The following is a 41,035-nucleotide window of genomic DNA, read 5'->3' as shown; positions in this document are numbered from 1 at the left end:
TCAGCTTTTCCGCAACAACAGTTTCCACCCACTGCCGCACTTCGGTGTTACCGAGTTTGGTTTTGGTCTGACCCTGGAATTCCGGATTCTTCACGCGAACCGAGCAAATGCCCACGAGGCCTTCCCGAATATCCTCTCCGGTGATGCCTTCCTTGAAGGTTTTGAGCATCCCCGAGGTTTCGGCAAAGGTATTAACCACGCGGGTCAAAGCGGCTTTCAAACCGGTAAGGTGGGTTCCACCTTCCACGGTGCTGATGTTATTCACAAACGAGAAAATGCTCTCGTTGTAAGCATCGGTCCACTGCAGCACGACTTCAACCTGGCCTTGAAGCTGGCTGGCGTCGTTGAATTGCTGACCGAAGATATAAAGGGGCTTATCGTGCAAAGGGTTTTTGCCTTTGCCGAGAAATTCACAGTAGGACACCAGACCGCCTTCGAATACGAAGTCGCCGACCTGGTCCGAGCGTTCGTCACTCAGCTTGATCCTTAGGCCGCGGTTGAGGAAGGCGAGTTCCTTCAGGCGACGGCTCAGAGTTTCAAAAACGAAAGAGGTATCCGCAAAAATCTCAGGATCCGGCTTGAAACGGGTATAGGTGCCGTGTTCATCGGTGGTGCCGATGACTGCCAGTGGACTATCGGGTTTGCCGCGCTGGTAGCCTTGTTTATGGACCTTGGCATCGCGACGAACTTCCACATAGCACCATTCCGAAAGCGCGTTCACAACCGAAGCGCCCACACCGTGCAAACCGCCAGAGAAAGCAAAGGCCTTATCGTCAAACTTGCCACCAGCGTGAAGAACAGTCATGACGACTTCCACCGCTGATCGGTTTTCCTTCGGGTGAATGGTCACGGGAATACCACGACCGTTATCACGCACGGATGCCGAACCGTCGAGATGCAGCATAACTTCAATGTGACTGCAATGCCCACCCATGGCTTCATCGATGGAGTTATCCACGATCTCATAAACGAGATGGTGGAGACCGTCCACAGAGGTCGAACCGATGTACATGCCAGGACGCTTGCGAACCGCATCCAGACCCTCAAGGACCTGGATATTATCGGCTGTATATTCCTCTTCGCGGTTTTGCGCCTGCGTGCGATTCAGATCGCTCGTGGTTTCATTGGGAGTGATCTCGCTCATACGCATCCTTTAGCTTTCTTTTATGGGAACCAAGACGTGCATCGAATGGCAACTGGTGGGTTCGGAAAAGGGTACCAGGACTATGGGGTCTTCATCCGAGCCGAAATTTATCGTTACCTCGTCACTCGACATGGTCGAGAAAACATCTGTTAGGAACTTGCCGTTGATAGCCAGCTCGCGCTCGCCGTCAGAGTAATCCGCCAATGCGATACTTTCCTGACCTTCTGAGCTTCCCAGCGTCCTCGATCTTAGGGTAAGCGAGTAATCTGAAAAGCACAACTGCAAAGCTCGAGTCTTGTCCGAGGCCAGCAGTACACGTTTGGCAACGTTTTGCAGGTACGGTCGCTGCACTTTCACAGTGCTCAGACTGTTACGAGGCAGGACGCCGTAATAGTTGGGATAACGCACTGCAGAAAGTCTGACAAAGAGCTGATAACCAGGCACGCGAGCTTCCATGGTCGTCTGATCCTGTGAAACCGCGAGTGCGATCTCGGTAAAACCTTCGGAACACATCCGATGCAATTCCTGCAAAGCGCGTTTGGACAAGCAAACGCCGTTCTTCAAAAAATGCTCGGGTAGTTCAAGTTCCACTTCGGCATAGGACAAACGGTAACCATCAGTTCCGACGAGGCGCAGATTGTTATCCTTGGGCTTGTGCAAATAACCCACAGAGCCATAATTCCTTGGTGAATCAGGAACCACGCAGAACTGCACCTGATCAATCACGTAAGCCAGTTTCTCCGTTGGCAGGAGGGCTTCACTCGAAGCCTCGAGAACGGGTGGCTCCTGCCAGGCGCGGTCATCCACGCGAGGCAGTTTCATGGTGAATTCCTTTTTCCCGCCTGCGATCACGATGACCTGGTTGTCCTCTGAAATGATCTCGACCATCCCGTCCGGCAATTCCCGTACAACGTCCGAAAACAGCTTTGCCGGGACGAATACCGAGCCTTCCGTCAGGACTTCACAGTCGAGCCGATTGTAGATCGCTATCACGCGATCTGCGGCTGCGATATGGAGCTGACCTTCCCGAGCTAGAAATCCCAATTGAGCGAGATTTCTTTCGGATACCGCTCCCTGCGACCTTGATGTCGCTGTGCTGAGTTGTCCTTTTTCGATCTTAACCCGCATCGTCTTTTTTCCTCCGACTGCCTTCTTCTGTTTTTAAATTAAGTTTCTATTTTCTCTATTAATAGTAGTAGTAGGTGAGGGGGTGTTTGTGTGGACAACTCGCCATCCTCTTGTTTTTGTTAGCATAAAAACCGTTTTACCTTGTGGACAACCCTGTGGACAACCTGTGGATTAAATTGTGGATAAGTTTTGACCCGAAGTTATCCCCAGGTTATCCCCAGGTTGTCCACAGCGTTATCCACAAGCGCATAATGACTCCGGCTAGGAAATGACGTCCAACTTGCGCTCTATCGCCTCGAGCTGGGCCTTGAGTTCCAAGTCCTTTTTGCGATCCTTCTCAATCTTCTTCACGGCGTGCATAACAGTCGTATGATCCTTGCCACCAAAGAAGGTGCCGATTTCAGGAAAGGAGGATTGCGTGCGCATGCGTGACAGGAACATCGCGATTTGCCTTGGAAAAGACAGGGCGCGCTGACGTTTCTTGGATTTAAGGTCCGAGACCTTAATCTTAAAGTGCTCCGCCACTATCTTTTGAATGGACTCAATGGAGATGTTGCTGTCGCTGTTTTTATCGACCAGCACGTCCTGCAGGATTTCCGAGGCCAGCTGCACATTGATCGCTCGACCCTGCAAGGCCGAGAAGGCAATGACGCGACGCAGGGCACCTTCCAGAACGCGGATATTACCCTTGGCATGCGTGGCAATGTATTCCGCCACGGCCGATTGCAGGATCATGCCCTGCTTCTCCGCTTTATTCATCAGAATGGCGACCCGATGTTCGATATCAGGTGGCTGAATGTCAGCGATCAAACCCCATTGAAAGCGGTTGCGCAGGCGGTCTTCGATATCAGGAATGTCCTGTGGGAAGATATCGGAGGTCACGACGATCTGTTTTTTGGCTTCATAAAGCGCATTGAAGGTATGGAAAAACTCTTCCTGGGTGCGCTCTTTGCCGGAAATGAATTGAATATCGTCCACCAAAAGCACATCGCAATTGCGGTATTTCCGGCGGAAATCCCACATTTTGTTGAAGCGCAAACAGTAGATAAGCTCATTCATAAAGCGTTCGCTGGTGATATAGGTGATCACCGCATTGGCTTTGGTTTTCAAGACCTTGTTGCCCACAGCATGCAGAAGGTGGGTCTTGCCAAGGCCAGTGCCACCATAAAGAAAGAGCGGGTTATACGTCTGACCTGGAGCATCCGCCACCGCCAGGCAGGATGCGTGAGCAAACTGATTGCTGGGACCGTTGACAAAGGTTTGAAACGTGTACTCAGCATTCAGCTGCGACTGCAACGTTAAAGCCCGGGCAACAATATTCGAGCCTTCGCGGGCATCGCTGGGAAGCTGGGCCCCAGGCTCAGGATAATTGTCAGGGACCTGAGGCACATCGTTGGCCACCGTATAGTCGAGGTCCACCAGCGGATCGACCTCCGTGCTTCCCGCACCTTCGATTTCAAAGCGCAGGAGGACCGGCAGTCCGGACGTGGCTTTGCAGTAATCGAGCTGATCCATATAGGAGTTGAGAACCTTTTGATAGGAACTCATGTCCGGAAACGTCAGGACGATCTCGGATTCCGAGACCACACGGGATTTCAGAGGTTCGATATATTGGTTGAAATCTGCTTCGGGCAGCATTTGTCGGAGCGCGTCTTTGATGCGTTGCCAGTTATCAGTGCTCTCGCCTTCAAAACCTGCAGAAGGTTTCTTCGCGTCATGACCGTGAGATGGAAAGAGACTTTGCATGAGGTAAGAGTCCTGGCGTTCGGTTGCGTCGGAGTATAGGCTCCGAGGGAAGTCGTAGCTGACGAGAATGGAAAAAAGTATCACAGGGGGTGAGTGCTTATCAAGTTCAAAGGGTGGCTAATATAATCCAACAAAATCAATATGTTATTTATTGTAGAAGCCTGTGGATAAACAGTCGTAGAGTGCGAAGAATGGCCGTTCTCGCGCTCTTGACTGCGTCCCTATCGTTGATCTTTCCTCATGGAGGATTTTGCATTTCATGAAACCTATTCAGCAAATGGGACACCTGCTCGCGGCGAATTTTGAAACGCTACTTTACATCGGTGTGGCGTGGTGGGCGGCACGTTATCTTAATGAGAACTATCCTAAGGGCTTCGACTGGGCGATTGTGACTTATGTTTTGGGCTTGATTCTGATTCTGCGTTCCTGGTATGTCGTATTCCGCTCCCTCATGAGTGCCCAGAAGGCTGGTGCCACCGAGAAGAAAGAACCGTCGGATGAAAAAAACCCTTGATCGCAGCAGTGTCATTGGCCTCGTCGTCGGTCTCCTCGTGGCCGTTGGGCTGGCGAGTGTTCTGACCAACCCCCTTGATGTCAGGTCTCTCGCGGCTGGTTATGTGCTCTTCGCCTTGAATTTTTTGGCTTTGAAGAGCATCAGTCGCACGCTGGTGCTGATCGCTGCGCATGGGCGTAGCGGGAAGCGCACCAAACTGTGGCTCACATTGGGATCCTTGGCAAAATTTATCGGCCTCATCGGAGCCCTTTTTATTATGCTTGTGGTGCTGGAACTTTCAGGATTTTACGTGGCCCTGGGTTCGCTCCTCTCCTTGGTCGTATTGACAGGCATTCAGGTCGTGACCTATCTCCGCAGCCTGGCTGCCGGAACCACGGCTCCTCCGAAGTCCTGAGGCTGCTTTTGTGCTGTTCACGAAGGCTAAAATCAGTTAGTAAGGACATCCATTTTAAGAATTTTTTGATCAGTCTGGACATAAAGGGTATCGCCACAATGGGAAAAAAGACGCAGCAATTACTGGCGGCTTTAGCGGTTGGATCCTGGACTTCCCAAGCTCTCGCGGCCGGCGGGGGCGGGGTGACTTTTATAAGCTATTACGGAATGTTTTTGAACGCTCTTGGCGTTCATGACCATCATCTGATGGAAGATTTGAAACCCTTGGTCGGCGCCGCCGTTACCCTTCTGATTACTGTAGTTCTGGGCCTGATGTATCGCAGCCAGGCTTTGGGCACGCAAGGGGATCAAGGTCCTTCGAGCAAATTTGGTCTGCGCAGTATCGTGGAAATGATTGCTGAGTTCGTTCATGACCTCGGCACGAACGCGATTGGTCCCGACAAAGCTCGTCCTTATCTGCCCGTCCTGTTCGGGGTCTTCTTCTTTATATTGATCAGTAACCTGACCGGTCTGGTGCCTGGATTTACGCCAGCAACCGAAAGCATCAATACCAACCTGGTTCTGGGGTTGTTTATTTTCCTCGTCTTTAACTGGGCCGGTATCAAGGAACATGGTTTCTTCGGCTACCTGCGAACCTATGCAGGTCCTGTTTTGTGGATGATGCCCTTTCTTTTCGCGATCGAAATCATCGGTATGATGGCCCGTCCGTTGTCACTCAGCCTTCGTCTTTATGGCAACATTTTCGGTGACCACCTTGTCCTTTCCGTGTTTACGGGTCTGACCAAGCTGGTTTTCCCATCGTTCCTCTTGTTCTTTGGCCTTCTGGTGGCCTGCCTGCAGAGCTTTGTGTTTACACTGCTCAGCAGCATCTATATTTCGCTCGCAACATCGCACGATCACTGATGCCTTGTCGTCCGTCTGATGCCGGATCGAAGTCTGTGCCTGCCCCCGTCATAGGGCACCTGCAGACCTCGATCGAGAACAAGAGAAGGCGAGGGCGGATTTCCAAGGTGTCGTTAACCCTGGTTTTTTGAGGATTATATGAAATTGAAAATGGGTCAATTGTTTGCAGTTCTCGCCGGTCTGATGGCTTCCTCCATGGCTTTTGCTCAGGACGGAACCACTGTTGTTTCCACCAATCCAGGCCTCGTGGCTGTTGGTTCGGCACTGGCCATTGGCCTTGCTGCTCTCGGCGGTACCTTGGGTCAAGGTCGCGCTGCTGATGCTGCTCTTTCCGGTATCGCTCGTAACCCAACTGCGGCTGACAAGGTTTTCACACCTATGATCATCGCCCTCGCTCTGATCGAATTCCAGGCCATCATGGGCTTCATCATCGCGTTCTTGTGGTATAGCAAATAAGTCTAATTGACTTATTGTGAATGGGAGTGTTCCACGTGGAACACTCCCTTATTTTTTTGTCATTTTACTGCCTTAGCTACCTTCCTTGGGCTTTCGGCCCTGGCCCGCGTTTCTCCTATGTTTGATGGATGATTTTGATATGACTCCCGGACGTGAAAGTCCTTTGCGGGGTAGCGAGAGCATTTATGGGAAGAAGTGCATCTTTGTCGGGATCTATCTACGGACAGCAGGGAAGGTGTCGGAAGGATGGGTCGTGTTTGGAGAGGTAACAGCGGGAGGTGGGATTTTTATGCTTTAAAAGCGCTGTGAGGATCCGCAAATCTCTGTCCTATTTTCGCTGAAAGAGAATTTAGGGTTTCAATGCTATTAAAAAGCAAAGGATTTCTGTCTTTTACGACTCATTTCTCAGTTACAAGTGTCGACCAAAGTCTAATTGAAAGCTAAAAAGTTATATTTGCAAGTGGGACGAGACATATCAGGAGCTCTGTGAGAGATAGAGAATGAATATAGGCTTATAAGTGTTCCATTCACACCTTGATGTATTCAACCCATCCCCATCTAACCTATTTCCTTTCTAATCCTTTCTTCAAACTCTAGGAACGTGACTTTTAATGTCCGCGCACGATCTATGAGCCTATGGAAAGCAATGTTTTGCATCAGGCAACGTGCAGCTTGGAAATCAACTTGTAATATCTGCTGTGGAAAAACAGGCGAGTGTGTAGACGTTGAAACAAGTGGATTTTGATGGCTCAACCTTCAATTGCACTGATGTGTGGTTCGAAGTTTGCCTTGGGTTGCGAGCCAAGCCAGTTTTCAGAGAATGTCTGAAAGACAAGTTGGATGAAATGAAGAATCTGTAATTTTCACTCAATAATCAGTGTGACTATCAGTTGGAAAAGATATTGCCGCCTGGCATAAGATTTCTCTGGGTGAGGTAAGTCTGAGAGTGAGAGTTTTGAGAAGGTTCGAGATTTGCCCAAGTATTCTGTTTAGAGATCGAAGTGCCTGTTCAAGCTTCTGAGAATATTTGATCTGTTCTTAATTGAGCCAATGCCCAGTGGCGATCTCTGATAAGTCTTTACCGTTGATGGTCCCGCTCTCCCGCCAAATCTAACCTGAAATAAGCTAAGAATTCGTTGTTTGTGTATTCCGGCCCTTGTGATGGCAGCTGGCCGCTTTCTTGCTTTTTGAGAATCGAAATTGAGGAGTTGGCTCGTTTTGCCTTGAAATGTTCCACGTGAAACATCACAGCCGGCTCTGCAGGTTTTCCACTTTGAGGCAATTGGTCGTCTAGTTTTAAAGTGTTCCACGTGAAACATGATGCGGTTTTGCCAAAACAACTGCTCGAATGTTCCACGTGAAACAATCTTCCACTTGGTATTTCTATCCTCAGCTTGAAAGAATCTACGTTGCTCTTCCAATTATTGTCCTGCTTGAGCCAAGTTTGAAATGGTTAGGGCGGAGTCCGGGTGAACCATGTGGTAATTATTTTCGGGCGGGTGTTCCACGTGAAACAGGGGACCGCTGCTTTTCCAGCGAGTGTTCCAGGCGAAACAAGCTTTTGATCTCACCTCAAAGTGTTCCACGTGAAACAGAGGGACGTACTTCACGCTGAATGTTCCACGTGAAACAGAGGAGGACTTGATTCGTCCAGTGTTCCACGCGAAACAATCGTGGGTTCGTCGGCTCAGAATGTTCCACGTGAAACAATCCTAGGGTCTCAAACTCAAAATGTTCCACGTGAAGCAGACTTAAGCCACGACGCAAGGTGTTCCACGTGGAACATATCGGAATCTCGGATGCTGTGAACACTTCAGGGAAACCCCGGAATCTTAACTGTTCCACGTGAAACAATCGGCAGAAAAGACTTCTGAAAGTGTTCCACGTGAAACAATCGGCAGAAAAGACTTCTGAAAGTGTTCCACGTGAAACAATCGGCAGAAAAGACTTCTGAAAGTGTTCCACGTGAAACATATCCCATCTACCTCAACCACTGTTCCACGTGAAACATTGCGCCAACCGCACTCGAGGAAATGTTCCACGTGGAACATTACACACTCACTCCCACTCCACATGGCATGACTAATATGCCAAAAGGATGTCTGCATTCGATAAATGTTTCACGTGAAACGTGTTTTCAGTGAAAGCGAACTCGGCTTCATGTTAGATAAGTTAGCTCATTTTTTTCGAGAGTCTGCGTTGAGTGGGGGAAGACCATTGTGGCACGGGTGATTGCGATTTCTAATCAAAAGGGTGGGGTGGGTAAGACGACTACGGCCGTTAATTTGGCTTGTTGTCTGGCCCAGAGTCAGAAAAAGGTACTGCTGATCGATATGGATCCGCAGGCCAACGCTGGCAGCGGGCTGGGAATATACCCCAACAATTTCACAGACAGCATCTATCAGGTTCTCGTGGAAGAAAAACCCATGCAGGACATCATCCTCGAATCCCAGATTCCCTTGCTGCATTTTGCACCGGCCAAGCAGGATCTGGCGGGGGCGGAGCTGGAACTGGTCTCGGCCTTTGGTCGGGAAACCCGATTGAAAGAAGCACTCGAACCGATCCGGCCCAATTACGATTTCATTATCATTGACACCCCGCCGACCCTCGGGCTGGTAACGGTCAATGCTCTTACGGCAGCGGATTCGGTTTTGATTCCCCTGCAGTCCGAGTATTACGCGATGGAAGGTCTCTCGCAGCTGGTCAAGACTACGGGTCTGATCAAGAAGCGGCTGAATCCTGGCCTGGAACGAGAAGGGATTCTGCTGACCATGTTTGATCGTCGTAACAATTTGAGCTCGCAGGTGGAACGGGAAATCCGTTCGCACTTTGCGGATGAAGTTTTCACGGCCGTCATCCCACGTAACGTGCGTCTGTCGGAAGCGCCTTCGCATGGCAAACCGGCTCTAATTTACGATCGCGCCTCGGCCGGTTCGCAGGCTTACTGGGAATTTTCACAGGAACTTCTGGCCAAATATTTCAAGCCGGCCGTCATCGATAAACCCAAGGCCAGCCGCCAGAGACGCAAAACCGAAGCCGCCGCTGACAGCTCTCATTGATCGGAAAGGGACATACGATGGAAAATAACAAACAGCCCCTCAAGGGGACCCCTAAACGCGAAGCTCTCGGGAAAGGCCTCGGTTCCTTGCTCGGACTGGATCAGGACGAGGCCCCGGCGGCCGCCGCCACCGCGCCTGTTCCCAACACCGATGCCAACCCGATTCAAAATATTCTGGAACTATTGATCAGCAAGATTCAGCCGAACCCTCGTCAGCCGCGCAAAATATTCAAGGACAGCGATCTTCTCGCCTTGGCGCAAAGTCTGAAGCAGGACGGTGTCATCCAGCCGTTGGTTGTCTCGAAGGAAGGTGATAACTATATCCTGATTGCGGGCGAACGCCGCTGGCGCGCGTCCCAGCTGGCCGGCTTCGAAAAGGTACCGGTCATCGTCAAGGAAGCCACCCCGGAAGAGATGCTGCGCCTCGCTATCATCGAAAACGTTCAAAGGGCGAACCTGAATGTGATCGAAGAGGCGGAAGCCTATGCCATGCTGATCAAGGACTACGGCCTGACCCAGGACGATTGCGCTCGTAAGGTTGGCAAAGATCGCACGACTATTGCCAATATGTTGCGTATCCTGCTCCTTCCCCAGGAAGTTCAAGATGATCTGATGAACGAAAAACTGTCCATGGGACATGGTCGGGCGCTGCTGGCTCTTGAGGATCGGCTCTTGATTCTGAAAGCCCGTGACATGGTTCTCAGCAAAAAACTGAACGTGAGACAAACCGAGCAACTTGTTAAAAAGATGAAAAAACAAGGACCGCTCGACGATGCTGAGAACGATCGTGGCAAAGCAAACGCAGACCTGGATTACCTTGCAGACACGTTGCGCAGCCATTTGCGCACAAAAGTGAAACTTTATGGAGGCGGCGGCCGCGGTCGAATTGAGATATCTTACTTTTCTCCAGCCGAACTTGAGCGAATCCTCCAGCTCATAGGCGGGGGTGGGTTTTAACGTTTAGTGGCTCACTCGGCCGGCTCCAAATCCTTGTCCCGGCTGGGTTTTATGAACTTTAAAAAAAAGCTGTGAATTACAATTCCTTTCTTGAGAAACGGGCCATAATAAGTTACTTAGAGGTTCCCTTGCTTCAAAGGAATTTTATCTCTCAGCACTTAGCGAGGTGAATCCAAGGATGTCCTCTCTCAATTTGTCCCCCAATCCGACTATCATGGCCATCACGGCAGGGATCTTTGTCGCTAATCTTATAGCGGTCAAAAAACTCTTCCTTGAACCCTATCTGAAAGTTCGGGATCAGCGCATCAAAGCCACATTCGGCAACCAGGCTGCTGCCGAGCAACTGGAACTGGAAAACACCCGATCGACGGAAAATATCCGCAATCGGATCGCCCAGGCCAGCCTCGAGGCCCGCAATTTCCGCGAATCCACCTTGGTCACGGCCAAGCAAAAGCGCGATGAATTGCTGGCTGCTGCTTCCAAGGAAGCCACTGAGGTCGTCACCGCCCTGCGCGGCAATCTGGTGAAAGAGCTGGCTGAACAGCGTCAAGCCGTTCCCGCCATCGTTCAGCAGCTGTCTCGCCAATTCGTCGATCGACTCATCCCCCGTTGATTCGGACCACAAAGAGGTAATGCGTGGAAGGTGTTGATATCTTTACAGGTGTAATCGCTCCTTATATCAATTTGGCGATTTTCCTTGTTCTCGCCACTTGGATGTTAAAGGGCCCCATTCGTAATGCATTGGCAGCCAAGCGCAATGCGTACGAGGATCTCGTTCGCAAAGCCAGCGCCGCGAAAGAGGAAGCGGAAAAGCGCAATCTGGAACTCAAAGAGCGCCTTGTGCAACTCGACAGGGAAGTGGAAGAGATCCGGATCAAAGCGCAGGCGCAGGCTGAACAGGAAGCCCGTCAGGTTGTAGCTAGTGCGGAATCGCTGGCCGAGCATCTGAAGCGGGAAGCTCGCCGGATCGCGGAGGCTGAAGTTGCCGCTGCAAAAGTGGAACTGCAACGCGACATTATCGAGCAGGTAAAACTGCAGACGATTGAACAACTGCGGGCCAACCTCGACGACAACCGCCAGCATCAAGTCGTTCAGCAAGGTTTGAACACTCTGGGTGCGGTTCGTTCCATTGGATCCCATGAGCAGGATGCTGAGGTGCTTCCGCATCCCAGCGTCGTTCAGAATCAGACCAAGAGCCCGGTTCGTGCGGAGGTAAACTCGTGAGCGCAGAAAAAATATCCCATCGCTATGCGACGGCTCTTCTTTCCCTGACCGAGGGTCAGACGGAAATCCAGGACAAGATCATCAGTGACCTCGAAGCCATGGGTCAGCTTTACGAAGACAAAGCCATTCGCAAAGTGATCGCCAGCCCCATCGTGAATCCCGAGCTTCTGCAAAGTGTTTTCACCAATATGACGACTCAGCTGAAGTCCAGCGATGTGCTGCGGCGTTTTCTGGGCACTCTGATTGAAAACAGGCGTACCGGGCTGTTGCCCACACTCGCGCTCGATTTCAAGCGTCAGGTCCAAAAGTCACGCGGTATCGTCGATGCCACCGTAACCGCAGCTGTACCTTTGAACGAAAATGAAGTGAAGGATATCCGAACCAAACTCGAAACCATGCTTGGCAAGCGAGTCAACCTCCTCCAGAAAGTCGACAAGTCGATTCTGGGCGGTTTTGAGATTCGGATTGAGAACAACGTCCTCGACATGACTCTGAAAACAAAACTTGAACATATGACGAAATTTGCCGTCAGCTAAGGAGTATGGGACGACCATGGAAAAGATTCGCGTAGATGAAGTTAGCAAGATCATTAGCGATCGTATCAAGAACTTCGACCAGCAGGTCGAACTCGAAGAAACCGGTACCGTCCTCTCCGTTGGTGACGGCATCGCCCGTATTTACGGCCTCGACAAAGTCATGGCTGGTGAGCTCATTGAGTTCAAAAACGGGGTTCGTGGCGTAGTTTTGAACCTTGAAGAAGACAACGTCGGTGTCGCGGTTCTGGGTGCCGTGAGCGGCATTCAGGAAGGTGAAACAGTAAAAAGAACCCGCGAGATCAACTCGGTTCCTGTCGGACCCGGTCTGGTCGGTCGCGTGGTCGACGCTTTGGGCAAGCCGCTGGACGGCCAAGGCCCTGTTCAGTTTGAAGAAATGGGCGTGGTTGAAGTCAAAGCTCCCGGTATCATCGCCCGTAAATCGGTGCATGAGCCCCTGCAAACCGGCCTCAAAGCTATCGATGCCATGGTTCCGATCGGCCGCGGTCAGCGCGAGCTGATCATCGGTGACCGTCAGACGGGTAAAACCGCTGTCTGCGTCGACACGATTCTGAACCAAAAAGGTAAGGACGTGATCTGCGTTTACGTGGCCATCGGTCAGAAGGCTTCGACTGTGGCGCAGGTTGTGAATCGTCTGAAGCGCGAAGGCGCGATGGATTACACCATCGTGGTCGCGGCTTCCGCCCTTGATCCAGCACCTATGCAATTCCTGGCTCCTTACTCCGGCTGCCGCATGGCGGAATACTTCCGGGATAAGGGCAAGCACGTTGTGATTTTCTATGATGACCTTTCCAAGCAGGCTGCTGCGTACCGAGAACTTTCGCTGCTGCTCCGTCGTCCTCCCGGTCGCGAAGCGTATCCCGGCGATGTGTTCTATCTTCACAGCCGTCTTCTGGAACGCGCTTGTAAGTTGAATGATCAATTGGGTGCCGGTTCCATTACCGCTTTCCCAGTCATCGAAACCCAAGCGGGTGATATCTCGGCTTATATCCCGACCAACGTGATTTCGATCACCGACGGTCAGATCTTCCTTGAAGCCGACCTTTTCCACAGCGGTGTGCGTCCTGCTATCAACGCCGGTCTTTCCGTATCGCGCGTCGGTGGTTCGGCCCAGGTTCCAGCGATGAAATCGGTTGCTGGTTCGCTCCGCCTTGACCTCGCTCAGTATCGCGAGCTGGCGGCGTTTGCTCAGTTCGGTTCCGACCTTGATGCCACGACCCAGAAGACTCTGGCTCGCGGCGCACGCTTGACCGAACTCCTGAAGCAGACTCAGTACGCGCCTATGGAAGTGGGCGTGGAAGTGGCTGTGATCTATGCCGGAACGCAAGGTTTCCTGGATAAGTACGAATTGAAGCAGCTGAAAGCCTGGGAAACGGGTTTCATCAGTCACCTGCGCGCCAACCACAAGGGTCTCATCGACAAGATCGAGAACCGTGCGAAGTTGGGCGAAGTGGAAGAAGAACTGAAAGCGGCGATCAATTCCTACGACAAGGGATATCAGGCTCATGGCTAACCTTAAGGATATCAAGCGTCGGATCGGAAGCGTAAAGAGTACGCAGAAGATCACCAACGCGATGAAACTGGTTTCTGCAGCAAAGTTTGCTCGAGCCAGCCATGCGGTTGACGCTGCCAGACCCTATGCGAAAGCTCTCGACCACATGGTCGAAAAGCTTTTGATGGGCCAGAGCGACCTGCAATCCCCCTTGCTCCGGCAGGGTGAGGAAAAGCGTTCGCTCGTTCTGATTCTGGCAACCGATCGCGGCCTGTGCGGTGGTTTGAATGCAAACCTCTTCAAAGCTGTCTCGGGATTCCTGAGAGAAAAATCCCAGGCTGGGGTCACAGTTGACCTTTATGCCTGCGGTAGACGCGCCGTTTCCTTTTCCAAAAAAACCAATCTTACGATTGTGGGCCGCGAAGAGCGGGTCCTGGAAAAGGTGAATGTTGAAGTGGCTCGTCGGCTGGTGCGTGAGTTGGAAAAGCTGTTTACCGGCGATACCTATGATCGCATCTATATCGCTTATCCGTTCTATAAGTCGGCCCTGGATCAGTTGCCGACGATCGATCAGGTCCTGCCCGTCCGTGTGAAGCGTGCCACTGAAGGCGAAAGCCAGAGGACGTACGCGATCGTGGAACCAGGCCTGGAACAGCTGCTGGATAAACTCCTTGAGCGCAAACTCGTGAGTTACATTCTGGCATCTCTCTTGAGCGGAACAGCGGCCGAGCATGGCGCTCGCATGACGGCAATGGATTCGGCGACCAACAACGCCAAGGAAGTGATTAGCAAGTTGACCTTGCAATACAACCGGGCGCGTCAGGCGGCGATTACCAAAGAGCTGATCGAAATCATCAGCGGTGCCGACGCCCTCAACTAAAACGTAAGCAGGATCTAAAGGAGATATATTCAATGCAACCGGGAACTATCGTACAGGTCATGGGACCAGTCGTTGATGTCGAGTTTCCTCTCGGCTCACTGCCTCCCATTTACAATGCTTTGAAACTGACCAACACGCTGATCAGCAAAGAACATGAAAACCTGGTCTTGGAAGTGGCTCAGCACTTGGGTCAGGGCGTGGTTCGCGCCATCGCCATGGACACCACAGAAGGTCTGACTCGCGGTTTGACCGTGCGAGACACCGGTGACCAGATCACGGTTCCCGTTGGTCGCGCCGCTCTGGGCCGCATCCTGAACGTGATCGGCGATCCGATCGATGACGCGGGTCCTGTGAAGACGGAAAAGCGTTACCCCATTCACCGTGATGCTCCCAAGTTTACCGATCTGGCCACCCAGGCTGAGGTTCTGGAAACAGGCATCAAGGTTGTGGACTTGATCGCTCCTTACGCCAAAGGCGGTAAAATCGGTCTCTTCGGTGGTGCCGGTGTGGGCAAAACCGTTTTGATCCAGGAACTGATTAACAACGTTGCTATTCAACACGGTGGTTTCTCGGTGTTTGCGGGTGTGGGCGAGCGGACCCGTGAAGGGAACGATTTGTTCCACGAAATGAAAGATGCGGGCGTTATCGATAAAACCGCTCTGGTGTTCGGCCAAATGAACGAGCCACCAGGAGCCCGTGCACGCGTGGCCTTGAGTGCTCTCGCCATCGCTGAATATTTCCGCGACGAAGAAAATCAGGACGTACTCCTGTTCGTCGATAACATCTTCCGCTTTACCCAGGCGGGTTCGGAAGTGTCGGCTCTCCTCGGCCGTATCCCATCTGCTGTGGGTTACCAGCCAACTCTCGCTTCCGAAATGGGCGAGCTCCAGGAGCGTATTACCACCACGAAAAACGGTTCGATTACATCGGTTCAGGCCGTTTACGTGCCTGCTGACGATTACACCGACCCGGCCCCAGCCACGACCTTCGCTCACTTGGATGCGTCGACCGTTTTGTCCCGTCCGATCGCCGAGCTCGGCATCTATCCTGCTGTGGATCCACTGGGATCCAACTCGCGTATGCTTGACCCGCAAATCGTCGGTGAGGAGCACTATGCAACAGCCCGTCGCGTGCAGCAGATTCTGCAACGCTACAAGGAATTGCTCGACATCATCGCGATCCTGGGTATGGACGAATTGTCGGAAGAAGATAAGCTGATCGTGGCGCGCGCCCGTAAAGTGCAGCGTTTCATGAGCCAGCCGTTCTTTGTTGCGGAACAGTTTACCGGTAACGTCGGTAAGTATGTGAAGCTCGAAGATACGATCAAAGGCTTCAAAGGCATCTGCAACGGTGAATATGACCATATTCCTGAGCAGGCGTTCCTGTACGTCGGTACGATTGAAGAAGTTGTCGAAAAAGCCAAGAAATTCCAATAAGGACAGGTAGCTTATGGCTGCTAATTTTGACCTCAAAGTCCTGTCTCCCAGCCGCGCCGTGACAACAGTCAAGGCGACCGCTGTGACCCTGCCTGGCGTTATGGGGTATATGACTATACTTCCGGATCACGCGGGTATGGTTGCGGAATTGGATCAGGGTGAAGTGACGATAATGACCGCAGACGGCGCCGTCGAACGATTTTTCGTGTCCGGTGGTTACGTGGAAGTTGAAGGCAACCGCGTGACGTTGCTGGCTGACGTGATTGAACGGGCCCGTGAGATTGATGTGAACCGTGCTCAGACCGCTCGGAAACGTGCTGCTGAACGTCTGGGTCATATCAGTGCCGATATCGATCTTGAACGAGCCAACCGGGCTTTGAGACGGGCGGATCAACGGATCCAGATGTCTCAAGCAACCCCGAAGTCCTGATCCATGCAGATGGACAGCAGGCCCACAGCTGATCCTGGAGCCATCCTCTGGGACGGTTTTGGCCTGCAAACCCTGCACTCCGGTGTCGGCCGCCATGCCTGGGATCTGCTCCAGGCCTTGGAACGGGCGGCCTGCTCACCGCGCATCATTCCTTCTGTCCCCACACTCGATTTCCACTTTTCCTCGCATATTCTGCCGAAAAACAGCCGCTGGCCGCAGTCGCGAATCAAACCCTGGGCCTTGTTTTGGTCATCGCAATGGTTGAAACAGTATATGCAGTCGCGCGCGGGCCTGTGCGTGGTCCATGGGCTCAGCAATTATAATATCCCAGGTTTAAAAGCCTCACGACTCCGCAAGGTCCTCACGGTCCACGATCTGATCCCGATCCTGCAGAGGCAGGAGGTTTCAGCTGCCCTTGGCCATTATCTGCGTTATCAATTGCCACGAGCCGTGTCCGCCGCCGATGCGATCATTTGCGTGTCGCGTTGGACGGAAAACACCTTGCATGACCATTACCCTTCCAGCCGAGGCCGCACCCTGGTGATCCCCAATGGGTGGCCGAGACCGACGGAAAAAAAAACTCCCGCGGGAACCCATCTTCTCACCATAAGCCGGCAGGAATCGTATAAACGCCTGGGCCTGATCCCTGAAATTCTGCAGCAGCTGCCGGCCTCATTTTGCTGGACTGTGGTGACAGATGCCGGTGGGGCGGCTCTTCTGAAGAGCGTGTCCGATCCCAGACTGCTGGTGCAATCGCAGATCAGTGACAAGGACATGCAGACGCTGCATGCTGCGGCCGATCTTTACGTGCATCCGAGTTTGCTCGAAGGCTTTTGTCTTCCGGCTGCAGCCAGCATTGCGCAATGTGTTCCAGTGATTTTTACCCAAGGCAGCGGCATCGATGAAGTGGTGGGTGAGGCCGGCATGGGTCTTTCGCCTGAGGCTGGGTCTCGATCCTGGGCCGCCGCCATCCTTGAGCTGTTGGCGAACCCCGACAGAGCCCTGCTCTGTACCCGGCGCAATCAGTCGGCTTCAAGCTGGGATGATGTGGCTGCCAGGACCCGCGCGCTTTATGATAAACTGGGGGAGCGCTAACTCATCCAGGAGGTGACGTGTGACCAGGAAAAACCCAGGCTCCGCTCCCCAGAAACCAGCAGCCGATGTTCTCATCTCAGGTTCGGCAGGTTTTATCGGCCGGCATTTACTGAGACGACTCTCCGAAAAAAACCGGGCCAGCATCAGCCTTTATCATGCGCGTTTGCCAGAGCCCATGGCGCATGCCTTGCCCGTGTTCGGTGATCTTCTGCGCGTCGAGCATCTGTCGCCGGCCCTGGATGGAATAGAGACTGTAGTTCACCTGGCCTGGAATCAAAGTTTTCGCACCCGCATCGAGGATGCACTTTGGGGTGCGGAAGAAACCATGATGGCCAGCCGCAATCTGGAAATGCTGCGCAACCTGATCCAGGCCATGCAGGAAGTGGGGACGAGGCGCATTATTTTTGTGAGTGCCCTCGGCGCGTCACGAACCACGGAATCGCTTTACCTTCAGGAAAAATATCAGGCTGAACTGATGATCCTGAATTCCAAGATCCCGGAAAAAATTATTCTGCGGTCAGCCTTAACTTTTGGGGATATTAGGTATAAAGATCGGTTGGTTACGGCCATTGAAAGGCTCATGCGTTTTCCCTGGTTTTATCCCGTGCCAAAATCCAGGGAAAAGCTGGCTCCGCTGCATGTTCAAGACCTCAGCGAAATTCTTTTACGTCTGATCGACCAGGCCTTGCCCGAGCAGGCCCAGATTCTCGAAGTCACAGGTCAGCAGGAACTGGCACTCGAAGAAGTTTTCCGTATCATCTCGCAGGGCATAGGCAAGGGTACGCATATCCCATTGAAAGGCTTTCTGGGGGAGGCCCTTACGCCGCTCTTTGAACGGTTGCGTCGAGATACGACGCCCGTCGGTCCGCATATTCGCGATCTTTTGACGATTGGGAATCGGCGCGATACGGCCACGACCATCAATAGTCCGCTGCAGCAGACGCTTCCCACCGGCGAGCACCGCTTTCAGGATGCCATGCAGCAGCATGAGCAGCCGCTTTTGCAGTAAAGCCGATCCTGGACCTTGGCCGGCCGCACGACGCTGCAGGTTGAAAAAGAAAAAGAAAAAGAAAAAGCCCGGAGGTCATCCGGGCTTTTTATTTAAGACAGTGAAAGATCCTTCGAGGATTTTCTGAGGAACGATGGAATATCCAGGTCCTCGTCGTCCTGAGGACGGTGAGGGGTCTTGCTCAGCTGCTCAGCGATTTTCAGAGCTTCATCGATTTTACGATCCATTTCGTCTGACAGGGACGCGAGGGCAGGGACCGCATCGTCCTTGGCAAACAGTTCCGGATCATCAAACGACTCCAGAGCTTCATTGGTCAAAGCGCCGACGCCCGAGGCCGAAGCACCTTCGATACGAAGATCGCGCTCGGGAGCTTTCAGTTCCATACCGGCCATCTGAGGGGAATCCACTTCCATCGTCAGACGAGCCAGGCTTTCTTCAAGCGAAGGACGGGCTTCCAGGGCCGCAGGCGGCGCATAAGGAGCCGGTGCCGGAGTGGCCACAGGCGCGCTGACCACGGGCGGCATATAAGGACGAGCGGGCGAGGCCATCATAGCCGTCGGTCGTGCCACGGGAGCATGAACTGGCGCTTGTTCTCGACGCGGTTCCACAGGAGCACGCACGGGTTCCGGAGTGCGGATCGGCGTTGTACTCAAGCCCAAAGGCGCTGGTTTCATAAAACCGGAGCGGCGATTGCGATGGTTGCTGCTATCGCGGACGTGATCCAGATCGCGGCTTGGAAAGCCGGTGGCGATCACAGTAACGCGCATCATGGCCCCAACGTTTTCATCAATCACAGCACCGAAGATGATGTTGGCATCTTCATGAGCCGCTTCCTGAATGATCGAGCAGGCTTTGTTCACTTCATGAATGGAGACGTTTTCACCGGCTGTGATGTTGATCAGGATGCCCGTGGCACCTTCGATACTGACATCTTCCAGAAGAGGCGAGTTGATCGCGCGACGAGCGGCTTCTTCGGCACGATCCGGACCTTCGGAAGTTCCGATACCCATGAGCGCAAGGCCCATGGACGACATCACGGTCTTGACGTCGGCAAAGTCGACGTTCACCTGGCCAGGGATATTGATGATATCCGAGATGCCTTTCACGGCATTCACCAGAACGTTATCGGCCATGCGAAACGCATCGATCATACTCAGATCAGGGCTGGCGATTTCCAGAAGGCGCTGGTTTGGGATCGTGATCAGCGTATCAACGCTTTCTTCCAGACGCTTGATGCCTTCCTCGGCATATTTCATGCGTCTTTTGCCTTCGAAAGCAAAGGGCTTGGTCACCACGGCAACCGTCAAAGCCCCCATTTCACGGGCGATCTGAGCCGCGATCGCTGCGCCGCCGGTCCCGGTCCCGCCGCCCATACCTGCAGTGATAAAGACCATGTGGGCACCAGCCAGAGCTTCCGTAATCGCCGCGCGATCTTCCAGCATCGCATCACGACCGATATCAGGGTCAGCACCGGCACCGAGGCCGCGGGTCAGTTCTTTGCCAATTTGAATTTTACGTTCGGCCAATGAAAAGCGAAGGGACTGCACATCGGTGTTGGCCGCGATGAACGTTACCCCTTCGATATTGGTGCGAATCATGGTGTTGATTGCATTACCGCCACCGCCGCCGATGCCGATGACTTTGATGTTCGCCGTTGGAGGGACAAAATGATCCGAATCGAGAGCCATGAAAAACTCCTTCGCGACCTGCATCGAGGCTGTGAATTTTATTTGGATTTGTTGGGACTAAGAAAATTATAGAGAGGAACCCGGCTCACTGTCAAATTATTGACTGATTCGCTTCAGGAGAGTTCGCGAATCCAGTTCACAAATTGATCCAGATAGCGGCGTGACCATGAACCATTCATCTGCTGCGCGCTGACACGACGACCCAGCTCCAAATTGAGCAAACCCAACGCCGTGGCATGACGTGTGGTATGGACACCAAGTCCCATCTGGTCCACGGACAGCTGAGGCGGAGCGACTTTGACTTGAACTTTAAAGCGATCCGCAAGAAAGCGATCGATTCCAATCACCTGCGACCCACCACCGGTCAGAAGAATGCCGGCGCCCAGTTGACCGCGGAATTCCAAAAGATCATTGGCCAGATGCGCACCCAGCTCATGAATGCGCGAGCCGAGCACAATAAAGACCTTTTTCGCGAGAGGATCAAGCTGGTGACGGAGTTCCTTGGGCGTATCGTAATACTTAAGCCCATAGGTATGCTTGAGGTGTTCCGCTTCCTGAAGACTGACGTTCAATCCCATGGCCAGGTCACGTGTCATCATCGAACCAGCGATGTTGATCGTAAAAGCCTTGAGGGGTTTGCCATTTTGAAAGATCACGCCATCGGTGGTCCCGCCGCCGATATCAGCGATGGCCAGACCCAACTGTTTGGCTTCATCCGCCGCACAGACAGAAGCCGAGGCAAATGGCTCTGAAAAGAGACGCAGCACTTCAAGGCCATTGGCATTGCACACGCGAATGATGTCGCGCAGATAATCCTTGTCGGCGTCAATCGCGAAGTAGCGACCGCTGAGATTCGAGGCCGTGAAGCCCACAGGATTACTGGTCTCCTCACGCGAATCGATGCGATAGGCGATCGGCACACAATGAAGAAGTTCACGGAAGGGCGTTTCCGCCTTGATTTCCACTTCTTCCAAAAGGCGCTTGAGGTGCCTCGTCTGGCAAGGCTGATGCGGGATGGTAAGACTATGTTCGACGATCGTACTCCGCAGATGGCTGCCAGCGACGCCGACGATCACCTTATCGATCAGCACATTGAGCTGCTTTTCGGCTTTTTCCACCAGCTCTTTGAGACAGCGTTCCGCTTTGGTGAAATCCGAGACCATACCCCTATGCATGCCGTCAGCAGGAACTTCGATGAGTTCCAGCTTGGGCGCACCTGATCCCCAGATCAAAGCAGCGATGCAAAATTTCGTTGTCCCAAGATCGAGGGCAAAAAGTTGCTTGGATTGCACGTTAGTTCCTAAATTTCTAGAGTACACTCTCTTTGACGAAGGCTTTGCCTTTGTAATCAACTTCAATCGTAGCCGAAGAAAGGCCGCGCTCTTTCAAGCTGAGAATGATCTTTTCGAGCTTCATGTATTTGTTGGAGTAGGGTTTAAAACCGAGTGTCACCCGGTAATTCGAGGCTTCAAGATCACCGCTAATCCCGCGAAAGTCATCATAAACAAGGCTACGATACTTTATATTATACTTGCTTCCATCATGGATGGCGAGAAGGGCCTCGTCGATTATCTTCTGGTTCCCGGAGCTGACACGATAGGTTCCGTTGGCGGTCCGAGCCATTTTCTGCCTGCGGTCCAAACCCTTGAGGACAGGGAGCGACAGGACATTGCCCTCAGGCAGTTCACCGAAAATAATTCCATCCGCCGTCGCAAAGCGCCGACGATCGAGTTCGACAATCATAGCTGCTGCGAAGGGTTCTGTACCGATGGACAGACGCTCCGGTGCGGTGCGAATCAAGGTGATGGACCTGAGGCCCATCTTCTGATGCAGACGCTCGGCAAATTGCGGCAGTGAATCACCGTTAATGGTCGACAGCTGACCATAGGCTTCCCGAATCGGTGCATCATCTTCCACACCAATGCTGCTGAGGACCTGCAGTTCGGGACGTTCGTCGTTGCGGAGGAAATCGAAACCGGAGGAGGCAAGTCGGGGCTTGAGCCAAAGGCTGAGGCCAACGCCACCGGCTATGACAAGCACCGGCGGCAGGAGGTTTTTCAATACGGGCAGAAGGCGATAACGTCGCTTGAGCTTTTGACTATTGAGGAGTCCTTTGTTGCGCCGTTTTTTGCTCATGGAGAGCATCCTTCCATTCTTGACTCAACTGCGATACGTCGCCGGCTCCCACCGTGATGAGGACCGTCGGACGACGCGGACTTTGTAAAAGTTTATTTAGGATCTCAGGGCTGTAAGGCTGAGCTTTGACGCGACTGACGCGACTCAGGTCTTCCGCCAGAATACTGGGGGAAAAATCCCGATCGGTGGACTCGCCCGCTGCATACACAGGCATGATGAGCACTTCGTCCGCCGCTGAAAAAGAAGCCATGAGTTCATTATACATAGTTTCCAGTCGCGAGTATCGGTGCGGCTGAAAGATAACAATAAGTCGATCGGCAGGAAATGCTTCCCGTGCACCTTCAATACATGACTGAATTTTTCCTGGATTATGGGCATAGTCATCAAATATTTTGACACCATCAATTTCGGCAACCAGCGAGAAACGCCGCTTTACACCAGGATAGCGCGACAGCGCCTCCGCGGCTTTCTGGAGATCCAAATCCAAAGCCTTGGCAACGGCCAAACAGCACAGAATATTCTGCAGATTGTGACGACCCACAACCGGAGCCCGGCCCTTTATCAAAATTTTATCCACCACCGCCTGGTAGTCCGCAACCGCACCCTGGCTTTTAAAATTCAGGCCGCGCACTTCCGCACCAATGCGGGTTCCAAAGGTCAGCCTTTGGCCAGCAAACTCATGGGCCACTTCACGCGCGGCAGGGTTATCCCAGCCAACAATCGCCCAACCCTCGGTCTGCGTTTTGCTGAGAAAGCTGAGAAAGCCACGCTTCAGGCCTTCCAGGTCCTGGTAGTAATCGAGATGGTCGAGGTCAATGTTGGTGATGATGCTGATAAAAGGCTCGTAGCGCAGAAAGCTGCCGTCCGATTCATCGCATTCAGCGACAAACCACGGACCGGAGCCGGCCATGGAATAGCTATTGGTGCCAACGAGTTCTCCGCCGATGGCGGCCGTGGGATCCAGCCCGTTTTCCCGCAGCATAAAGGCAATCATGGCGGTTGTTGAAGTCTTGCCGTGCGTACCGCTCACGCAAATGGCTTTGAAACGGCTCATCAGCTCATGCAGAAACTCGGAGCGATGCAAAATCGTTAAACCCAGCCTTTGCGCCTCAGCCACTTCTGGATTGATGCCTTTAATCGCGGTCGAGGCCACAATGCGAACCGCACCCTGAGGTATGGCCGCTGCGCTATGGCCAATGGTGACACGGGCCCCTCGGGCTACCAGCTCATCCGTACTGCTTGATTGACTTTGATCGGAACCGCTGACCTGATAACCCTGAGCCAGAGCTATTTCCGCCAACGGACGCATGCCAGTACCACCGATCCCTATAAAATGCACAAGCCTTGGGGATTCGTCTTTCATTTTATTCAACTCAGTCGCGTGGAATGATCAGGTTGCAAGGCAGTCCCTACCGCCCAGGTTGGTCGCCAGGTTCAGCGGATGCAAAGGAATGTCAGCCTGCACGGCTGGGAGAAACCTTGGCGAGCCGGGCGAGGATTCCCACCATCAGCAAAAAGCTGAGAAGAGAGCTCGATCCATAGCTGACGAAGGGGAGGGGCATTCCTTTCGTCGGCAGAAGACCCATGGCGACTCCCATATTTACGATAGCCTGAATGGAAATTAAAGAACTTATCCCCATGGCCAGGAATTTTCGGTAGGTCTCATTCTGCATGGTCGTGATGCGTAGCCCAAGCCAGGCAATGTACGCAAAGCAGGTCAGCACAAGGAAGACACCCAGGAGTCCGGTTTCCTCACCGATCACGGACAGGATAAAATCCGTATGCGCTTCAGGCAGAAAGAACAGTTTTTGCCGGGATTCTCCGAGTCCGGCGCCTAAAAGACCACCGTTATGAAAACCCAGGTAACTCTGCACGATTTGAAAGCCACCGGTGCGTATGGATTCCCAGGGATCGAGGAAGCTCGTGATCCGGGCGAGACGATAGGGTGCATGCAGAATTGCAGCGACGACACCAAGAGCCCCCAGACAAAAGGCTGTGACGATATAACGAACCGGAAGACCCGCAACAAAAAGCATCAGCATGGTGATCGATACATAGACCACGGTGGATCCAAAGTCGGGTTGCAGCATCAGCAGCAGAACAAAGCCACTGAGAACACCCAGATTAGGCAGGATGGCCATGGGTCTTTTATCGATGCGGGCCGAAGGACGGCTCAGGTTTCGGGCCAAAAATAAGATAAGGGCGACCTTGCCCAGCTCACAGGGCTGAAACGTAAACCACGCAAGTCGAACCCAGCGCGCGGCGCCATTGGCTTTGTACTGCAATCCAGGAATCAGAGTGAATAAAAGCGCGATGGCCGAGACGATCACCAGGGGCAGGGTGAGCATTTCAATCCACCGCAGAGGCATGGTCTGTAGCACCATGATCATGCCGAAGCCAAAAGCAGCCAGCACAAACTGTTTGCGTACGAAGAAGAGCGTATCGTGAAATTTAATTTCAGCCGGGATGCTGGACGAGGTGTAAATCGCCAGCAGACCGAGCGCAGTCAGCAGGAAAACGGTGAAGAGCAGGGCGTTGCGATAGAATCGACCTTCAGAGACAGAAGGTGTTTCCATGTAAATCTCCTCACTTCACATCATGGCCATCCCTCTATTGTTTCCTTTGCCTCAGGTCTTGTCCAGCAGAGGAACCAAAATTTGATTGAAAAAGGCTCCCCTTTCTTCAAAGTTTTTGAACTCATCAAAACTGGAGCAGGCAGGGGAAAAGACAATCGGCGCGGGATGTTGCCCGGCCATGGTCGGAATTTCGCTCAACGCAGCCTTCAGCGTGGGAAAAACGATAGGGTTTAAAGCTTGAAGATCGCTGCTGATTTTAGGGCCGGCCGCACCAAAGGCCACCAGCTTTAAGATGCGGTCACGAAAGTCTGCGACGGGCGCAAAAGATTCGCCTTTAGGATGACCGCCGAGCATAACTATCGCTGGCACACGCATGCTTTGCAAAGCCACAAGGGTGGATTCCACATTGGTCGACTTGCTGTCATTGAAAACAGGATGACCCATAAGGCTGCCGATTTTTTGAAAACGATAGGGGAGCCATTCATAGCTGGCAACGCTCTGCATGAGCTGCGGCCACGGTGCGGTCACGAGACTGCGCACAGCCAGGATGGAAGCCACAACGTTGAGCTGATTATGAAAGCTCAGCTCCGCGGGCAAAACTTCAGGCTGCGGAAAACCATCACCGCTGACCCTGCCTTGCTGCGAATCGATATGCACTACGCTCGTCGGCACGAAATCGCCAAACGGCACTTCCGCATCGACCGTGATCTGTGTGATCGGGGCCTTGGGAACGGGCATTCCATATTGTTTCGCATACTCCAAAATGCGACGCGGCATGATCAGGCTGCCGGTTTCCACGGTGGCCATCATCAATTTCCACTTGGCCCGAAAATAGTTTTCCATGGTGCCGTGACGTTCGAGATGATCGGACGAAAAAGACATGAAAAGGCTGCAGTGATTGCGAATAGGCTGAGAAAAGTCGAGCTGATAGGAGGAAAGTTCCAGCACAAAGATTTCAGGAACCCGCCCTTCCGCGATCACAAGACTGGGCGCAACCCCGATATTGCCGCTGGCTTCAGCCTTGTTCCCGAGTTCCTGCAAAAGATGCGCAAGCAGGGTCGTCGTCGTCGACTTGCCGTTGGTCCCGGTCACACCCATCACGGTGCCATCAAAGACATCCAGAGCCACATCGATTTCACTGAGGATGGGCAGGCCACGTCGCCTGGCTTCCTGAAGGATAGGAATATCGGGGGAAAGTCCGGGGCTCACCACCAACTGGGTGATTCCTGTCAGGAGTTCCGGAGTCTGCGGTCCAATGACCAGTTCAGCTCCGGCGTTGCGAATTTCCTGGGCCACATCGGGGAATTTCTCGGCTATGTCAGAAACCAGAGGCTTATGCCCCTGGCTCAACAGCAGCCTGGCAGCACCCAGGGCCGAACGTCCGGCCCCGATAATCAAAGTCTTGTTCATTTTACGTCTCAGCGCAGTTTAAGGCTCATGAGACCGATAATGGCAAGAATGATGGAAATAATCCAGAAGCGAACGATGACCCGAGGCTCCGGCCAACCTTTCAGCTCAAAGTGGTGATGAATCGGCGCCATGCGGAAAATGCGCTTGCCGCGGAGTTTGAAACTTCCCACCTGAATGATCACCGACAGGGCCTCGATCACAAAGATGCCGCCGACGATGACGAGCAGGATTTCATTTTTGGTAAAGACAGCGATGGCACCCAAAGCTCCACCCAAAGGCAGCGATCCGACATCTCCCATGAACACCTGAGCAGGGAAAGTGTTGTACCACAGAAAGCCCATGCCAGCGCCGATCAGACACGCGCAAAAAATCGCGAGTTCGCCGGTATCCTTCAGATAGTGCAGCTGCAGATATTCCGAGATCTTCACGTTACCGCCCACATAAGCAAGAATGGCAAAACAGGCTGAGGTTGTCATAACGGGACCGATGGCGAGTCCATCGAGACCATCGGTAAGGTTCACCGCATTACTCGCCCCGACAATTACAAAAGCAGCGAAGGGAATATAGAACCAGCCGAGATCGATGACCCATTCCTTAAAGAAGGGAAAATGCAGCTCGCCGTTCCGATAGATCCAAAAATGGGCGGTGCAGATCAGAAGGGCGACGGCCCACTGTCCGACCAGTTTCTTTTTACCCGACAGACCCTTGGTGTTCTTTTTGGACACTTTCAAATAATCATCAAGAAAACCAATGAATCCATAGGTCATGGTTACGACGCAGACAAACCAAAGATGCGGGTTGACCCAGTCCATCCAGAGCAGGGCAGGAATCAGAGTCGCGGCAAGAATCAGACCGCCACCCATGGTGGGCGTGCCGGCTTTGGAAAAGTGTGACTGCGGTCCATCATTGCGAACCTGCTGACCGATTTGTCGGTTTTTCAGTTTGCGGATAAACCAGGGTGAGAACACAAAGCTGATACCCAACGCCGTCAACAGAGCCGCCATCGACCGAAAGGTGATGTAGCGGGTCACGTTGAAGACCGTGAAATTGTCGGCCAGGTTGTGGAAGATGTGGTAAAGCAAGGCGGTTTCCTATGGAGTGAGAAGGGCATCGATGATTTTACTTAATCTTAGACCATTGGAAGCTTTAACGTAAAGCAGCTCAGCATCAGGCCAAAACGAAGGCAATTGCACGATCACCTGATCGGCATTGTCGAACTGCTGAACGCGATCCTTGGGCAGCCCCGAACGGATCGCTTCGTCGGCAATCCAGCGGGCCATCGGACCCACGGTGATCAGTTTCGCGGGTTTAATGTCCTGGGCGCAGTAAGCTCCAACCGCACGATGCGCTGCTTCCGAGCTGTCGCCCAACTCCAACATATCACCCAAAATCAAAAACGTTTTGCGATGGGCATAGGCTTTACGCAGAGTGCTGAGCCCGGCCTTCATGCTTTCCGGATTGGCGTTGTAGCAGTCATCGATCAGCAACTGATGGCGCAAGGTGTGGACTTTGAAACGACCTTTGATCCCGTGAAACTTCTGCAGGCCGGCGGCGCAGGCGGCAGGATCGAGTTTCAGCGCCAGACCAATGGCCAGACAGGTCGCGGCGTTGATCGGAAAGCTGCTGTGATAAAAATCCGATTCCACCGTCTGCTTTTGGCCACGAATATCAAAGTGCAGGCGCACGCGGCCACGGCCGTCGAGGTCGGTTTGAAGCAGTCTGACATCGGCTCCGGCTTCCCGTCCAAAACTGATCAAAGTCTTGTTTTTGAGCCGTTTCATCGCTTCATCAATACGGGCATCATCTTTGAAGTAAACCGCGGTCGGTGCCGCCGCGATTTCCATCTTGGCTTCCAGAATTTTGAGCGGTCCCCCGAATTCGCCCACATGAGCGCTGCCGACGTTAAGGAGTACGCCGATGTCCTGCAGGGTAATCTGGGAAAGAAATTCGATATCGCCCTTATGCCTCGCGCCCATTTCAATCACGGCAAAGCGATGCAAGGGTGTCAGGCGACAGAGGGTGAGGGGAGTGCCCAGCTCGTTATTGAGACTGCCTTCGGTCTTGAGAGTGGGAGCGATGCTATGCAGCATGGCGGCTGCCATCTCTTTCACCGTGGTTTTGCCCGACGAGCCGGTTATTCCCACGAGTTTGCAGCCGATTTCCTTGCGCCACCAGCGGGCCAGATCCTGCAAGGCCTTGGTTGTATCAGTAACTTCAATCCCCAGTTTGCGGAGTTCAGGAGACAGTTGGTCTCGCAGGCGGGTTTCATAGAAAAAACCGACAGCCCCCTTATCCACCGAGGCCTGGATAAACTCGTGGCCATCGAAGTTCGCGCCGCGGATGGGCATAAACCATTGACCGGATTCGATCCGGCGACTGTCGCTGCTCACGCGATTGGGAAGATCAAAAGGCAGGGATTCACGTTCTGTGCGCCATCCCAGGTCTTCCACAGGATTTTTGACCATGGTGTGCGGGACTCCTTAAAGGGCTTGATTGCCCCGGCTTTCTGACTTTTGTAGATGATCGGTGGTTCCTTTTGCAAGCGCGTCTTTTGCCGGAAACTTGTCGGGAGCCACATTCAGATAGCGCAGGGTTTCCTCGGCAATTTCCTGGAAGATGGGCGCAGCCCACGTACCGCCCGTATAAGGTTTCAGAAACGGTTCATCCACTACGACATAAATCACGAGGTGCGGGTCCACACTGGGCGCGAAACCGATGAAACTGGCAATCCGTAGATGATCGGAATATTTGCGCGTCTGCGGATCCACCTTTTCACTGGTGCCGGTTTTCCCAGCAGAGGACCAGGACGTCAAGGCCGCTTTACTCCCCGTGCCTTCATCGACGACTTTACGGAGGACATGTCTCAGGCTGGAGGCGGTGGTCGGGGAAAAAACCCGCCTTACAATCTCTGACGCGTGCGATTCGATCATGCCGCCTTCCGGGGATTCAATGTGATCGATAAAGAAAGGTTTCATAAGATTGCCGCCGTTGGCGATCGCGCCGAACGCCTGGACCATTTCCAGGCCCGACGCATAGAAACCCTGACCAAAGGCAACGTTGGCGAATCGCACAGGTCGCCATTTCTGCCAGGGACTGACGCGGCCAAAGGTTTGTCCGGGAAAACCAATCTGATTGTCACGTGAACCAAAGCCGAATTCGCCCAAAGTCTGGGCCAGACGTTCCGGGCCCATGCGCTTGGCTATGCGATAGGTTCCAATGTTACTCGATTCAATCAGAATTTCCTCAGTCGACATGCTCGGAGCACCGTGTGTATCGCGGATCTGCCATTTATCTTCATGGTAGGTGCCGTTGAAGGTGTCGTGAACTTCGTCCATCCTGGTGAGTCCTAATTCCACAGCCCGACCGATGACCAGGGGCTTGACGACCGAGCCGGGTTCGAAAATATCGGTAAGCGCACGGTTGCGATTGATTTCCGAAGGGGCGGTGTTGGCATTGGCAATAGCCAGGATCCGACCTGTATGGGGATCGGAGACAATGGCGAAACCGCCACGAGCTTTGGCTTTCTCAATGCCTTTCATCAGGGCGCGCTGGGCGGTGTTTTGAATCGCACTGTCCAGAGTCAGAACGATGTTCTTGCCGGTTTTCTCGGGCAAGGCGAGCAGCGAGTCGCGATAGATGGATTGACCGCGGGCGTCCCGATTGCGGAAGGTGCTCAGAACTTCGCCCTTCAGCATTCCATCATAAGCGAGTTCCACGCCCTGCAGGCCGCGGTTGTCGATCCCCACCGAACCGATCAGAGGGACCAGATCAGTGCCGTTCGGATAAAAGCGTGCGGGCTCGGTGATTTCAAAGAGACCGTCGATATTCAGTGCGGTCACTTTTTGCGCCTGGGTCAATTCCACTTTACGGGCAAGCCAGGCGAAGTAGTTGGTCCGTTTGGCAACTTTACGCACATGCGCGGGCGAGATTTCGAGAATCTGCGCGAGCTGCCGCGTTTGTTGCGGGGAGGGATCAAAAATACGCGGGTTCACGTAAAAGGACGGCCGACGGATACTGATGGCCAGCGGTTCTCCGCGCCGATCATAAATATTGCCTCGATAGGGAGACAGATCGATGCGCGTTTGATATTGACGTCGACCCAGCGTTTCCAAAATATCGGCCGATGGACTCAGAATGTGAATCGTGACCGCCCGACCGGCGAGAACCGCAAACACTCCAAAGAAGACAACGGCAATCAAACGATTGCGTCCGCCATAGAACGGTCCCAGGGTTTGACTTGGCCGTTGGCGCCATAAACTTACAAAGAGCTGAGTGGGGCGAAGTCGTCCGAGCCAGGCATGACGTGATTCACCTTGAGACTCGTTTTTGGAAGGATGGGGAGTTTCGCTCGGGCTCAGCTGTCCGCTCCCATCTCTATCTTGACGAGATTCGCTCGGGCGTAGCCGTCCGCTCACGTCTCTATCTTGACGAGTTTCACCCTGGCGCTCGCCTTTTAAGCGGCTCCAAACTTGACGAATATTTGGCATTTTCAATGGGCAGCCCAAACATCTTTATGGTTTTCATCAACACGTGCGGAAATACTCATCAGACTTTCCCGGCGGGTGATTTTCGCCAATTCCATCTTCAGCGTGCTTTGAGATTCCAAAAGGTCAGTTTCCGTCTGCTTCATCTGGCCAATCTTATAGCCAATGATCGTGGTCTGGATGGTGATGTAGGCTTTGAAGGAGGCGAGGCCGAACCCTCCGACCAGCAGGACGAAGGGTAATTTGTTCCAAATGCGCGTCAGAGTCGAAAGCTTCATGAATCCTCCCAAGGCGACCACTCGGGTCATATGTTAAGGATATCAGGACTCAGGCATAACAGGTGCCTGAGTTTTACAGCTTTTCTATAACTCGCAGCTTGGCACTTCGGGCTCTAGGGTTTCGTTCGACTTCCTGGTCCGATGGTTCCAGTGGAAACGGTTTGATAATTTGAAACCGTTTTTCATACATGGCATCCAGCTGGGCGGCGGTGATCGGAACGTGCCGATCAAACTGCGGCTTGTCTCCATCGACCAGGTGCTTGAAACCCTGCTTGACCAGCCGGTCTTCAAGGGAATGGAAGGCGATAATCCCACAACGGCCACCCGATGCGAGCACTTTGGGGAAATCCCGCAGCAAAACTTCCAGCTCTTCGAGTTCCGCATTGACTGCAATCCGCAGCGCTTGAAAAACCTTGGTCGCGGGATGTTTGCGACTGCGTTCCTTATAGTGAGATGCTGCGGCCACAACGTTGGCCAGATCGGTGGTTTCGGTAAACGGCTTTTCCGCGCGGCGCCGTAGAATCGCGCGGGTGATCGGGCGAGCCTGGGGATCCTCCCCATAGTCCCGGAAGATTTTAATCAGTTCCTCTTCCAAACCTTCATTCACCAGATCAGCGGCCGTTGGACCACGGGTCTGATCCATGCGCATATCCAAAGGACCGGATTTGGCAAAAGAGAAACCGCGTTCGGCATGATCGAGCTGCGGCGAGGAAACACCAATATCCGCACAAAGACCCTGAATACGTCCGACCACGCCACGACTTTCAAGTTCCGCCAACAAATCGGAGAAAGGCGCTTGAATTAGGGTAAGTTGTCCACTGGCCAGCTCCGCTGCAAACCGCCTATTCAAAACCGCCTGAGCCCAGGCATCACGATCAAACGCAAAGACTTTTCCACCTGGTCCCACCTGATCAAGCAGGATGCGGGTGTGTCCACCCCCGCCGGCCGTACAATCGACCGCATAATCACCCTCCTTCAGCTTGAGACTCTCGACCAGTTCTTCGCGCAGAACGCTGATATGTTCGAAGTTTTCCATAACTGCCCCTCGTTCTGGAGAAGGCTTTGTCATACGCGAGGGGCGGCAGAGGGGCAACTGGTATTAGCTTATCGTGCCTAATCTGGTGTGGTCAAATTCCGCCTGGTTGACTTGTCAAAACGATAGATCACGCTTCATCACTCCCGCAAAAAGCGCAGAACAGGCAGAAATTCTCGGGGGAAAGCAGGAAATCCATGCCGCTTGCGGGCTTCATGATTTCAGATTGTAATGGCTAAAGGGTCGGAGCTTTTCTTCCGAACCGAACGATAGGTATCGTTTCACCAGGCATATGGAGGTGTCTTCATGGTGAGTTCAGTGTCGAGAATTCAGTGTCACAAGGGGGAGGGATCATGAGATCACAATGGGTCAGGTTACTATGCCTCGCCAGCCTCATGTTTTCGCTGCAGTTTCTGAACCTTGGTTGCTCGAGCTCAAGCTCCGGCGAAGAAGGAACAGAAGAGGAAGTCGCAGCGACAAACGAAGAGCAGGCAGCAGCCGAGAACAACGCAGCAGAAGGTGAAGGAGAGCAGGCGGCCAACAATGAGCAAATGGCCAACAACGAAACAAACGGTGCGGAAACCAACGGCTTGAACAACGCCGAAGGTGCCAACCAGGCTGAAAACAATGGTATGAATAACGGTCTGAATGATGGCGGCAATGCGATGGCTGAGAACAATCAGGGTCAGCAAGGCGGCGAAGAAGACCTGCAGCAGATCATTGAAGAAATGAACACAGCCAACAACAATCAGCTGCCCGCTAACAACGGCAACCAGGGCATGATGAACAACGGCGGCAACGCGATGGCTGACAACGGTATGGGCAATGCAGCCATGGATTCCGGCATGAATGCTGCGATGAATCAGGCGTCATCAGCTCCTATGGAAGCAGCCCCAGCAGCCGGCGGTGCGGTCAGCGGTACTCCCGTTGGTCCTGGTCTTCCCGAACTCGGCTCGAAGATGTCTTATGTTGTTCAGAAGGGTGACACCCTGGGCAAGATCGCAGCACGTATCTTCGGTGATTCCAACAAGTGGACCGAAATCGCCAACTTCACAGGTATCGCCAACCCACGATTGATCTATCCCGGTGATGTGGTTTATTACCAGTTGACCGAGCAGTCGATGCAGTTCGCTTCCACCTACGAAAGCGTCAAGCGTTCCGAAGTTCAGATTCAGCAAGGTGACACGCTGGCAACCATCGCTGGTCGCGTCTTTGGCAACTCATCTCTCTGGAAATTGATCTGGCGTCACAACGATATGATCGATAACCCTGACCGCCTGACTGCCGGTACCACTCTTTATTATGTGGATCCAGCAAGCATGGCCTCCAAGGAATCGAAGACTGAGCAGAAATTCGTGAAAGGCAAAACCCAAACCAAGTCCGGCAAACTGTTGACGGTAAGCAAAGTGAAAACCAGCAAGGCTGTTCTTGAAGTGGCCAATGATTCGCTGGATGACCTGTTTTCGCAAACTGTATCCAAAGATTTCCTAAAACGTACTTAATATTGTCACCTAACCTCTGACATCTTTCTTTGGAGCAGCTAACGAAGGCCTGATTTAAAGATCGAATCGCAATGACTTCACCCGAAGACTTATAGCGATGGAGATTTTAAAGACGAGCGTCGTGGCTTCCCCCCCTTCTTCTTCTCCTCCTAGACTATGTCCATCCTCACGTCCGGCGTTATAATCCCATTCTTCAAAATTTGACCAGGCATAATCACCGTTGATGGATAGACCAAGCACGATTGTATAGGCTGTTCACCCTGATCACCCTGTATAGGCCCAAAGATAAAGCTGTTCTGCCTATGCTGCGGAAAGGGACCAGGCCCACACAGCGCTGAATCACCCTCAAATCGAATCGACTGATCAAGACCAAGCCGCTGACAAAGACGCTCGCGATCCGGATGTTCAAGCACCGCACGATGCGCGGCGAAATAGTCCCGAGGCGTTCCGAGATCCTCCCAGAATCCCCGATGAATGAAGGCCTGAATCAAAGCCCCATTCCCTAGCAAACGATGATACGCCTCAATAATCGACGGACTGCCGCTTCCTGCGATCGCGCGCACCAATTTTGGACCGACGATATGGATGCCGCTGAACGTCGCCAGATTGTGCTTTTCCGTGGCTTTGACCGGCTGGTCGCCGATGGCCCTGATTTGCGTGCCTTCAAAGGCCACCGGATTGGTGCCCTTCTTATGCCGATCGAGCAGGACCATGGTCGCATCCGCACCGGACGTGCGATGCTGCTTCTGCAAAGCGAGCAGATCGATATCCGCGATCACGTCTCCATTGCAGATCAGAAGGTCATCATTCCCGAGCCAATGACGCAAGGGATTGATCGCCCCTCCGGTGCCAAGGATTTCAGGCTCATACGAGATGTGAGGAGGCGGTGTATAGACAGTCGGATGGCGTTGTATATGCTGCTTGATCACATCCGGCAGATGATGGGTATTGATCGCAATCGCGTGAATACCCAGCTTTTTGATCTGCTCATAGACAAGATCGAGAATAGGCCGGCCGTAGAACAGGCACAAAGGTTTCGGTAACACCTCTGTCAAGGGTCGCAGCCGGGTCCCGAGTCCGGCCGCCAGCAAAAGGGCTTTCATGTCGAGCCCCGCTCCTGCCAGCGTTTTTTAATGGTCTGAATCAGAGTTTTGGACAGGAAGGGCCAGCGGCTGTCTTCAATCAGATCGGCATCGAGCGTGGCCAGAGCCGGGGCAATATTACGAAGATAGTTGCCGCGGTTTTTCTTGACCGTCAGATAACCAAAACTGCCGATGGCTTTGATCTGCCGCTGCAGCAGCATGGGGCCGATTTCCTCTTCCAGGTCCGCCTTGTCGAGCGACCGGGTGGTCGCCAGCAACGCGGTGATCCCCTGCTTGATGAGAGCCCGACGTTCCGTACTGGTCAGAGGAATATAGGAATCAAAGCACAGCGAGACGAGATCATAGGTGGGTGGACCCAACCGGGCGTCCTGAAAATCAATGACCGCAAGATTTTTGTCTTTGATCATGATATTGCGCGAATGAAAATCGCGGTGCACAAAATAGTGCGAACGTTCCGCCAGCCATTCCGCAAGCGCTCGCGCATCCCGACTGAAAGCCTGCGCTTCTTCGGGAGTGAAATGCCATTCCAAAACGGCTTCCAAAAACTGCTCTTTGAAAAAATGGAGTTCCCAATCCAGACGTGCCGCATCAAAGGAGCGTTCGCGCCAGTGGGATTTTCCGGCTTCGGTAATTTCCAAAAAATGACCGAGCATGCTGAAAGCTTGCTGATAGAGCTGTAAAACCTCGGCTCTTTGCCCTTGTTCCAAGGCTTCCAGAGCAAAGGTTTCCATCATCACATCACCGTAATCTTCGATGATGAGCGCCGCGAAATCTGGCAGCGCGGCCATGGTACGAGGTGCGGGAATATTGTGATCGGCAAGCAGAGCGCTGATCTTGACCCACTCATAGCCGTCTTTGGCGAGCAAAGCCGCGTCATCGCCGGAAAGCTGCATCAGCACAAAGGTTTTTTCACTGGTTTTGTCGTGTATTCTATAATAGCAGCGGTCCGATCCGTCGCCCGCCAGCCAGCTGACTCGAATGTTTTCGAGACCAAGAGCCTGACTGATGGCCCATTCCGGGGGCGGCGGCAGGGTTTTGGAACGCATATTTGCTCCTGATTGATCGGGCGGCACCGGCAAACTGGGGGCCTGGGTCCTCACTCGGCTGACATCGTGATCCATGGTGTTCCACCTATTAGCTGCAAACAAATTCCAGCTCGGGGCCCGCTTCAATCTTCAGCGAACCGGTGGGGTTCACATAGATTTCGCCATCAACCGTAAAATGCACCGAACCCTCGTACCGAAGATTCGCGGTTTCACAGCAAAAACTGTGCTTTCCTGATGCGGGGCCTTCTTTTTGTTGTAACATGATCGCCGGCATATACCATAGCAACTTTTCCGGGGGACAGGTCACGACTGTCACCTGAAAATGGCCCGGACGCTGACGGGCCAGGGGCAAAAACTGCAGGCCCATGGGAAACTTGGTGATGGTGCCAGCAAAGGCTCCCAGAGCTCCGGCCCGCAATCGACCGCCTGGTTTAAACATCGCTTCAAGTCGATGCGAACGAATCACACGCCGGATTAATGGTCCACGCCACAGAAAGGAGTTGATGAGGCGTACACTCAGCCAGGTGGCCCCGACATGACCGTTCTTCTTCTGATAAAATTCTTCCAGGATTGCCGTGGACGTTTGATCCGCATAGAGGAAGCCATAGATCTCACCGATCTTCAACGTGGCAAGACTTTGGCTCTGTAAGGATTGCGGCTGTTCCGCATTTTGCAAAAGACGCCCCAGAATCTCATGCGGCCGGCCGCGCATGCCCAACTGGGCAGCCACGAGATTCATGGTGCCACCACCCAGAATGCAAAGACGCGGCAGGGGATCCTTGCCATATATGCGGATAATCCGGCTGATAGCTCGCGAGATGCTGCCGTCGCCGCCGTTTATTCCAATAATATCAATATCTTTTTCTTTGCATTCGCGAATGATGCGATCCAGATGATCGAGGTCCTGGCTCAGGGAAAAGATGCCTTTTTGACCAAGAACGCCCTGTAAAAGCTTTAATTCCTCGGGAGAACGCTTATTTAACTTAGAGTGGGGATTTGCTATGATCCCAATTCCTGGCATATTTCAGTCCCATTTGTCAGGTTGAAGCAGAGGTGAATTGATGTCGAAAAATCTGCCAACTCCGAAGGCTAGCCAGGCTGTTAGCAAGTTATCACCTCTCCAACTTTATCTGCAAGAAATCTCCAAATATTCCCTGCTCACGCCGGAAGAAGAATTGGAAGCCGCTCGCAAGCATTTTGAAGAGGGAGATATAACAGCTGCTCACCGTCTTGTAACCTCGAATCTCCGGCTGGTTGTGAAAATTGCCAACGACTTCCGTCAGGCTCAGGCCAACCTTCTCGACCTGATTCAGGAAGGCAATTATGGGCTGATGCAGGCTGTGAAAAAATTCAACCCTTATAAAGGGGTGAAACTTTCGAGTTATGCAGCCTGGTGGATCAGGGCCTACATTCTTAAGTACATCATGGACAACAAGAGCCAGGTTAAGATTGGCACAACAGCGGCACAACGCAAGCTTTTCTTCAATTTGCGGCGTGAAATGGACAAACTGCTCGCCGAATACGATCACGTCGATACCAAACTGCTGGCCGCGAATCTCGATGTTCGCGAAAAAGATGTGATCGACATGCAGATGCGCCTCAACGGGCCCGATTATTCTTTGGATGCCCCCGTGGGCGCAGATGATGATGGCGAAGGGGTGACCAGGGGGTCGATGATTGCCAATTCCGACCCGAGTGTCGAGGACACGCTGGCCACCAATGAATTGAACAGTATCTTTGGCGAACAGTTGGAAAGCTTTCGGCAGACGCTGAAAGGTCGTGATCTGGAGATCTTTCAAGACCGCATCATGAATGAAAACCCCGTGACTCTGCAGGAGATCGGCGATCGTTACGGCATCAGCCGCGAACGGGCCCGACAGATCGAAGCCCGCATTGTGAATAACCTGAAAAACTTCGTCAAAGACAAGGGTATCATCGACCTCGATTCCGAGGACTAGATATCCCGTTTGGCGAAGCCACCGCGCAGCTCGGCTTTCAGCTTGGAAAGCCGGCTGATATTAATTTCTTTCTTTTGCTCCTCCTCCACCATCGAACGCATCTCGGCATCGTGTTCCGTTTCGACACCCTTGTTCGGCAGTTCGTCTATGAAACGACTCGGTTTTCTTGTCGCTTTTTTGAACTGCGAAAATCGTTCGCGGGCATAGGTCAGGTGCAATTTGATCTTGGCCCGGGTGATCGCAACATAAAACAGGCGCCGCTCTTCCATCAAGGCCTGATCCGAATTCACGCTATTTTTGTGGGGCAATTGATCCTCTTCCACACCGCACAGGAATACGACCGGGAATTCCAGGCCCTTCGAGGCGTGGATCGTCATGAGTGAAACGTGATTGTCGTTGCCGCCCTTCTTGTCTTTTTCGTTATCGCCAAGACTCAGCGAATCCAAAAGATCGATCAATTGCAGCTGACCGCGGTCCTCGACCTGCCGTTCGGCGAGGGTTTTGATCCATGTCGGCAGTCGTTTCATGGAATCGATCTTGCGCCGCCTGGCCCCTTCATGCGTGGTCTTGTTGCGAATTTCATCTTCCAGACCAAATTCCTTGATGATCCGCTGGCCGCGAGCTTCCAGGTCGTTGACGTCCACCAGCGGTGTGTCATGCAAACTTTTTATGGCCTGCACGAATTCATGCGTGGCCTTGCGCGCCCGACTGTCGAGATCCACCAGGTCCTGATTCAAAACCTCCAAAGGACTTTTGTCATGGGCCTTGGCGGCTTCCTCGATTTTTTCCAGAGTCTTGAGGCCGATGCCGCGCACGGGCGTATTGATGATTCGCCAGAAGGCCAGCCGATCACCGGGATTCACAGAAAGCCTAAAATAGCAGAGAAAGTCTTTCACTTCCTTGCGTTCAAAGAAACTCGTGCCGCCATAAACCTTATAGCTGACCTGCATCTCCCGCAGGGCCATCTCCACCGCCTTGGCCTGGGCATTGGCGCGATAGAGGATCCCGATGTCCTTGGGTTTGAAACCCTGACCCAGGAGAGTGAAGCATTTCTTGGCAATCCACTTGGCCTCGTTCACATCATCGGCGTGGGACGCGAGCGTGATGGGATTCTGATTCTGTGATGAACTCCAAAGAGTTTTGACCTTGCGACCGGTGTTATTGCGAATCACCGTGTTCGCCGCATGCAGGATCACGTTCGAACACCGGTAGTTCTGTTCCAGTTTGATCAGCAGCGTGCCGGTGAAAATCTGCTCAAAGCGATCCAAAGTTTCCACCAAAGCGCCACGCCAGCTATAGATCGATTGATCGTCGTCACCGACCACACAGATATTGCGGGACTCTTTGGCCAAAAGTTCCAGAATATAAAGCTGGGCGAAGTTGGTGTCCTGAAACTCATCCACCAGAAAATAACGCCAGCGCTCCTGGAGTCTTTGGCAAAGGTCGGGATGGTTGCGCAGCAGCCAGGCCGTTTTGAAAATGCAGTCATCAAAGTCAATCACGCGATTCAATTTCAACTGGCGTTCATAAACGTCGTAAATTGCGGCCAGCACGGCCGGATCCTTATCGGAAAACCGTAGCGGGTCAGCGACCATCACATCCTGCGGCCTTAGCAGCGCATTTTTCGCGGAACTGATCCGAGCCAGAAGATCCTCGGGCCTATAGAGTCCCTGCCAGCCGCGTTCTTCCATCGCTTTCCGCACCAGATCCAGCTGATCCGAAGTCCCGGCCAGAGAAAAACGCTTATCAAGACCAGCTTCATGCGGGAATTCACGAAGAATACGCAGGCAGAAGCTGTGGAAGGTACCGATGATGATGCCTTTGGCCTGACGACCCACCAGTTCCATGAGGCGCTCGCGCATTTCGCGGGCGGCTTTATTGGTAAAGGTCATGGCCACGATTTCGCTCGGTGGCACGCCGGCATTGAGCATAAAGGCCATGCGATAAGTGATCACCCGCGTTTTACCGGTGCCAGCTCCGGCGATAATCATCACCGGGCCGTTGATGCGGGTGACGGCCTGATGCTGTTCGGGATTAAGCTGCGAAAAATCGACCATGTTCTTCTTCTCTCGGCGTGAGGACTTTTTGATCGCCATCCATACTCGGATTCGATGCCCGGGTCAAACGCGTAGGGATTTCATGGCACAATTCCTGGGAAGATTCTTCAATTTTACGTTTCCAGTGTGCTAGGATGCTGGGAACAGACAATAATTTCAGAGGGGTTCAGGGAGTGGCAGTCGCTATCGCAAGTCTGCCTGCAGAACTTCCGGCAGTGCTCGTTCTCGTCGCCACCGCGCTTGTCACCTACGGGGAGCGCCGGGTGCATGGCTATAATTATGCTTACCTCAAAGTGGTGGGCGGCGAGGAGCTGATTCCGGAACTCATGAAGCGGTACTACCAGCTGCAAATGGCTCTGCCGTTGATCGCCTGGCTTTCGCATTTTACTTTACCCCATGTTCTGCGATGGACGGCCATCCCCATGCTGGGTCTAGGGCTTCTGATGGCCAGCATGCTGCTGCGGGTCTGGTCCATGCGCAGTCTCGGCCGTCTTTGGACCCAACGCTGCGTCTTTGTACCCGGCATGCCACGATCGGATCACGGACCTTATCGTTTCATGCGTCATCCCGAATACGCAGCCCATATGCTTGAGGGACTTGGACTTTTACTGTTTTTTGGCGCCAATCCGTTGGTGCTGGGCCTCTGGTTTTGGAATGCAAATAATGCAGCCAAAATCTGCAAAATCGAGTCCCGTCAGCTTTATGAGCTGTCGGTTGCTCCGTTGCAAATGCCGGAAGCCTCGAGTACAGTCGGAGCCTCTGATTAGCACCCCGCGGGAGGAATCATGTCGCTGTTCTCATTGATGGACGTCGCCTATGCGCAAGGCGGAAAACCGGCGCAACCGAGCACCTTGGAAATTCTCATCATGCCTCTGGCATTTATTGTGATCATGTATTTCCTGGTGATCCGGCCTCAACAGAAAAAGGCCAAAGACCACCAGGCACTGCTGACGGCATTGAAGGTCGGCGACGAAGTGGTGACCACGGGCGGCATCATTGGTCGAATCAAAACGATGGCCGATACTTTTGTGACTTTGGATGCAGGTCCCAATACCACATTGAAAGTCCAAAAAAGCCATATCACCGCCGCCCCTAAAGCAGCTGTGGCCAAGGCTGAAAAATAAGCCTTTCGGATCCACGCCAGGAGTTTGTGTTCATGCGGAGCCCCCTTGTATCCGGTCTATGCCTTGTATTCCAGGGCCTGGCTCTGACCAGCAGTCTTTATGCGGCCGATGATGACACGCGGGAAAACGCCTGGTCATTGCCCGAGGAGATTGAAGCTGTCAGTGGCAGTGCCGCCGCGATGGCTGGTTCTGGTGTGGCGAGTGTCAGCGATCAGGCGGCG

At 53.0% G+C, this 41,035-nt stretch carries 38 protein-coding genes; 20 read left to right on the top strand and 18 right to left on the bottom strand.

Going from position 1 to position 41,035, the window contains the following annotated elements; genetic code table 11:
* The 3 genes from VE954_RS18280 to dnaA all read right to left on the bottom strand — a co-directional run.
* Nucleotides 1–1,144: ATP-binding protein (locus VE954_RS18280; RefSeq protein ID WP_324955361.1), on the bottom strand; the 1,144-nt coding region annotated here is incomplete at its 3' end.
* A gap of 9 nt (nucleotides 1,145–1,153) precedes the next feature.
* Entirely contained in the window at nucleotides 1,154–2,272 is a 1,119-nt protein-coding gene (dnaN, locus tag VE954_RS18275) for a DNA polymerase III subunit beta (RefSeq protein WP_324955359.1), read from the bottom strand.
* A 261-nt stretch (nucleotides 2,273–2,533) separates the two neighbouring features.
* The gene (dnaA, locus tag VE954_RS18270) at nucleotides 2,534–4,018 is read right to left on the bottom strand and encodes a chromosomal replication initiator protein DnaA (RefSeq protein WP_324955357.1); all 1,485 of its coding nucleotides are present in this window, start codon (nucleotides 4,016–4,018) and stop codon (nucleotides 2,534–2,536) included.
* A 259-nt stretch (nucleotides 4,019–4,277) separates the two neighbouring features.
* Here dnaA and VE954_RS18265 point away from each other — a divergent pair, with 259 nt between their 5' ends.
* The 15 genes from VE954_RS18265 to VE954_RS18195 all read left to right on the top strand — a co-directional run bounded on the left by VE954_RS18265 (nucleotide 4,278) and on the right by VE954_RS18195 (nucleotide 18,419).
* Entirely contained in the window at nucleotides 4,278–4,532 is a 255-nt protein-coding gene (locus VE954_RS18265; protein ID WP_324955355.1) for a hypothetical protein, read from the top strand.
* On the top strand, nucleotides 4,516–4,926 hold the full coding sequence (locus tag VE954_RS18260; RefSeq protein WP_324955353.1) for a hypothetical protein: 411 nt from the start codon (nucleotides 4,516–4,518) through the stop codon (nucleotides 4,924–4,926). Before VE954_RS18265 ends, VE954_RS18260 begins: the two co-directional genes overlap by 17 nt.
* A 98-nt stretch (nucleotides 4,927–5,024) precedes the next feature.
* Entirely contained in the window at nucleotides 5,025–5,828 is an 804-nt protein-coding gene (gene atpB / locus VE954_RS18255; RefSeq protein ID WP_324955352.1) for a F0F1 ATP synthase subunit A, read from the top strand.
* A gap of 138 nt (nucleotides 5,829–5,966) precedes the next feature.
* Entirely contained in the window at nucleotides 5,967–6,284 is a 318-nt protein-coding gene (locus tag VE954_RS18250; RefSeq protein ID WP_324955350.1) for an ATP synthase F0 subunit C, read from the top strand.
* Nucleotides 6,285–8,503: 2,219 nt separating this feature from the next.
* Nucleotides 8,504–9,343 carry an AAA family ATPase gene (locus VE954_RS18245; RefSeq protein ID WP_324955348.1) on the top strand — a complete coding sequence of 280 codons (840 nt, stop codon included), beginning with the start codon at nucleotides 8,504–8,506 and terminating at the stop codon, nucleotides 9,341–9,343.
* A 17-nt stretch (nucleotides 9,344–9,360) separates the two neighbouring features.
* Entirely contained in the window at nucleotides 9,361–10,299 is a 939-nt protein-coding gene (locus tag VE954_RS18240) for a ParB/RepB/Spo0J family partition protein (RefSeq protein ID WP_324955347.1), read from the top strand.
* 178 nt (nucleotides 10,300–10,477) lie between these two features.
* Entirely contained in the window at nucleotides 10,478–10,912 is a 435-nt protein-coding gene (locus VE954_RS18235; protein ID WP_324955345.1) for a hypothetical protein, read from the top strand.
* 23 nt (nucleotides 10,913–10,935) lie between these two features.
* On the top strand, nucleotides 10,936–11,523 hold the full coding sequence (locus VE954_RS18230) for an ATP synthase F0 subunit B (RefSeq protein WP_324955344.1): 588 nt from the start codon (nucleotides 10,936–10,938) through the stop codon (nucleotides 11,521–11,523).
* Nucleotides 11,520–12,059 carry an ATP synthase F1 subunit delta gene (gene atpH / locus VE954_RS18225; protein WP_324955343.1) on the top strand — a complete coding sequence of 180 codons (540 nt, stop codon included), beginning with the start codon at nucleotides 11,520–11,522 and terminating at the stop codon, nucleotides 12,057–12,059. Before VE954_RS18230 ends, atpH begins: the two co-directional genes overlap by 4 nt.
* Nucleotides 12,060–12,075: 16 nt before the next feature.
* Nucleotides 12,076–13,590: a F0F1 ATP synthase subunit alpha gene (gene atpA / locus VE954_RS18220; protein ID WP_324955341.1), complete on the top strand. Its 1,515-nt coding sequence runs from the start codon at nucleotides 12,076–12,078 to the stop codon at nucleotides 13,588–13,590.
* Nucleotides 13,583–14,449, top strand: a complete 867-nt coding sequence (atpG, locus tag VE954_RS18215) for an ATP synthase F1 subunit gamma (RefSeq protein ID WP_324955339.1) — start codon at nucleotides 13,583–13,585, stop codon at nucleotides 14,447–14,449. The genes atpA and atpG overlap by 8 nt, the downstream gene beginning before the upstream one ends.
* Before the next feature lie 32 nt (nucleotides 14,450–14,481).
* Nucleotides 14,482–15,885, top strand: coding sequence for a F0F1 ATP synthase subunit beta (gene atpD, locus VE954_RS18210; RefSeq protein WP_324955337.1), 1,404 nt, complete (start codon nucleotides 14,482–14,484; stop codon nucleotides 15,883–15,885).
* A gap of 13 nt (nucleotides 15,886–15,898) precedes the next feature.
* The gene (gene atpC, locus VE954_RS18205) at nucleotides 15,899–16,315 is read left to right on the top strand and encodes an ATP synthase F1 subunit epsilon (protein ID WP_324955335.1); all 417 of its coding nucleotides are present in this window, start codon (nucleotides 15,899–15,901) and stop codon (nucleotides 16,313–16,315) included.
* A 3-nt stretch (nucleotides 16,316–16,318) separates the two neighbouring features.
* Entirely contained in the window at nucleotides 16,319–17,410 is a 1,092-nt protein-coding gene (locus VE954_RS18200; RefSeq protein WP_324955333.1) for a glycosyltransferase, read from the top strand.
* A 19-nt stretch (nucleotides 17,411–17,429) separates the two neighbouring features.
* On the top strand, nucleotides 17,430–18,419 hold the full coding sequence (locus tag VE954_RS18195) for an SDR family oxidoreductase (protein ID WP_324955332.1): 990 nt from the start codon (nucleotides 17,430–17,432) through the stop codon (nucleotides 18,417–18,419).
* 92 nt (nucleotides 18,420–18,511) lie between these two features.
* Here the strand turns inward: VE954_RS18195 and ftsZ are convergent, their stop codons facing one another.
* From ftsZ to rsmH, 11 genes are all read right to left on the bottom strand, one after another.
* Complete coding sequence (gene ftsZ, locus VE954_RS18190; protein WP_324955330.1) at nucleotides 18,512–20,107, bottom strand: cell division protein FtsZ; 1,596 nt, start codon at nucleotides 20,105–20,107, stop codon at nucleotides 18,512–18,514.
* A gap of 113 nt (nucleotides 20,108–20,220) precedes the next feature.
* Nucleotides 20,221–21,399 carry a cell division protein FtsA gene (gene ftsA, locus VE954_RS18185; protein ID WP_324955328.1) on the bottom strand — a complete coding sequence of 393 codons (1,179 nt, stop codon included), beginning with the start codon at nucleotides 21,397–21,399 and terminating at the stop codon, nucleotides 20,221–20,223.
* Between the two features lie 16 nt (nucleotides 21,400–21,415).
* The gene (locus VE954_RS18180) at nucleotides 21,416–22,243 is read right to left on the bottom strand and encodes a hypothetical protein (protein ID WP_324955326.1); all 828 of its coding nucleotides are present in this window, start codon (nucleotides 22,241–22,243) and stop codon (nucleotides 21,416–21,418) included.
* A complete protein-coding gene (gene murC / locus VE954_RS18175; protein WP_324955324.1) occupies nucleotides 22,206–23,606 on the bottom strand; it encodes a UDP-N-acetylmuramate--L-alanine ligase in 1,401 nt (466 codons plus the stop codon). Before murC ends, VE954_RS18180 begins: the two co-directional genes overlap by 38 nt.
* A 91-nt stretch (nucleotides 23,607–23,697) precedes the next feature.
* Nucleotides 23,698–24,819, bottom strand: coding sequence for a putative lipid II flippase FtsW (ftsW, locus tag VE954_RS18170; RefSeq protein WP_324955322.1), 1,122 nt, complete (start codon nucleotides 24,817–24,819; stop codon nucleotides 23,698–23,700).
* Nucleotides 24,820–24,870: 51 nt separating this feature from the next.
* Nucleotides 24,871–26,229: a UDP-N-acetylmuramoyl-L-alanine--D-glutamate ligase gene (gene murD / locus VE954_RS18165; protein ID WP_324955320.1), complete on the bottom strand. Its 1,359-nt coding sequence runs from the start codon at nucleotides 26,227–26,229 to the stop codon at nucleotides 24,871–24,873.
* 8 nt (nucleotides 26,230–26,237) lie between these two features.
* Nucleotides 26,238–27,311 (bottom strand): phospho-N-acetylmuramoyl-pentapeptide-transferase, encoded by a 1,074-nt coding sequence (gene mraY / locus VE954_RS18160; RefSeq protein ID WP_324955318.1) that lies wholly within the window; start codon nucleotides 27,309–27,311, stop codon nucleotides 26,238–26,240.
* A gap of 9 nt (nucleotides 27,312–27,320) precedes the next feature.
* Nucleotides 27,321–28,694 carry a UDP-N-acetylmuramoyl-tripeptide--D-alanyl-D-alanine ligase gene (locus VE954_RS18155; RefSeq protein ID WP_324955316.1) on the bottom strand — a complete coding sequence of 458 codons (1,374 nt, stop codon included), beginning with the start codon at nucleotides 28,692–28,694 and terminating at the stop codon, nucleotides 27,321–27,323.
* A gap of 15 nt (nucleotides 28,695–28,709) precedes the next feature.
* Nucleotides 28,710–30,644, bottom strand: a complete 1,935-nt coding sequence (locus VE954_RS18150) for a penicillin-binding protein 2 (RefSeq protein WP_324955314.1) — start codon at nucleotides 30,642–30,644, stop codon at nucleotides 28,710–28,712.
* A gap of 74 nt (nucleotides 30,645–30,718) precedes the next feature.
* On the bottom strand, nucleotides 30,719–30,991 hold the full coding sequence (locus tag VE954_RS18145; protein WP_324955312.1) for a hypothetical protein: 273 nt from the start codon (nucleotides 30,989–30,991) through the stop codon (nucleotides 30,719–30,721).
* Nucleotides 30,992–31,064: 73 nt separating this feature from the next.
* A complete protein-coding gene (gene rsmH / locus VE954_RS18140) occupies nucleotides 31,065–32,027 on the bottom strand; it encodes a 16S rRNA (cytosine(1402)-N(4))-methyltransferase RsmH (protein ID WP_324955310.1) in 963 nt (320 codons plus the stop codon).
* Between the two features lie 350 nt (nucleotides 32,028–32,377).
* Between rsmH and VE954_RS18135 the strand changes: the two genes are divergently transcribed.
* On the top strand, nucleotides 32,378–33,526 hold the full coding sequence (locus VE954_RS18135; protein ID WP_324955308.1) for a LysM domain-containing protein: 1,149 nt from the start codon (nucleotides 32,378–32,380) through the stop codon (nucleotides 33,524–33,526).
* A 149-nt stretch (nucleotides 33,527–33,675) separates the two neighbouring features.
* Here the strand turns inward: VE954_RS18135 and VE954_RS18130 are convergent, their stop codons facing one another.
* The 3 genes from VE954_RS18130 to VE954_RS18120 all read right to left on the bottom strand — a co-directional run bounded on the left by VE954_RS18130 (nucleotide 33,676) and on the right by VE954_RS18120 (nucleotide 36,696).
* Nucleotides 33,676–34,629, bottom strand: a complete 954-nt coding sequence (locus VE954_RS18130; RefSeq protein ID WP_324955306.1) for a nucleotidyltransferase family protein — start codon at nucleotides 34,627–34,629, stop codon at nucleotides 33,676–33,678.
* Nucleotides 34,626–35,675, bottom strand: a complete 1,050-nt coding sequence (locus VE954_RS18125; RefSeq protein ID WP_324955304.1) for an aminoglycoside phosphotransferase family protein — start codon at nucleotides 35,673–35,675, stop codon at nucleotides 34,626–34,628. The genes VE954_RS18130 and VE954_RS18125 overlap by 4 nt, the downstream gene beginning before the upstream one ends.
* Before the next feature lie 88 nt (nucleotides 35,676–35,763).
* Nucleotides 35,764–36,696 (bottom strand): diacylglycerol/lipid kinase family protein, encoded by a 933-nt coding sequence (locus VE954_RS18120; protein WP_324955302.1) that lies wholly within the window; start codon nucleotides 36,694–36,696, stop codon nucleotides 35,764–35,766.
* A gap of 40 nt (nucleotides 36,697–36,736) precedes the next feature.
* Between VE954_RS18120 and VE954_RS18115 the strand changes: the two genes are divergently transcribed.
* Nucleotides 36,737–37,633 (top strand): RNA polymerase factor sigma-32, encoded by an 897-nt coding sequence (locus tag VE954_RS18115; protein WP_324955300.1) that lies wholly within the window; start codon nucleotides 36,737–36,739, stop codon nucleotides 37,631–37,633.
* Here VE954_RS18115 and VE954_RS18110 read toward each other — a convergent pair.
* Nucleotides 37,630–39,690: an ATP-dependent helicase gene (locus VE954_RS18110; protein WP_324955299.1), complete on the bottom strand. Its 2,061-nt coding sequence runs from the start codon at nucleotides 39,688–39,690 to the stop codon at nucleotides 37,630–37,632. The genes VE954_RS18115 and VE954_RS18110 overlap by 4 nt on opposite strands.
* 173 nt (nucleotides 39,691–39,863) lie before the next feature.
* Between VE954_RS18110 and VE954_RS18105 the strand changes: the two genes are divergently transcribed.
* The 3 genes from VE954_RS18105 to VE954_RS18095 all read left to right on the top strand — a co-directional run.
* Nucleotides 39,864–40,457: an isoprenylcysteine carboxylmethyltransferase family protein gene (locus VE954_RS18105; RefSeq protein ID WP_324955297.1), complete on the top strand. Its 594-nt coding sequence runs from the start codon at nucleotides 39,864–39,866 to the stop codon at nucleotides 40,455–40,457.
* 18 nt (nucleotides 40,458–40,475) lie between these two features.
* Nucleotides 40,476–40,814, top strand: coding sequence for a preprotein translocase subunit YajC (yajC, locus tag VE954_RS18100; RefSeq protein ID WP_324955295.1), 339 nt, complete (start codon nucleotides 40,476–40,478; stop codon nucleotides 40,812–40,814).
* Nucleotides 40,815–40,846: 32 nt separating this feature from the next.
* Nucleotides 40,847–41,035: hypothetical protein (locus tag VE954_RS18095; protein ID WP_324955293.1), on the top strand; the 189-nt coding region annotated here is incomplete at its 3' end.

It is taken from the genome of Oligoflexus sp. (genome assembly GCF_035638955.1).
GTDB lineage: Bacteria > Bdellovibrionota_B > Oligoflexia > Oligoflexales > Oligoflexaceae > Oligoflexus.
Note: the sequence above shows the minus strand (reverse complement) of the source record. Positions and strands in the feature narration are given on the sequence as shown.

Bases quoted from the DNA above. Each gene is read 5' to 3' on its own strand.
- dnaN (WP_324955359.1), bottom strand. From the start codon at position 2,272: ATGCGGGTTAAGATCGAAAAAGGACAACTCAGCACAGCGACATCAAGG.
- dnaA (WP_324955357.1), bottom strand. From the start codon at position 4,018: ATGCAAAGTCTCTTTCCATCTCACGGTCATGACGCGAAGAAACCTTCT.
- VE954_RS18265 (WP_324955355.1), top strand. From the start codon at position 4,278: ATGAAACCTATTCAGCAAATGGGACACCTGCTCGCGGCGAATTTTGAA.
- VE954_RS18260 (WP_324955353.1), top strand. From the start codon at position 4,516: ATGAAAAAAACCCTTGATCGCAGCAGTGTCATTGGCCTCGTCGTCGGT.
- atpB (WP_324955352.1), top strand. From the start codon at position 5,025: ATGGGAAAAAAGACGCAGCAATTACTGGCGGCTTTAGCGGTTGGATCC.
- VE954_RS18250 (WP_324955350.1), top strand. From the start codon at position 5,967: ATGAAATTGAAAATGGGTCAATTGTTTGCAGTTCTCGCCGGTCTGATG.
- VE954_RS18240 (WP_324955347.1), top strand. From the start codon at position 9,361: ATGGAAAATAACAAACAGCCCCTCAAGGGGACCCCTAAACGCGAAGCT.
- VE954_RS18235 (WP_324955345.1), top strand. From the start codon at position 10,478: ATGTCCTCTCTCAATTTGTCCCCCAATCCGACTATCATGGCCATCACG.
- atpA (WP_324955341.1), top strand. From the start codon at position 12,076: ATGGAAAAGATTCGCGTAGATGAAGTTAGCAAGATCATTAGCGATCGT.
- atpG (WP_324955339.1), top strand. From the start codon at position 13,583: ATGGCTAACCTTAAGGATATCAAGCGTCGGATCGGAAGCGTAAAGAGT.
- atpD (WP_324955337.1), top strand. From the start codon at position 14,482: ATGCAACCGGGAACTATCGTACAGGTCATGGGACCAGTCGTTGATGTC.
- atpC (WP_324955335.1), top strand. From the start codon at position 15,899: ATGGCTGCTAATTTTGACCTCAAAGTCCTGTCTCCCAGCCGCGCCGTG.
- VE954_RS18200 (WP_324955333.1), top strand. From the start codon at position 16,319: ATGCAGATGGACAGCAGGCCCACAGCTGATCCTGGAGCCATCCTCTGG.
- ftsZ (WP_324955330.1), bottom strand. From the start codon at position 20,107: ATGGCTCTCGATTCGGATCATTTTGTCCCTCCAACGGCGAACATCAAA.
- VE954_RS18180 (WP_324955326.1), bottom strand. From the start codon at position 22,243: ATGAGCAAAAAACGGCGCAACAAAGGACTCCTCAATAGTCAAAAGCTC.
- murC (WP_324955324.1), bottom strand. From the start codon at position 23,606: ATGAAAGACGAATCCCCAAGGCTTGTGCATTTTATAGGGATCGGTGGT.
- ftsW (WP_324955322.1), bottom strand. From the start codon at position 24,819: ATGGAAACACCTTCTGTCTCTGAAGGTCGATTCTATCGCAACGCCCTG.
- murD (WP_324955320.1), bottom strand. From the start codon at position 26,229: ATGAACAAGACTTTGATTATCGGGGCCGGACGTTCGGCCCTGGGTGCT.
- VE954_RS18155 (WP_324955316.1), bottom strand. From the start codon at position 28,694: ATGGTCAAAAATCCTGTGGAAGACCTGGGATGGCGCACAGAACGTGAA.
- VE954_RS18145 (WP_324955312.1), bottom strand. From the start codon at position 30,991: ATGAAGCTTTCGACTCTGACGCGCATTTGGAACAAATTACCCTTCGTC.
- rsmH (WP_324955310.1), bottom strand. From the start codon at position 32,027: ATGGAAAACTTCGAACATATCAGCGTTCTGCGCGAAGAACTGGTCGAG.
- VE954_RS18135 (WP_324955308.1), top strand. From the start codon at position 32,378: ATGAGATCACAATGGGTCAGGTTACTATGCCTCGCCAGCCTCATGTTT.
- VE954_RS18130 (WP_324955306.1), bottom strand. From the start codon at position 34,629: ATGAAAGCCCTTTTGCTGGCGGCCGGACTCGGGACCCGGCTGCGACCC.
- VE954_RS18125 (WP_324955304.1), bottom strand. From the start codon at position 35,675: ATGCGTTCCAAAACCCTGCCGCCGCCCCCGGAATGGGCCATCAGTCAG.
- VE954_RS18120 (WP_324955302.1), bottom strand. From the start codon at position 36,696: ATGCCAGGAATTGGGATCATAGCAAATCCCCACTCTAAGTTAAATAAG.
- VE954_RS18115 (WP_324955300.1), top strand. From the start codon at position 36,737: ATGTCGAAAAATCTGCCAACTCCGAAGGCTAGCCAGGCTGTTAGCAAG.
- VE954_RS18110 (WP_324955299.1), bottom strand. From the start codon at position 39,690: ATGGTCGATTTTTCGCAGCTTAATCCCGAACAGCATCAGGCCGTCACC.
- yajC (WP_324955295.1), top strand. From the start codon at position 40,476: ATGTCGCTGTTCTCATTGATGGACGTCGCCTATGCGCAAGGCGGAAAA.